General features: G+C 45.6%; 54 protein-coding genes (1 of these 54 running past the window's edge). 37 read left to right on the plus strand and 17 right to left on the minus strand.

Features of this window, described 5'->3' with window-relative positions:
• Window positions 1-271: 271 nt before the first annotated feature.
• From HGP28_RS12670 to HGP28_RS12680, 3 genes are all read right to left on the minus strand, one after another.
• Window positions 272-988: an exonuclease domain-containing protein gene (locus tag HGP28_RS12670; RefSeq protein ID WP_168836844.1), complete on the minus strand. Its 717-nt coding sequence runs from the start codon at window positions 986-988 to the stop codon at window positions 272-274.
• Complete coding sequence (locus tag HGP28_RS12675) at window positions 981-2,840, minus strand: putative nucleotidyltransferase substrate binding domain-containing protein (RefSeq protein ID WP_168836845.1); 1,860 nt, start codon at window positions 2,838-2,840, stop codon at window positions 981-983. Before HGP28_RS12675 ends, HGP28_RS12670 begins: the two co-directional genes overlap by 8 nt.
• A 128-nt stretch (window positions 2,841-2,968) precedes the next feature.
• The gene (locus HGP28_RS12680; RefSeq protein WP_168836846.1) at window positions 2,969-3,679 is read right to left on the minus strand and encodes a FadR/GntR family transcriptional regulator; all 711 of its coding nucleotides are present in this window, start codon (window positions 3,677-3,679) and stop codon (window positions 2,969-2,971) included.
• A 491-nt stretch (window positions 3,680-4,170) separates the two neighbouring features.
• On the opposite strand from HGP28_RS12680, the gene HGP28_RS12685 reads away from it, so the two are divergent.
• The 9 genes from HGP28_RS12685 to HGP28_RS12725 all read left to right on the plus strand — a co-directional run bounded on the left by HGP28_RS12685 (window position 4,171) and on the right by HGP28_RS12725 (window position 15,128).
• Window positions 4,171-4,872 carry an FCD domain-containing protein gene (locus HGP28_RS12685; protein ID WP_168836847.1) on the plus strand — a complete coding sequence of 234 codons (702 nt, stop codon included), beginning with the start codon at window positions 4,171-4,173 and terminating at the stop codon, window positions 4,870-4,872.
• A 70-nt stretch (window positions 4,873-4,942) separates the two neighbouring features.
• Entirely contained in the window at window positions 4,943-6,319 is a 1,377-nt protein-coding gene (locus HGP28_RS12690; protein ID WP_168836848.1) for an MATE family efflux transporter, read from the plus strand.
• 94 nt (window positions 6,320-6,413) lie between these two features.
• Window positions 6,414-7,460 carry a polysaccharide lyase family 7 protein gene (locus HGP28_RS12695; RefSeq protein WP_168836849.1) on the plus strand — a complete coding sequence of 349 codons (1,047 nt, stop codon included), beginning with the start codon at window positions 6,414-6,416 and terminating at the stop codon, window positions 7,458-7,460.
• Between the two features lie 153 nt (window positions 7,461-7,613).
• Window positions 7,614-9,383, plus strand: coding sequence for a sensor histidine kinase (locus tag HGP28_RS12700; RefSeq protein ID WP_168836850.1), 1,770 nt, complete (start codon window positions 7,614-7,616; stop codon window positions 9,381-9,383).
• 102 nt (window positions 9,384-9,485) lie between these two features.
• Window positions 9,486-10,145 (plus strand): response regulator transcription factor, encoded by a 660-nt coding sequence (locus tag HGP28_RS12705; protein WP_168836851.1) that lies wholly within the window; start codon window positions 9,486-9,488, stop codon window positions 10,143-10,145.
• A 113-nt stretch (window positions 10,146-10,258) separates the two neighbouring features.
• Window positions 10,259-10,882 carry a DMSO/selenate family reductase complex B subunit gene (locus HGP28_RS12710; RefSeq protein WP_168836852.1) on the plus strand — a complete coding sequence of 208 codons (624 nt, stop codon included), beginning with the start codon at window positions 10,259-10,261 and terminating at the stop codon, window positions 10,880-10,882.
• 2 nt (window positions 10,883-10,884) lie between these two features.
• Entirely contained in the window at window positions 10,885-11,721 is an 837-nt protein-coding gene (locus HGP28_RS12715; protein ID WP_168836853.1) for a dimethyl sulfoxide reductase anchor subunit family protein, read from the plus strand.
• A 23-nt stretch (window positions 11,722-11,744) separates the two neighbouring features.
• Window positions 11,745-14,174, plus strand: a complete 2,430-nt coding sequence (locus HGP28_RS12720) for a DMSO/selenate family reductase complex A subunit (protein ID WP_168836854.1) — start codon at window positions 11,745-11,747, stop codon at window positions 14,172-14,174.
• A 276-nt stretch (window positions 14,175-14,450) separates the two neighbouring features.
• The gene (locus HGP28_RS12725) at window positions 14,451-15,128 is read left to right on the plus strand and encodes a TorD/DmsD family molecular chaperone (protein WP_168836855.1); all 678 of its coding nucleotides are present in this window, start codon (window positions 14,451-14,453) and stop codon (window positions 15,126-15,128) included.
• Between the two features lie 119 nt (window positions 15,129-15,247).
• Here HGP28_RS12725 and HGP28_RS12730 read toward each other — a convergent pair whose 3' ends face one another.
• The 4 genes from HGP28_RS12730 to HGP28_RS12745 form a co-directional block, all read right to left on the minus strand.
• Window positions 15,248-16,027 (minus strand): SDR family NAD(P)-dependent oxidoreductase, encoded by a 780-nt coding sequence (locus HGP28_RS12730; RefSeq protein WP_168836856.1) that lies wholly within the window; start codon window positions 16,025-16,027, stop codon window positions 15,248-15,250.
• A 74-nt stretch (window positions 16,028-16,101) separates the two neighbouring features.
• Window positions 16,102-16,518, minus strand: coding sequence for a hypothetical protein (locus tag HGP28_RS12735; RefSeq protein ID WP_168836857.1), 417 nt, complete (start codon window positions 16,516-16,518; stop codon window positions 16,102-16,104).
• Between the two features lie 134 nt (window positions 16,519-16,652).
• Complete coding sequence (locus HGP28_RS12740; protein WP_168836858.1) at window positions 16,653-18,806, minus strand: heparinase II/III domain-containing protein; 2,154 nt, start codon at window positions 18,804-18,806, stop codon at window positions 16,653-16,655.
• Between the two features lie 2 nt (window positions 18,807-18,808).
• Window positions 18,809-20,977, minus strand: coding sequence for a heparinase II/III domain-containing protein (locus HGP28_RS12745; RefSeq protein WP_168836859.1), 2,169 nt, complete (start codon window positions 20,975-20,977; stop codon window positions 18,809-18,811).
• 565 nt (window positions 20,978-21,542) lie between these two features.
• Between HGP28_RS12745 and HGP28_RS12750 the strand changes: the two genes are divergently transcribed.
• The 6 genes from HGP28_RS12750 (at window position 21,543) to HGP28_RS12775 (ending at window position 27,708) form a co-directional block, all read left to right on the plus strand.
• Window positions 21,543-21,878 carry a cupin domain-containing protein gene (locus HGP28_RS12750; protein ID WP_168836860.1) on the plus strand — a complete coding sequence of 112 codons (336 nt, stop codon included), beginning with the start codon at window positions 21,543-21,545 and terminating at the stop codon, window positions 21,876-21,878.
• A gap of 40 nt (window positions 21,879-21,918) precedes the next feature.
• A complete protein-coding gene (gene kdgK / locus HGP28_RS12755) occupies window positions 21,919-22,860 on the plus strand; it encodes a 2-dehydro-3-deoxygluconokinase (RefSeq protein ID WP_168836861.1) in 942 nt (313 codons plus the stop codon).
• Window positions 22,861-22,920: 60 nt separating this feature from the next.
• A complete protein-coding gene (locus HGP28_RS12760) occupies window positions 22,921-23,547 on the plus strand; it encodes a bifunctional 4-hydroxy-2-oxoglutarate aldolase/2-dehydro-3-deoxy-phosphogluconate aldolase (protein ID WP_168836938.1) in 627 nt (208 codons plus the stop codon).
• Between the two features lie 1,280 nt (window positions 23,548-24,827).
• Entirely contained in the window at window positions 24,828-25,787 is a 960-nt protein-coding gene (locus tag HGP28_RS12765) for a TRAP transporter substrate-binding protein (RefSeq protein ID WP_168836862.1), read from the plus strand.
• Between the two features lie 114 nt (window positions 25,788-25,901).
• Window positions 25,902-26,402, plus strand: a complete 501-nt coding sequence (locus tag HGP28_RS12770; RefSeq protein WP_168836863.1) for a TRAP transporter small permease — start codon at window positions 25,902-25,904, stop codon at window positions 26,400-26,402.
• 1 nt (window position 26,403) lies between these two features.
• Window positions 26,404-27,708 carry a TRAP transporter large permease gene (locus HGP28_RS12775; RefSeq protein WP_168836864.1) on the plus strand — a complete coding sequence of 435 codons (1,305 nt, stop codon included), beginning with the start codon at window positions 26,404-26,406 and terminating at the stop codon, window positions 27,706-27,708.
• Between the two features lie 694 nt (window positions 27,709-28,402).
• Here HGP28_RS12775 and HGP28_RS12780 read toward each other — a convergent pair.
• From HGP28_RS12780 to HGP28_RS12795, 4 genes are all read right to left on the minus strand, one after another.
• Complete coding sequence (locus HGP28_RS12780) at window positions 28,403-29,263, minus strand: polysaccharide lyase family 7 protein (protein ID WP_211091990.1); 861 nt, start codon at window positions 29,261-29,263, stop codon at window positions 28,403-28,405.
• 232 nt (window positions 29,264-29,495) lie between these two features.
• Complete coding sequence (locus tag HGP28_RS12785) at window positions 29,496-30,308, minus strand: oligogalacturonate-specific porin KdgM family protein (RefSeq protein ID WP_168836865.1); 813 nt, start codon at window positions 30,306-30,308, stop codon at window positions 29,496-29,498.
• An 833-nt stretch (window positions 30,309-31,141) separates the two neighbouring features.
• Window positions 31,142-32,914 (minus strand): polysaccharide lyase family 7 protein, encoded by a 1,773-nt coding sequence (locus HGP28_RS12790; protein ID WP_168836866.1) that lies wholly within the window; start codon window positions 32,912-32,914, stop codon window positions 31,142-31,144.
• A 160-nt stretch (window positions 32,915-33,074) separates the two neighbouring features.
• Entirely contained in the window at window positions 33,075-34,004 is a 930-nt protein-coding gene (locus tag HGP28_RS12795; protein ID WP_168836867.1) for a Gfo/Idh/MocA family protein, read from the minus strand.
• A gap of 510 nt (window positions 34,005-34,514) precedes the next feature.
• Between HGP28_RS12795 and HGP28_RS12800 the strand changes: the two genes are divergently transcribed.
• Window positions 34,515-35,063: a hypothetical protein gene (locus HGP28_RS12800; RefSeq protein WP_168836868.1), complete on the plus strand. Its 549-nt coding sequence runs from the start codon at window positions 34,515-34,517 to the stop codon at window positions 35,061-35,063.
• Between the two features lie 231 nt (window positions 35,064-35,294).
• Here HGP28_RS12800 and HGP28_RS12805 read toward each other — a convergent pair whose 3' ends face one another.
• Window positions 35,295-35,543, minus strand: a complete 249-nt coding sequence (locus HGP28_RS12805; protein WP_168836869.1) for a hypothetical protein — start codon at window positions 35,541-35,543, stop codon at window positions 35,295-35,297.
• Between the two features lie 320 nt (window positions 35,544-35,863).
• Between HGP28_RS12805 and HGP28_RS12810 the strand changes: the two genes are divergently transcribed.
• From HGP28_RS12810 to HGP28_RS12900, 19 genes are all read left to right on the plus strand, one after another.
• Window positions 35,864-36,388, plus strand: a complete 525-nt coding sequence (locus tag HGP28_RS12810; protein WP_168836870.1) for an anthrone oxygenase family protein — start codon at window positions 35,864-35,866, stop codon at window positions 36,386-36,388.
• A 147-nt stretch (window positions 36,389-36,535) separates the two neighbouring features.
• Window positions 36,536-37,693, plus strand: coding sequence for an agmatine deiminase family protein (locus HGP28_RS12815; protein WP_246225707.1), 1,158 nt, complete (start codon window positions 36,536-36,538; stop codon window positions 37,691-37,693).
• Between the two features lie 215 nt (window positions 37,694-37,908).
• Window positions 37,909-38,265 carry a hypothetical protein gene (locus HGP28_RS12820; protein WP_168836871.1) on the plus strand — a complete coding sequence of 119 codons (357 nt, stop codon included), beginning with the start codon at window positions 37,909-37,911 and terminating at the stop codon, window positions 38,263-38,265.
• Window positions 38,266-38,425: 160 nt separating this feature from the next.
• Window positions 38,426-38,671 carry an HP1242/YdcH family protein gene (locus tag HGP28_RS12825; protein ID WP_168836872.1) on the plus strand — a complete coding sequence of 82 codons (246 nt, stop codon included), beginning with the start codon at window positions 38,426-38,428 and terminating at the stop codon, window positions 38,669-38,671.
• Between the two features lie 152 nt (window positions 38,672-38,823).
• On the plus strand, window positions 38,824-39,714 hold the full coding sequence (locus tag HGP28_RS12830; protein ID WP_168836873.1) for a LysR family transcriptional regulator: 891 nt from the start codon (window positions 38,824-38,826) through the stop codon (window positions 39,712-39,714).
• Window positions 39,715-40,205: 491 nt separating this feature from the next.
• Window positions 40,206-40,418, plus strand: a complete 213-nt coding sequence (locus tag HGP28_RS12835; RefSeq protein WP_168836941.1) for a Flp family type IVb pilin — start codon at window positions 40,206-40,208, stop codon at window positions 40,416-40,418.
• 7 nt (window positions 40,419-40,425) lie between these two features.
• Window positions 40,426-40,851, plus strand: a complete 426-nt coding sequence (locus HGP28_RS12840) for an A24 family peptidase (protein WP_168836874.1) — start codon at window positions 40,426-40,428, stop codon at window positions 40,849-40,851.
• Window positions 40,852-41,099: 248 nt separating this feature from the next.
• Window positions 41,100-41,900 (plus strand): Flp pilus assembly protein CpaB, encoded by an 801-nt coding sequence (cpaB, locus tag HGP28_RS12845; protein WP_168836875.1) that lies wholly within the window; start codon window positions 41,100-41,102, stop codon window positions 41,898-41,900.
• 7 nt (window positions 41,901-41,907) lie between these two features.
• Window positions 41,908-43,272, plus strand: coding sequence for a type II and III secretion system protein family protein (locus tag HGP28_RS12850; protein WP_168836876.1), 1,365 nt, complete (start codon window positions 41,908-41,910; stop codon window positions 43,270-43,272).
• On the plus strand, window positions 43,269-43,847 hold the full coding sequence (locus HGP28_RS12855) for a hypothetical protein (protein WP_168836877.1): 579 nt from the start codon (window positions 43,269-43,271) through the stop codon (window positions 43,845-43,847). The genes HGP28_RS12850 and HGP28_RS12855 overlap by 4 nt, the downstream gene beginning before the upstream one ends.
• A 10-nt stretch (window positions 43,848-43,857) precedes the next feature.
• Complete coding sequence (locus HGP28_RS12860; RefSeq protein WP_168836878.1) at window positions 43,858-45,093, plus strand: CpaE/TadZ family protein; 1,236 nt, start codon at window positions 43,858-43,860, stop codon at window positions 45,091-45,093.
• Entirely contained in the window at window positions 45,093-46,367 is a 1,275-nt protein-coding gene (locus HGP28_RS12865; protein WP_168836879.1) for a TadA family conjugal transfer-associated ATPase, read from the plus strand. The genes HGP28_RS12860 and HGP28_RS12865 overlap by 1 nt, the downstream gene beginning before the upstream one ends.
• A gap of 2 nt (window positions 46,368-46,369) precedes the next feature.
• Window positions 46,370-47,296 (plus strand): type II secretion system F family protein, encoded by a 927-nt coding sequence (locus tag HGP28_RS12870; protein ID WP_168836880.1) that lies wholly within the window; start codon window positions 46,370-46,372, stop codon window positions 47,294-47,296.
• Window positions 47,293-48,180, plus strand: a complete 888-nt coding sequence (locus HGP28_RS12875) for a type II secretion system F family protein (protein ID WP_168836881.1) — start codon at window positions 47,293-47,295, stop codon at window positions 48,178-48,180. Before HGP28_RS12870 ends, HGP28_RS12875 begins: the two co-directional genes overlap by 4 nt.
• A complete protein-coding gene (locus HGP28_RS12880; protein WP_168836882.1) occupies window positions 48,173-48,955 on the plus strand; it encodes a tetratricopeptide repeat protein in 783 nt (260 codons plus the stop codon). The genes HGP28_RS12875 and HGP28_RS12880 overlap by 8 nt, the downstream gene beginning before the upstream one ends.
• Window positions 48,956-48,963: 8 nt before the next feature.
• Window positions 48,964-49,515 carry a TadE/TadG family type IV pilus assembly protein gene (locus HGP28_RS12885; protein WP_168836883.1) on the plus strand — a complete coding sequence of 184 codons (552 nt, stop codon included), beginning with the start codon at window positions 48,964-48,966 and terminating at the stop codon, window positions 49,513-49,515.
• Window positions 49,496-50,029, plus strand: a complete 534-nt coding sequence (gene tadF / locus HGP28_RS12890) for a tight adherence pilus pseudopilin TadF (RefSeq protein ID WP_168836884.1) — start codon at window positions 49,496-49,498, stop codon at window positions 50,027-50,029. The genes HGP28_RS12885 and tadF overlap by 20 nt, the downstream gene beginning before the upstream one ends.
• Window positions 50,030-50,031: 2 nt before the next feature.
• A complete protein-coding gene (locus HGP28_RS12895; RefSeq protein WP_168836885.1) occupies window positions 50,032-51,417 on the plus strand; it encodes a TadE/TadG family type IV pilus assembly protein in 1,386 nt (461 codons plus the stop codon).
• Entirely contained in the window at window positions 51,414-52,055 is a 642-nt protein-coding gene (locus HGP28_RS12900; protein WP_168836886.1) for an OmpA family protein, read from the plus strand. Before HGP28_RS12895 ends, HGP28_RS12900 begins: the two co-directional genes overlap by 4 nt.
• A 10-nt stretch (window positions 52,056-52,065) precedes the next feature.
• On the opposite strand, the gene HGP28_RS12905 is transcribed toward HGP28_RS12900, so the two are convergent.
• The 4 genes from HGP28_RS12905 to HGP28_RS19225 form a co-directional block, all read right to left on the minus strand.
• Window positions 52,066-52,758: an SDR family oxidoreductase gene (locus HGP28_RS12905; protein ID WP_168836942.1), complete on the minus strand. Its 693-nt coding sequence runs from the start codon at window positions 52,756-52,758 to the stop codon at window positions 52,066-52,068.
• A 223-nt stretch (window positions 52,759-52,981) separates the two neighbouring features.
• Window positions 52,982-53,683: an IclR family transcriptional regulator gene (locus tag HGP28_RS12910; protein WP_168836887.1), complete on the minus strand. Its 702-nt coding sequence runs from the start codon at window positions 53,681-53,683 to the stop codon at window positions 52,982-52,984.
• A 63-nt stretch (window positions 53,684-53,746) separates the two neighbouring features.
• Window positions 53,747-54,112: a Rossmann-fold NAD(P)-binding domain-containing protein gene (locus tag HGP28_RS19220; RefSeq protein WP_246225708.1), complete on the minus strand. Its 366-nt coding sequence runs from the start codon at window positions 54,110-54,112 to the stop codon at window positions 53,747-53,749.
• Window positions 54,109-54,609 (minus strand): SDR family oxidoreductase, encoded by a 501-nt coding sequence (locus HGP28_RS19225; RefSeq protein WP_246225709.1) that lies wholly within the window; start codon window positions 54,607-54,609, stop codon window positions 54,109-54,111. The genes HGP28_RS19220 and HGP28_RS19225 overlap by 4 nt, the downstream gene beginning before the upstream one ends.
• A gap of 156 nt (window positions 54,610-54,765) precedes the next feature.
• Here HGP28_RS19225 and HGP28_RS12920 point away from each other — a divergent pair, with 156 nt between their 5' ends.
• Both HGP28_RS12920 and HGP28_RS12925 read left to right on the plus strand, forming a co-directional pair.
• Complete coding sequence (locus HGP28_RS12920) at window positions 54,766-55,743, plus strand: CobW family GTP-binding protein (protein ID WP_168836888.1); 978 nt, start codon at window positions 54,766-54,768, stop codon at window positions 55,741-55,743.
• A 148-nt stretch (window positions 55,744-55,891) separates the two neighbouring features.
• The gene (locus HGP28_RS12925; protein ID WP_168836889.1) at window positions 55,892-57,178 is read left to right on the plus strand and encodes a DEAD/DEAH box helicase; all 1,287 of its coding nucleotides are present in this window, start codon (window positions 55,892-55,894) and stop codon (window positions 57,176-57,178) included.
• 77 nt (window positions 57,179-57,255) lie between these two features.
• Here HGP28_RS12925 and HGP28_RS12930 read toward each other — a convergent pair whose 3' ends face one another.
• Window positions 57,256-57,671: the end of a phospho-sugar mutase gene (locus tag HGP28_RS12930; protein WP_168836890.1), read on the minus strand. The gene runs 1,342 nt beyond the window's last position; 416 of the gene's 1,758 nt are visible here — the last part of the coding sequence; its start codon lies beyond the right edge, outside the window — the gene reads right to left on this strand; its stop codon occupies window positions 57,256-57,258.

The raw sequence follows: 57,671 nt of genomic DNA on the forward strand, positions 1-57,671 counted from the left end.
CAGTGAGGCGAGGATTTGAAGATTGAGTGGTTCTCAATCGAAAATCGTCAACAAAGCTGATGAGCCAAGACAACTCGCCCCTTGGGAGCCAATCACTGAACCGATAGCGGTGTTAAACAACTTGAAAATAGACTCGCTATTTCGCTGCGTTGTTTGCCTTGCTCTCAGCTCAGTGAGCCGGCTCTGAATCCAGCATCTTGAGGTCACTTGGGTATATAGAATCACTAAACGCATCTGCTCACGCTGAGCAGATGCTTAAAAGGAAACTTCGTTAGTGGCTCATGCGAAAGGCTTTCGCCAAACTAATCGGGCGTGCAGGTTCAATACGATGACATTGAGCTAAAAAGAGTTCGGCTGTTGCAACCGCATCGATGAGCGCGCCGTGGCTGTGGTATGGTGGTAAATGGTAACGCTCACGAGAGGCGGCGAGTGACACATCGCAATCGTGCTCTTGGCGCAGGTGCGCCATATTTTTTTCAATCATCAGCGTGTCGAGCCAGATAATAGGCACATCTGTGATATCGAAGTGACGAGCAATAAAATGATCGAGAAAGGCTTTTTCGACCGAACAGGCGTGAGCAATCCAAATTTTGTCCTTCCCAGCGGCAAATAGCGATGTCATAGCTTGAATGAGAGGCACGCCGGAGGCCAGCATTTGGGGCGTAATATGGTTAATCACCGCCGTTTCCGGCCGCACGCCCGTGGCATCATTAATGAGAAAATGCTGTGCTTGGCTAAGATCTATTTTATTTTGATGCAGTGGCACCCAACCTATCGATAAAATCTCATCGTCTTCTGGTGAGAGCCCAGTTGTCTCAAAATCCAGTACCAAAAACGGATGCACATTGGCCGCATCGTGTAACTGGAATTGCGGCGTGTTGACTAACATCTGAATGGATTCGGGCATAGAAACTGACGTCACATAGTTCTGACGGCGACGTTGCAACCGAGTTAATGGGTGAAAATAATCTGCAATAATATTAAGCACCGAATTTTACCTTTGCCGCTTCCTGAAGATCGGCAATGATTCGAAACGCATCTTTAAGGTGTTTGCGTTCAAAACTGCCGAATCGATTAGGATTGATGTGATTGTTTGGTTCATTCCCGGCTTTTAGCGCTTCGAGTTGGTGGCTAAAGCGGAATGACAAAATAAAGCGATAGGCGTTGAGAATGTTTTTATAAGAGTCTTCGCTTAGTGCCCCTTGGCGATACGCCGCTTCAAACCTTTCGTGGGTTGCCGTGCGATCGCTCTCTACGGCAAGGCCATAGATGCGCGCTAAATCGATGATTAAATTAATCGCGTATTTTTTGATGTTAAGGGTCTTTTTGTTTTCGCCGCTTTTTTCTAGGACTAAGCTGTTAAAAATCCCCAATGGCGGTGTGGTATTGGTGGCATCTTGGATCAGTTTGACGAGAAAACTGCCATTGCGACTGATTGCTTGATGCATGGACTGGCGTAAATCGGTTTCAAATTGATGGTTGCCATAAACGGCGCGCACTTCAAGAAAGACGCTGATGTTTAATAAGCAATCGTATTCCGGATTAGCCACCCATTTTTGATAATACTGTTGCCATATATTGAGCGGCTGACACCATTTAGGTGTCGCCGCCATAAATTTGCCAGGGCACAACGGGTAGTCGCAGCGTGCTAAACCGGCGCACACCATCATCGCGAGATGTTTGAAATAAATTCGGTCATTTTCGGTTGCTGCATTATCAAGCACAATCGCGCTGTCTTGGTCAGACAACATGTGGACTTCATTACGCGCGTGTGAGCCTGCCACAATCCAAGCAAAATCACACGGCGCGGGGCCGAGTTTATCTAATGCGATTTCAATCAAGCGTTTAGTATACGCATCCATGATCATGGTCATGACTCGGCCAACCACCTCAGGACTGACCTTGCCTTCAACCAGCGCCTCAAAAATAGCTTGGCGCTCCGAGGTAAATGTGGCCAGTGCGCTGACGCATTCCGCGTATTTGATTTTTTCAATCAGAAAGATGGCTTGCATGCGATGGTTTTGCACTAGGTGTGACGTTGTCAGCAAGCCCACCGCTTTGTTATTTTGCACTACAGGCAGATTTCGAATATTGAACTGCATCATTAGCGATGCCGCTTGAAGCACCAAATCGCTGGGCGCAATGGTATGTGGGTGACATGTCATAATGTCCCGAATCGGACGCTCTGTTGAAAGGCCTTTAGCGATCACGCGCTTGGTCATGTCACGGTCGGTAATAATCCCCACCAGCGCATCACCTTCATAAATGACCGCACAAGGCGAACGTTGCAGTAACATCTCTTCGGCAACATCACGAATAGCAGATTGCGCAGTCACTATGGCAATACGGCCACTGGCCACCTCATCGACTCGGCGAATAAACAGCCCTTTGTCTTTGGCTGACCAAACGACATCTAAGGCTGATTTCAAACGCACTTGCGCTTGTGAGGCAAAATGCTCAGCGCACTCAGGATGCAGGGCAAAGACAGCTTGAAGAGCGGTGCGAGGTACGAGGTAGATAAGGGAGTCTTCAAGCGCAATCGCAGTATACGTTTCAGAATCTTTGTGCTCGTCACCCAAAAATGTAAAACCGAACAGATCTTCGGGGCCCAGCTTGGCGCGGAGCACACCATTGGCTTTGCGTTGTTCTAACGAGCCCGTGCGTATGATATACAAATTGCGTTTTTGACCTTCACCACATGGGTCAAGTCGCTCGCCTTTTCCAACGTAGGTAATTTGCACTTGGCCAGCCAAATCGCGCAGTGCGTCTGGTGGAAGTTTGTCAAACGGATCAATGCATTCGATAAACTGAAGAATATTGGGCAGTAATGCAGAGCTCATAATGGGTTGCTATATTTGTATTACAATAACTCATTATTACTTGCGAATATAAAAAAGCACACTCAAAAGGTGTGCTTTGTGATCCAGCTCTTGCGCTTTTTAAACAGAAGTCACTTGGTGAAAAAGTGCTAATCAAGGCGGTGTTTTGATTCAATTAGATGGTTCGCCGAGGCAATGCGCGCTTTGTCAGCATTTCCTGCCATAATTGCATCGTAAATTTCACGGTGTTCATTAATACAGGTGCTGCCTTCTTCAGAAGAGTGCGCGATAAAATTGATGAACATGGTGGTTAAGATGTTACCAAATGGCAGATAAAAATCATTGCCCGTCGCATTAAAAATCAAACTATGGAAGCGAGTATCGACGTCAAGCCAGCGATTTTGGTCAAAAGGTTCGAGCTGCGAAACAGCCACCATCTCTTGAAAGGTTTCTGACAGTTGAATGCGTTGTTCTGCGGTGGCATGAATGGCTGCAAGCGCACACGCTTCAGGTTCGATGGCGCGGCGCAAGCCTAAAAATTGTTGGCAGAATTGGTCGGTATCGGCAAGACCATCCATCCACTCAATCAATTGAGGGTCAAGAAAGTTCCAATAGGCGCGAGTAATCACCTTTGTTCCAACTTTTGGTTTTGACTCGAGTAGCCCTTTAGATGTAAGCAATTTGACCGCTTCACGAAGCGCTGTGCGACTCACCCCAAATTGTTCACAGAGCACAATTTCACCCGGCAGAATCGAACCTTGTGGAATTTTGCCAGAAAGGATGCCACGGGCGATCTCGCGAGCGACTTGTGTGTGTAGGCTTCGTTTTGAACCTGTAATCGAGTCAAAGGCTTGGGACATAGGGTGCTCAGTGTAAAATATTATTTAAGGTTGAATATACCATTGTTGAAAATTAACGCTACCCTAAACTCCCCATCAATCTTAGGTTTCATCAGTAAATTCGTACAATATCAAGTTATTAGTTAACGAGTAGCAGCGTGCATTGGTGTTCTCGTCCAATCGTCACATTGCTCAATTTAACGTATTGATAAATAACATGCCATTGTGTTTTTTATTAGCGATGGAATGAATTTTGTTTAAAGGTGAAATGAGGCGATAAGCAGTCGTCTTGATACCGCTTGTTACCAATTTACGCTTCTCTTGCGGTGATTTGGTGAATGTGTGGTGATGAACTTGGTTTTTCATCCTGAATATCTGTGACCCATCTCTGATTAACCACGTAGTTAATATGGGTATATGCGCGAGCAATTTGACTCTTTTTGATGTATTGTATTATTAAATTATCAAAGAATCACATGGCGAGCATGTGAAAGGACTGAGGATAGCGCAGGGTGCATTTTGAACAACTGGAGCTAAAAAGCCGCAAGGTGTATGTGCAGGTGGCACGCGATATTGCGTGTAAAATTTTAACCGGTGAAATTCGGCCTTTGGAAAAAATTCCAAGCGAGTTATCGCTGTGCCAAATGTTTGGTATTAGTCGAACCGCATTACGAGAGTCGATGAAATTGCTTTCGGCTAAGGGGCTTATTGAGTCAAAGCCGAAAGTGGGCACGTTAGTGCGTCAACGAACTCATTGGCATTTTCTTGATTCTCAGCTCATAGAGTGGATCCAGGAGCTGGAGAATGTGCACCCATTTTTAAGCCAATTTTTAGGGCTACGCAAAGCGATTGAACCTGAAGCGTGTGCCTTGGCGGCGCAAAATGCGACCGTAGAACAGCGCAAACAATTGTCGGTTTTAATCCAGAATATGTCGATTGCCGCTGAGAAGCACGATATGGATGCTTGGACGCTCAATGATCACGAATTTCATCAAACCATTTTTGTTTCGACTGCAAACCAATTTTACATTCCGCTGGGCAACATTCTATCAACCCTTTCGCACCAGTTTTTGGCTGAATCCGCCCAAGGAGGACGTTTTTGCTTAGAAGAGCACCGCGCCATTTACGATGCAATAATGGCGGGTAATGCAGACGCTGCGCGCCGCGCCTCCATCGAGTTACTGGATGATGGTAATCAAAGATTATCCGCGTAACGATATACCCCTTTCCACTTGACGTTACTTGGGCATATCTGTGTAGCGACACTAAAGAGAAATTAGCAGTATGAATGACGCATCCTCAGCAACGCCTGGGTATAGCCTAAAAGGTAAAATTGCACTGGCTTGGCCTTTAGCGCTTAATGCTTTGCTTATGCAATCCATGTTAATGATTGATACTTTTTTGGTCTCGCCATTAGGGGAGGTTCCTCTCGCCGCAATGGGCATTGCGGGAGCGATAGTTGCCTTTGTGATGGGGGTGCAGATGGCGCTCGCCAATGGGACTCAATTGGTATTAAGCCGAGCCATTGGCGCGAATAATGCGCTTGGGCTGAGCCGAGGCTACCGCGCAGGCTTAGTCATCAACGGGATTGCAGCGGGTATTTTTTGGTGTGCATTAATCCTGTTTAAGCAGCCGTTAATTGAGGCGATCACCAGTGATGTTGCAACGCAAATCGAAACGCTTAATTATCTCGCTTTCTCGCAACATTTGATTTTGTTCAATGCGTGCACTCAAGTGATGATAGCGCTGTTTAACGGATCAGGCCGCAGCAAAGTACCTTTTAAAGGCTATCTGATTGAAATGCCACTGAATGCGCTGTTTTCGTATTGTTTAATCTATGGCATTAATGGCGAAGCAGGGCTGGGTGTTGAAGGCGCCGCGTTAGGGTCGTTGCTGGCCATTGCAGTACGCTTTGTTTATTTAAACTGGTGTTTGCGTAAAGTGTTTGCCATTTCACTGACTGAAGAGCCACTGAATGCCGCGTTTCGCCGCAATATCGTACTGCATTTTAAAGAAATTACCCCAATTGCTGCGAATGTCACCATGCTGCAAATTGGCGTTTCAATTTATCAATTGCTTTATGCTCAGCTAAATTTGTATGACTACGTTGCAATCACACTCATCATGCCTTGGCTGCGCTCTGGTACGCAATTTATTACGGCCTGGGCTCACTCTTCGGCGATTATTGTTAGCCAGCAAATCGGCTCGAACCAGTTTCATGATCTGCGGCGTAATATCGATAGCAGCATTGATATAGCGGTTGCGATTTCAATCATAACCGCGGGCTGCTTTTATTTACTGAGTCTGGTGATTGACCGTTTTTATCCCGATTTGGATGTGGCGACCTATGAGGCATTAACCTTGATTGCGCCGCTCTATATCTTTTTGCCGTTATTACGTGGCTACAATACGGTTCACGGTCATGTACTGCGCGCGCTGGGTAAAACCACGGCGGTGTTTAAAATTAACTTTATCGGGCAATGGGTTGTCTCTATCCCTTTGTGCGCCGTGATTATTCTCGGTTTGGATGGTTCGATTTTTTGGGCTTTTGCGATACAACCGTTTGAAGAGGTGATCAAAGCGCTTCCGTTTCGTCATCTAGCGCGTAAATCTTTGCAAGAATTTGATCAAACTCAGGCTGAGAAGCTGATGTACAGCTAAAAGTGTGATCGTCTTTTTAGTCCCGACGTTAACCACTACCATTCAATCATAGTTTCCCTATTATGTATGACAATAACACAATAGGGAAACTACAATGATAAAGATAAACAAACTGACCTCGCTGCTCCTACTTTCTCTTCCTTTCGCAGCTACTGCTGAAGTGGCCGACAACGGTGTTGATTACGTTGTGCCTGCGGATAAATTCGATATGCGTAATTGGAAAATTACCGTCCCTTCAGACATTAACCGTGATGGACGCGTTGATGAAATTGAAGGGGTGGGGATGATGAGTTATTCACACAGTGATTATTTCCATATCGATGAGGCAGGGAACCTGGTATTTGAAGTTCATAACCAAGCGGTGACGACCAAGAACTCGAAAAATGCACGTTCCGAGTTACGTCAGATGGCTCGTGGTGCTAACTTCTCGATTGATACTCATGACAATCTCAATAACTGGGCGCTATCTAGCCACCCTCAAGCCAGTTCATATAGTGCGATTGGCGGCATTTTAGAAGCGACACTCAAAGTGAATCACGTTTCAAAAAATGCGAAGTACCCAGAAAAATTCCCAGCGCACTCTGTGGTTGTTGGGCAAATCCACGCCGAAAAAGATAAAGCACAGATCAAGGCAAAAACTGGTTATGGCCACGGTAATGAGCCGATCAAAATTTTCTATAAAAAATTCCCTGGCCATAAAATGGGCTCCGTATTTTGGAATTACGAACGTAACCTAGAGAAAAATGACCCAAACCGTGCCGATATTTCCTACCCAGTTTGGGGCAATACTTGGGAAAACCCGGCCGAGCCGGGTGATGCAGGTATCGCACTGGGCGAAGAGTTCAGCTATCGCATTGAAGTGAAAGACACAATGATGTTGCTGACGTTTGAAACCGCACGTCATAAGCCAGTCACTTATGAAATTGACCTAAGTAAGGCCGTCGATGAAAAAGATCACGCGACCGGTTATGCCAAAGATGGATTTTACTTTAAAGCGGGTGCTTATGGTCAGTGCAGTGTCTCTGAAAAACACCCAGTTTGGGGCCCCGGTTGTGCAGGTACTGGCGACTTCACCGTTGATAAGAAAAATGGTGATTACAACAGCGTTACCTTTAGCAAGTTGGCTCTAAACCAGAAATAAGTAACATAGTCGTTTTATATTAATCACCACCAATAAGATGATTCTTGTTGGTGGTTTTTTTTGACCGCAATGGTATACACTCGGCGCTATTGAAAATACGCAGTAAAGGCCAATCCAGTGGTCATTTTGGTTAATCCTTTTTTGGCAAGTGTTATGCGCTGGTTTGTGTCGATACGCTTGTGCATTATCTGCCTCTTGGCTCTGCTGGTTAGCGCGCCCGTTTGGGCTGAAAAAACGCAAGTGGTGATTGGTGTGTTTGCGGACCGCGGCTTGACGGAAGCTCGAGCGCGATGGCAACCGACGATAACCTGGCTCAACCAGACCCTTCCTGATTATCAGTTTTCACTTGAACCATTAAATTTGGATGCGCTACAGGCGGAAATTACATCGCAAAGTTTGTCATTTTTAATTGTCAATCCTTCAGCGAGCATACGGACCGGGCGTCAATATCCGCTATCTTGGCTTACCACGTTAATCAGCCCTATGGCGGGAGGTACGACACTCTCAACGGGCTCCGCCGTGTGGGTGGTAAATACGAGCAATGTGACCGATTGGCATCAGTTATCCGGTCGCCCGATTGGTACGGTGGATCAGCGTGCGTTTGGTGGCTTTATGGCATTCGCTCGAGATGTGGTGGAGCAGTATGATTTAAACCACTACTTTTCTGGTCTCAATGAGCTGGGTTTTCCTCATGAGTCAGTGGTGGCGAGTTTGCTAAGCGGCCAAGTTGAGGCTGCGATTTTACCTATCTGTTTGGTGGAATCTATGGTGGCAAAAGGCGAAATCAGTGCCGAAGCGCTTCGCGTGTTGAACCCCAAAACGCCTCGCGATGCGATATGCCAATCAAGTACTGTTCTATACCCCAACTGGGGGTTTGCCATGACCAATAAAGCAGATCGGAAATTGGCTAAGCAAATTGTGTTGTCACTGCTTGCAATTCCACCAACTTCAAATGTAGCCAAAGCGGCGCAATCATTGGGCTGGTCAGTTGCAGAGCCTCAAGTTGGATTAGATAACCTGTTCAGCCAGCTAGGCGTTCATCCGCTTCAAAATAGCTGGTGGGCCGAGTTACGGAATTGGTTGATGGTGAATTATGAGATCACGTTGCTTGCATTCGTGGTGCTGGCAATTTTACCCATTCAGTATCTGCTGTTACGTCGTCGTCATCATCGCAACACACAAACCTTGCAGCGCGTACAACAGAATTTGCAATTAGCGCAGCGCCGAGCTTTAGTTGAAAAGTTGGGTTCGAGTTTGGCGCATGAATTAAATCAGCCACTGGCGGCGATTCGACTCTACGCAGAAGGTGAGCTGTCGCGACGGCGACAAGGACGCACGGACACCGACATTGTGGCATTATTTGAAAAAATTCAACGCCAAACGGATCGGATTGATGGTGTGGTCAGTCGTTTTCGTTCATTGCTGCAGCGACGCATTACTCACAAACAACTTACAGCGCTGGATGATGTGGTGAAAGACAGCATTCGATTAGTCGAAGTGTATGCGCGCCAGCACAAGGTGACACTGCAAATTGGACGTTGGGCTTCGCAGCAAATCATAGTGGCGGATAAAATAGCCATCGAGCAGTTGGTGGTAAACTTATTGACCAACGCGATTGATGCAAGCGCGCCTTCTGATTCTAAAGGTATGAAAGAAGGGCAAGTGACGATTGAGTTGCTCGCGAGGCCCACATCGATAGATCTGATTGTGGATGATAATGGTAGCGGGCTAGCTCAGCCATTTGATACCTTACTGACGCCGTTCGTGACCACCAAAGCACAAGGTGTAGGGTTGGGTTTGGCAATTTGCAAAGACGTTGCCGAATCGCACTCGGCCAGTTTCAGTTTGTGCAATCGACCATCAAGTGAAAACGGCGCTGTTGGCTGTCGTGCCAGTGTATGCTTTCCGCGAATTAAGTCTTAAGTGAACCCTCAAGTTGAGCGTATGTTTCAATGTTCCTTGGGGTAATTTGGCATGAAATGTAACCGAGAAGGTCGGTAGAACCTAGGTATTAAAGTGAAAAAAATGAACTCACAATGGTCGCTGTTTCTTGTCGACGATGATGAAGCCGTGTTGGATGCATTAAGCTTTGTGCTTGAGGGGGAAGGGTATCAGCCTCACAGCTTTAGCTCAGCGGATGCGTTTTGGGCTTATCAAAATCAGCAAACTCACCCACTGCAAGGCGCGTTGATTTTAGACAGTCGAATGCCGGGTATGAGTGGACAAGAATTACAACGCCAGCTGTGCTCCACAGTGCATGCGCTTAGTATTGTGTTTTTAACTGGTCACGGTGATGTTCCGATGGCGGTTGATGCGTTGAAACTGGGGGCTAGTGACTTTTTGCAAAAACCTGTTGAGCGAGATACGCTTTTGGCCGCCGTTGAGAACGCACTTGAACGCAGCGTCACTTTGGCCGAAAAACGTCGCAGTGTCGTGCAATACCAAAATTTAACCGCACGTGAGCGCGATTTGTTGCAGTTATATGCACAAGGTTTGGGCAACAATCAGATTGCTGATCAATTGCATATCTCGGTGCGGACAGTCGAAGTGCATAAGTCGCGCTTGTTGCAGCATTTGGGCGTAGACTCATTGGCTGATATGGTGCGGCTCTATACCATGGTTGAGCCTGAGCTAAAACACATTCCGCCACCGCCAAGTCGAATCAAACGTAACAAATCAAACTGAATACGAAACATTGCGCTAGGTCATATCCTTTCTTTTGATGTGGGTTTCCCTTATAGAAACCCCGTATCGTTTTTATCACCATAACCTCAGAATTTTTGACCTGAGGTTATCAAATGAACCAGCAATACGGTTTTTTTGTTGATACAAGTAAATGCACTGGCTGTAAGACGTGCCAAGTTTCATGTAAAGACAAAAACAACTTACCCGTAGGGGTTAATTTTCGCCGCGTGTACGAATACACCGGAGGCGAGTGGACCAAACAGAAGAACGACACCTGGCAGCAAAACGTTTTTGCTTATTATGTGTCAATCAGTTGTAACCATTGCGCGCAACCTGCTTGCACCAAAGCGTGTCCAACAGGCGCGATGCAAAAACGCGCGAGCGACGGTTTAGTGGTTGTCGATGAAAGTGTTTGCGTTGGCTGCCGTTATTGTGAAATGGCCTGTCCTTACGGCGCGCCACAGTTTAATCCCGAAAAAGGCCATATGACGAAGTGTGATGGCTGCTTTGAGCTGGTCGCACAAAATAAAGCGCCGATTTGCGTTGCGTCGTGTCCGCTGCGCGCATTGGATTTTGGGCCTATCGCAACATTGCGCGAAAAGTATGGTGAGACGGCCGATATTGCGCCTCTGCCCAATTCAAATTTGACGCGGCCATCTTTGATTGTACGTCACAATCGTCACGCAAAACCGACAGGCTCGGGTGCGGGCAAAGTGGTTAACAAGGCGGAGTGGTGATCATGCATGAACTTCCTTTAGTCTTCTTTACCGTTTTGGCTCAAGCTGTTGCCGGCAGTGTGATTTTACTGACTTTATTTAGTGCCTTGCCTTGCTATCGAAACTCATTTAGCACTGCGGCATTGACAGAAATTACGCTGATGCAATTGGCCGTATTAGCATTATCAGGTATGGCGGCATTGACCCATCTCGGCATGCCTTTGCGGGCCATGAATGTGGTTTATGGGGTGTTCCACGGCTCTGCCATGTCGTTGGAAATCGTCGCTGTGTCTCTATTTGGCGCTCTGTTAAGTGGTGTGTTATTTCTCGCGTGGCGTGATGCAAACGGCAAGATACTGTGGCTGGTGCGTGGGCTTTGTGCCGCCAGTGCAATACTCGCGTTAGTGGCAATCACTCGCGTGTACCATTTACCGACAGTCCCTCTTTGGTCATCGATGTGGACATGGGGTAATTTTGCGCTTACCGCGAGTGTAGCAGGCGCTGCGCTGCTATTGGCTTTACTGCATTTCACCCAGGTTGAGAGCCGTTTAATCGCACGCGTCTTTTTGCCCTTTGTCATTGGCGTGGCGCTTGTTGTATCGGTGCATTATCTGTTTGCGCTCAATCTTGAACTTGTTGCGCTTCATACCCATCTTGATTCGTTTTTACAAAATGCATTAGGTTTGCGTTTTACGCTGCTGGTTGTGGCGCTAGTTCTTTGTTGCCTGCCATCGAGAATGTTCACAACATCTCCTCACATTTCGACGTTGCGTGTTTTAAGCCTCACCTTAATCCTAATAGTTGCAGAATTGATTGGGCGCGTTTTCTTTTACGAATTGATGCTGATTGGTCATCTATAACTGCTGACAAAAGAGAATTGATTATGTCTAAAAATCAAATTAACCCAACACCGGAATCATTAAGTGATAACGGGTTATCGCGACGCAGTTTCTTAAAACTCAGCGCGTATTTGGGCGCTGGGGCGTTTATCGCCACTCAGCCGCTTAACGCAATTGCTGCAGCCGTTGTCGAAACCCACGTTGGTGAAATAACAAAGTGGCATAACTGTTGGGCGCATTGCCACTCCAGTTGTTTGCTTAAGATTGTGACCGAAAATGGTCAGATCAAACGGATTGAAACTGACGACCAAGGTAATGATGAGTTTGGCCAGCATCAGGTGCGAGCCTGTTTACGCGGGCGTTCATTGCATAAGCGAACGTTTTCACCCGATCGCCTCAAATATCCAATGAAGCGGGTTGGGCCTCGCGGCGAAGGGAAATTTAAACGCATTAGCTGGGATGAAGCGTTAAACGAAGTTCATACCCAGATGAGCCGGATTATTGAGCGTTATGGTAATGACGCAATATTCAGTCGAGTGGGTTACGGCAAACCCAATGGGCCTTATCACTATGTCTCCCGCTTTTTGAATTTGATTGGTGGCTACTTGCCGGCTGCCGGAAACTACAGCAGTCATCAGATTGATACTGCCTCTACCTACACCTATGGCGATAAAGGGTACACCATGGGGAGTGCTCCGACCGAAATGGCGCATTCGGATTTGATTGTTTATTTTGGTAATAACCCGGCAAACACGCGAATGAGTGGTGGCAGTGATACTTATCATTATCAAGTCAGCAAAGCCAAAAGTAGCGCGCGCACCATCATTATTGACCCACAATACACAGATACTGCGTGTGGCCGTGAAGATGAGTGGTTAGCAATTCGTCCGGGAACGGATGCGTTATTAGTTGAAGCGCTTGCGTGGGTATTAATCACCGAAAACTTTGTCGACGAAGCGTTCTTAAAACGCCATTGCTACGGTTATGATGCCGAGCCTGCAATGCCAGAAAAGGGCTTGCAAGCGCTGGACGCGTCGTTAGGTTACAAAGCGTATATTCTTGGACATGGTGCGGATGGTATCGCCAAAACACCACAATATGCCGCACCAATCTGTGGCATTCCAACTGAGCAGATTTATCAACTAGCAAGAGCGTTAGGACAGGCTAAAGCACCCTATATTGCACAAGGTTGGGGGCCTCAACGTCACGCGGCGGGTGAGCAAACGGCGCGCGCTATTTTCATGCTGCCTATTTTGCTCGGCCAACTTGGATTGCCAGGGACCAATAACGGTGGTTCGGACTTTTTATTCCATAAAACCGATATTGCTAAAATGCCTGAGGGCACTAACCCCGTAAAAGCGAAAGTGCCGTGTTTTAAATGGTCTGAAGCGGTCACGCGTGGTAAAGAAATGACTGCATTAACCGACGGCATTGTGGGCGCACCACGCCTAACAACCGACGTAAAATGTGTCTTTATGTACCAAGGCAACTGGCTGTTAAATCAACATTCTGATTGCAACGCAACGGCAAAAATGCTCAAAGATGAATCGCTGCTTGAGTTTATCTTTGTCATGGATAATCACATGACGGCGAGCGCAAAATTTGCAGACATACTCTTGCCCGATATCACTTGGCTTGAAAACTCCCGTGTTGTCGCGTTCTCAACGCATGTGACGAAAACGGAACACGTGATTGATCCTATGTATGAGTGCCGACACCCCTACGATGTATTTGCCGATTTGGCAGAGCGATTTGGCGTGAAAGCAGCCTTTACGGAAGGGCGAAGCTGGGATGATTGGCAAGCGCATTTGTATGAGTTAAGCCGTAAAAAACACCCAGAGTTTCCAACATTTGCTGAGCTGAGTGAGAAAGGAACGGTACGTTTGCCTTTTGACCCTAACGCAGAACGTTATGTGTTTAAGCAGTTTCGTCAAGATCCAGAAACACACCCATTGGCGACAGAATCTGGCAAGATTCAGATCTACAGCCATAAATTAGCGAAGTTTGCGCAAACGTGGACGTTACCAGAAGGGGATGTTATCTCGGCATTACCTCAGTATACCCCAACGTGGGAGAGCTACGCCGATACGCAAACTCGCGCGGTTTACCCGTTGCAATTGATTGGTTTTAAATCAAAAGGGCGTCCTCACTCAACGTTTGCCAATGTCCCATGGCTGAAAGAAGTGATTGAAGACGCTTTGATGATGAATCCAGTCGATGCGCAAAAACGGCAATTGGCGCAAGGGCAAATCGTTCACATTTATAACGATAGGGGAACGATTCAAGTTCCAGTTCGCATCACACCTCGTATTATGCCCGGTGTTGTTGCACTTGCCGAAGGCGCTTGGTATCAACCCAATGAACAAGGCGTCGATGTCGGTGGCTGTATTAACACCATTACACGTTTGCGCCCGACGGCATTGGCAAAAGCCAACCCGCAAGGCACAAATTTGGTTGAGGTGAGAGCCGTTTAGATTTATTCGACCTGAAATGGCAGTGCTGCTATTGATGACATTGCAGCGCTGCGGTTTATACCCGTTCTACTTGAAGGTGCAGGGCTTTCCATTACAAAGAAAGGGGGCTGGCTTTTACAAACCTCATCACATCGTTTATTTATGTTTGCGACGTGCTCAGAGGCTTTGCTCGTTTGCCGCCTACCTGCATCTCCAAGTCATTTGGGTATATAAATTGAAATCAATGTTTACCAGCTAGGTATATCTCCAGATGTTGCGTTGAGTACGAGCAAGAGTATGAATCTTAAAATAAATGTGGAAACGATGGGTGATAACGAGGGGATAAATACCAATGACATCTCCTTGTCACTTTCGCTGCTTTATCATCTCTTTTACCAAGAGCCTAATACGGCGCTGATTGAGCGGATTGTCGCCAGTGGCATGCTGGGATTATGGAAGTCATTGGTGCAAGAGGGGCAACCAATCATCGATGCCGACCTGCAAAACGAACGAGCGTTGGAACAAATGCAGGCCGATCATTTGGCGCTTTTTGTTGGTATTGGTATGCCGCTCGCGCCGCCATGGGGATCTGTGTATCTCAGTGAAGAAAATTTGTTGATGCAATCGTCAACTTACGCCTGGATGGCTCATTTAGATCAAGCCAAATTGCGCTTTAACGCGGCAGAGCAACAACCTCATGATCATATTGGGTTGATGTTATCGGCATTGGCGCAGTGGTGGCACAAATACCAAATAGCTAAGTTAACCGGTGGGGATGCTGCGTATTATCAAAGAGCATTGCGTGTTACGTTAGAGCAGCACTTGTTGCCATGGTTACCAAGGTTTTATCACCATCTCTCACAGCACGCGCAAACACCACTTTATCGGTTGTGCGGTAAAGTGATGATGTACTTAATTGATATGATTATTAAAGAGATTGGAGCGCAGCCTCGCGTGGTCACACTTTACTATTGATTTTAAAAGCGCCATGACTTTGTCTCATGGCGCTTTTTTATTGGCTGATGAGTCGCCTTTTGAAGGTCGCTTTATGACAAGGCGACAATAGGCTGGGCAGCGTTGAAGTTAATGCTTGTTCAATCGCGTTTTTCCATAAATTTTCGTGAAATTTTGAGTATCTGCTGACGTGGCAGGAATGGAATAATCCAATTGAGGAGAAACTTCAGCCCGGTCTCATTAAACGCAACCAGCTCACCGCGTTCCATAGCACGATAACCACATTCCGCGACCGAGCGGGGCGTTTTGGCATTTTTCCACGCATCCACCCCTTCAAGATGGCCTGCTTTGACAAAGTTGGTATTCACCGTGCCGGGGCAAAGGGCGGTCACCGAGATATTGTGATCGTGAACTTCTTCGGCGATGGCTTGGCTAAAAGAGGTGACATAGGCTTTTGTGGCGTAGTAGACCGCTTGAAGGGGACCTGGCATGAAGGAGGCTGTAGACGAAACATTCAATATTTTGCCATGGCGACGTTCAATCATCCCTAGCAAAAAGAGGTGGGTTAGCTCTGTGAGCGTAACCATGTTGACCTGCATCATGGCTTGTTCGTCTTTTAAATCGCGTTGATAAAACAGCCCATGGCCACCAAACCCCGCGTTGTTGATTAAGATATCGACCAAGAGTCCAAGAGACTGGGTTTGCTGATATAAGTTTTGAGCGGCGTTAGGCTGAGATAAATCCAGTGCGATGACGGTGGCGCTAATGCCGTGCGACTCTTCAAGTTGCTGTTTGAGCTCGTTAAGCGCCGCTTCATTGCGAGCAACTAAGATAAGATCGCCGCCTTTTTCGGCGTGGATTTTAGCCAATTCCAGTCCAATTCCGCTGGACGCGCCAGTGACTAGTGCGGTGTAGCTCATCTTCACTCCTTTGGGTATATCGGTTAAACAAATGATAGTGCGTTTTAATCTATGGCGGTGCGATTATCCAACCGTCATGTTTGCCGATGCATATTTGGTACTTTTCGCCGCAGTTCATAACGTATAAGAAACGAGGCGATCATCGCGTTGCAAGAAAAAACAAAACTAAAGCTGTTGAGAATGATCGCTTGGTCAGCAAATTGAAATTGGAATGATACTGCGTAGTAACCGAAGGTGGTGACCACGGTAAGCACACAAAACCAAAAGAACATCGACACCCAAGTTAGAATCAATGGCCGTGTTTGTTGTTTGAGCGCTTGAAAATTATCCCAACCCCAATTGCCCCACAGCACCCCAATAATCAGGTTGAGCGCTTCGACCATCACTCTGAGCTCAAAAGGCAAATTGGCGAGCGGATCGAAGCGATAATAGCTCAGCCAAATCACAATAAAGCCAAAGAATAAATGAACAAACAGGTATACTTGCGCCATAGCCAATGTCATGAAATCAAACGTGTTAACACGGTATCAAACTTTTTAAGCATGGTGAGCGTTAAAGATCAAAAAAGCCGCACCTGAGTGGTGCGGCTTGGTCTTATTTTCCCGATAGTATTTAACGAATTGGATTAATCAACTCGACCAAATGCGCCGGTCCATTGGAAACGTTGGCCGAAAAATTCAACCGTATGTTCTTCGTCGTGGTGCGCTTCATCAAGATTGGAAATCGCAAATTGATAACGTGCGCCACTGGTGGTGTTAATCTCAATCACAGTGGCAACAGTATCACTACCAAGTACCTTTACAGATGTCACCACGCCACGCGCGCCAACAGAGGCTTCAATCGACTCATTAAAGTAGCCGTGGGTTTCCAATACAGATGCAAACACATGATTTGTTCCAGATTGACGGAAAATCAGTGCAGGCTCGCTACGTAAATTGAAGTCAGGATCATTGGCCCCAGTACGAGCAAAAATCACTTGTGAATCTTCGGAGGCGCTGGTGATCAGTGAATAGTAGCTGTTGCCGTGAAGCCAGCTAACAAGTGAACTGTCACTTACGTTACCCGCGCCAAGATGCCATAGATGCTGGTAACCATTGTCTGAACCCAACGCTTTCAGTGTTGGCGAGGTTTGATAGTCAAAATCGGTACGAATGATCTGCCCGGTGTAATGAACCGGTAGGTCGTACTGGTGCGGCTGCTCAGATTCAATCTTATAAATGTCAATAACCAGCGGTTTCTCACATTCGTCAATCTCAGCAATGAGAATCGAACGCTGCATATCCACACCATCATAATAGCCTTGAATGCGGCCACTCATGCCTTGAAGCTGAGCGCGCTTGGCATTAAAGAAGTGCTTGCTACCAAACTTACTTTCCGCCAGAGCGGTATTAAAGTTATTTTGGGTTTTTTGATCAACCACCACAGTATTATGGGCAACGGTTTGTTTGCAGTACGATTTGTTTTCTGGAATATAACGACCGCCAAATTTTGGCTCAACGTTAACCCAGCGGCCGAAACCATAATCGTGTAAGACTTCTTGACCACGATTGAAGACGCTCAGATGCAAGCCATCGTAGTGGCCGTGATCCAGCGCTGAGTGATATTGGTGATCAGAGCCGTGCTGACCAAACCAAATCAGTGCCATAGTATCGTCGTCTTGCGCGTCACGATGACGCAAAATACCCACGCCGCCTTTTTCGCCTTGTGGCCCATCAGTGACAAACAAGCTGCCCCAGTTAAATGGCGCAATAGATTCCGCGTTTGCTACCGCATCTGAAAGTGTTTTACCAGAGCTGTGAACCCAAACGTCTTGCTGGTGGTTTGCCATACCCAGTAAGGTTTCAGTCTGCTCATAACGGTGATAGCACACTGAGGTCGCCATGATCACGCCTTCATCATTGATCGAAATGGTTTTCGATGAATCGTTCAGTGCAGGCAAGGTACCATCAGGGAATGCAGTTTTGAATACCGCATAAGAGGTGGTTTTGATCACCGAATCGTTAAATTCATAGATACCAAGGTCAGGCTGACGACGTTCAATGGCTTCTGCAAACAGATAAATTGGGCGCAGTGCGAAACGGTGGTAGTAAGGCCCTTCCATATAATAACCATCGGGTGAGAAGAGCTGATTGAGCTGAGCTAAGAAGCCGCCACTCACGCTATCCAATTTCAAGCCGTAAAGCGCTTTGTCTACTGAAGCTTGATCGTTGATCGCATAACCACAGATCCCCACTGCAGCCACGGCCCAAAGACCATGGTTGTGGACGATGTCAAAGTCGTGTGCATAAGTGACAACGAACATTTCAATCATCTGTTTGAAGAGGTCATTTTCAATGTGTGCTTTTTGCGCGTCATCCAGAGTGTGATAAACGCAGCTGTAGGCGCACGATGCATAGAGCATCCACATGTTTTCATTGAGCGTTTGGTGGAACAGACGACCTGGAGGGTTGGTGTCACGGCTCACATTGCTTTCCAGTGTCGGGTACACGGTCGCGTACGCCGTTAGCATGTCCACAATATAGTCGCGGTAGCGCACATCGCCAGTGATGAGGAAAAGACGACCTGCCATATCCATGTGGATATAGTTTTGTTTGTGACGGTTGTGCTCGTAACCGCCAGCTTCACCATGGCCAGGTACTTCGATGCCAATTTCAGCGATGTAGCGATCGGTTTTGTCGATGTCACGCGCCAGTGCGCGACCAAGTAGCGTAGGGGTACCTAGCGCGGTTTTGAGTTCGGCCGCTTCGTCAAAATTTAGTAATAACGGTTGGTAGCTCATGGTTATTTCTCCACGCTGTGGTTAAGAGCAGTCACTTCAAGGCTGTAGAAACCATCCCAGCTGTATGTTGTGCCATCAATTTGAGTTAAATGCGGTGTGTTCTCTTTGGCGCCAAGAATGTTGCTGACCATGAGAGTCACTTTTGAATTTTGAGTGAGTACTTCAATAACGGTTCCGACTTTGCTACTGCCGACAATACGCACTTGCTTGACTTGGCCGCGAGCGTTGACCGATTGCTCAAACTCTTCGTTAAAGTAACCGTGAGTTTCTAACACCGACGCAAATACCGACGATGCGCCATGGCTGCGTAGCATAAACGCAGGTTCGCTACGTAGGTTAAAGCTTGGGTCATTAGCACCGGTACGAGTGAAAATCACATCTTGTTTTTCGTTTGAGCTGGTGCCAAGCCAAGTGTAATAGGTGTTGTTTTGTAACCAGCTTACCAATGCGTTAGGTTCAGTGACTTCACCAGACGCCACTTTCCATAAGTGCTGATAACCAGCGTCATGCCCTAGCGTTTGCAGCTCGCTGTCGCAGGAATAAGCGAAGTTGGTACGCACAAGCTGACCATCGTATTGGTGGGAGTAATCATATTGATGGGTTTGACCATCTTCACTATCAATGCGGTAAATATCGATCAGCAATGGCGCTTCAAGTTCATCTAAAGCCAGCATAAAGACGCTGCGCTGCATGTCGACGTTATCGTAATGATCATTGGCAAATGCACTCATGCCTTTGATGGTGTCATTATCTGCGATAAAGAAATGAGGCAAACCATGGACAGAATCGGCACGTTCAACATCAAAGTGGTTTTGACAGGTTTCATCAATCGTGATGGCGTTGTGTGCGATGGTTTGACGAGCGTAAGATTTGTTTTCGTCTAAATAACGGCCACCAAATTTCGGCTCAACGTTGACCCAGCGGCAGAAACCGTATTCGCGCAAGACTTCTTGGCCACGGTTAAAGAAAGTGATGCCAAGTGTATCAAAGTTGCCATGGCCCATACCGTGTTGGCCATAATTCATCACCAGCTGAGTTACATCGCCGGTGGCGTCTTGCATACGCATAAAGCCTTGCGCGCCGTTATGGCCTTTTGGTCCTTCGCTCAGTTCAGTGCTTGGCCAAAATGGTAAACCGATCTCACGTTCTTGAGTTGCCGCTTCATAGGCGTTTGAAAGCGCAAGACCGCATGGGTGCATCCAAACAGAGTCTTGAATTTTTGCCATGCCAAGAATGTTGTCATCCATGCCGTAGTGCTGGCTATAGAGACTGACTGCCACTTGTACGCCCATATCTGTGATGCTCATCGTACGTGATGCATCATTAAGAGCGGGAAATTCACCATTTGGATACGCGGTTGACAGTAGCGCTTGAACCGTATTGCCAATGACTTGATTTTTGTAATTGTAAATATCAAGTTCAGGCATGTGGCGATGCACCACTTCGGCAAGCACACACAGAGGGCGAATCGCGTAACGGTGATAGTACGGGCCTTCCATATAGTAGCCAGATGGGGCAAAAAGCTGAGAAATTTGCGCCAGGAAGCCGCCAGTATCGTTGCGGTCAATGCCGTAAACTGACATTTCCAAATATTCAGGTTTACCAATCGCAAGGCCACAAATACCGACCGCTGCGACCGCCCAAATGCCGTGGTTATGAATGCGATCAAAATCGTGAGCGTATTTGACAGTAAACATGTCAAGCATTGGCTCAAACACACCTTTTACCACAGCATCGCGCTCGTCCGCTGTCATGGTTTCGGCCACACAAGAGTAGGCGAGGCTAGTAAACATCAACCAGCAATGTTCATTTAGGATCTGATGGAATAGACGGCCTGTTGGGTTGGTGTTTTTTTGTACGTGAAAATCAAAGGTGAGGTATTTTTCCGCATAAAGCGCCAATAAATCACGAACAAATTGGCCATATTTTTCTTGTCGAGTGATCAAAAAAAGACGACCCGCCAAATTCATGTAAGTGTAATTTTGCTTGTGACGGTTGTGTTCGTATCCGCCCGCTTCGCCATGTCCCGGCACGTCAAGAGGCAGTGCCATAAATGCATCAACAGCTTTGCAATGCGCTTCAATGGTTCGACCCATTAAGGTCGATGTGCCCACTTGTTGCTGCAACAGTTCGATTTCAGCATCGTTTAAAAGGATTGGCTGGGTAATCATATTTGTCACCTTTGGTTTATATTCAAGACACTATACCTGTCACGTTTGAATTTATACCCTTTCCACTTGAGGCTGCAGCGCTTTTCGTTACAAAGCTTTTCGTTATAAAGTAAGAGGCTGACTCTCACAAACCTCATCACATAGTCTACCTATGCTCAAAGGCTTTGCTCGTTTGCCGCTTAGCTGCAGCGCCAAGTTGTTTGGGTATATGCACAATTGCCACTTCAAAGTGCGTCGTCATATTGCCTCTCGAAATGGATGCCACACGAGAGAGAAATAGTCAGTTAGGCATAATAAAATCATTCATCAATCTCACCATAAAGTAATACAATAGGATGTTATGAGAAACTAGTCCGGTTCAATAAGATGATCTAAGTCACGCACATTAGTGTAACTTATTGGTTTTGTGTGCTTATTTTGCTGGTTGTTTGAAGGTTAAATTGAGGCCAGTTAAGTAAAAAGACGAAATTTATTGAACTCAATCACACATTTTAAGCTTATTTGTATTACAAAATGATTTAATTGCGTAAGGTATCACCATCAAACGAGATTGAGAGGAATCAACATGAATGCATTTTTTAAACAAGATGAGCACCCTTGGGAAGAACTGGGTAATGGAATCAAGCGCAAAATCGTCGCATACACAGATGACCTTATGGCGGTTCACTTGAATTTTGATAAAGGCGGCATTGGTCATCCTCACAAGCACGAAATCCACGACCAAATTGGTTATGTTGTGCAAGGTAGCTTTGAAGTTGAAATTGAAGGTGAAAAGCAAGTGCTGAAAGCTGGCGACGCTTATTTTGCGCGTAAGCATATGATGCACGGTGCGATTGCTCTCGAACAAGACAGCATTTTGCTCGACATCTTTAATCCCGCTCGCGAAGATTTTTTGCGTTAATCGCTGCGTTTAGCGCATCAAAAGCGAATAAGGTTTTGCAATGAAACAATTACGTTTAGCGATTATTGGCGAGTGCATGGTTGAGCTGCAAACAAAGCAGGGTGAACTTAAACAGGCATTTGGTGGTGATACATTAAATACGGCGCTCTATTTTGCTCGCCTAACGGGCCATCTTGATGTTCAAACCAGTTATGTGACGGCGTTGGGCAGTGATCCATTTAGCAAGCAAATGTTGGCGGCTTGGCAAGCTGAAGGCATTGATACCAATCTAGTGCAATGCGTCGACGGCAAGCAACCGGGCATTTATTACATTGAAACGGACGACGAAGGCGAGCGCACGTTTTTCTACTGGCGTAATGATGCGGCGGCAAAATATATGTTTGACCAGCCTCAAGCCAATGCGCTTTTTGACGCCTTGTTTGGTTACGACGGTGTGTATGTCAGTGGTATTACATTGGCCATTTTAACGGTCGACGGCCGCGCCAAACTGTTTGAGTTTTTAGAGCAGTATAAAAAACGCGGCGGTAAGGTTTACTTTGATAATAATTATCGTCCTAAGCTCTGGTCTAGCCCATTAGAGGCGCAGGCCACATACCAGAAAATATTGTCTTATGTCGATATTGCGTTATTAACATTCGACGATGAAAAAGAGCTTTACGGCGACAAAGATATTGAACAGTGCATTGAGCGCACGGGCAATGCCGGTGTGCAAGAAATCATCATTAAACGTGGCGCAAAAGAGTGTCTCGTGGTTGATGGTGAACTGGCGAAATTTGTTGCGCCTAAGCCTGTGGCGAATGTTGTTGATACCACCGCCGCAGGTGATTCATTCAGCGCTGGATTTTTAGCCAAGCGCTTAGTGGGTGGTAAACCGACTGACGCAGCAGCAGCAGGTCATACGGTTGCTGGAAAAGTGATTCAGTATCAAGGGGCGATCATTCCACGTGACGCCATGCCAGATTTAGCGCTTTCATTGAGTTAAGCCAAATGGTCTTGTCGCGGCGCGATAAGTGACACTCAATAAACCCGAAAGAGAACGATGATGACAAAGTTAAATGAACAACTTGCTAGCCTTAAAGTGATTCCAGTTATCGCCATCAATAAGGTTGAAGATGCGATCCCACTCGGACGCACTTTGGTTGAAAATGGCATGCCGTGTGCGGAGATCACTTTTCGTACCGAATGTGCTGCCGAAGCGATTGCTGCCATGCGTGCTGAATTTCCTGAGATGCTAATTGGCGCAGGTACTGTATTAACCAATGCACAGGTGGACCAAGCGATTGAAGCGGGTGTCGACTTTATCGTCAGCCCGGGATTTAACCCTCGCACAGTGCAATATTGCCTTGATAAAGGGGTCGCGATTGTCCCTGGTGTCAATAATCCAAGTTTGGTCGAGCAGGCGATGGAAATGGGTCTGCGCACACTGAAGTTTTTCCCGGCAGAACCTTCTGGTGGCGTGGCGATGCTAAAAGCGTTAACCGCTGTGTATCCAGTGAAATTTATGCCAACAGGCGGCGTGAGTTTGGGCAATGTGGATGAATATCTTTCGATTCCTGCCGTTCTTGCTTGCGGTGGCACTTGGATGGTACCGACCAAACTCATTGACGAAGGTCAGTGGGACGCACTAGGTGAGTTGGTTCGTGACGCTGTAGCCCACGTTAACGCGTAACAGGTTATTGAAATCCCTAAGCTATACCCAAACAACTTGGAGCTGCAGGTAGGCGGCAAACGAGCAAAGTCTCTGAGCATAGATAGGCTATGTGATGAGGTTTGTGAGAGCTAGCCAACAACGCTGCAACTTCAAGTGGGAAGGGTATATGTGATGCTGCGCACAGGCGTTGATGTCTGAATAGAGTGACATAGCAAGGGAAATGAATATTCAAACTGGGCTTGTATCTCATCCGGTACTGTTAGGGAAGGCAGGCTTGATGATGACATTGCACTTTGATGATTCTGAAAAGTGCTGAGTAGCGGTTTGAGTATGCGAGTTTGATTAGCGCTACCCTCGTGTTAATCAAACTCAGCACCAAATGAGCGCCCCCGTACTGTGTTTATTTGGTGTAATGGTGGTTTTACGCTGTTGTGGCAGTGGTTATGACCATCAAGTGTAAGTGACGATAAGTGGGTACACCACGTTGCCTAATTGCTTATCTGAATTTGCATTGGAAGGAATTTTACATTTTGCCGACCTCTCTCTCCCGAGCAGGTAATGTAAGTTCCTTTGAGCTTCCTATCTTTTTATTCGTTGTTTTTTTTGCGAGCCCCCTCGGCTCGCTTTTTTTTTGCTTGCCAACACCCCTACAACTTTAAGCATGACATATACCCAAGTAACCTCAAGATGCATGGTTCAGCGAGAATGACTTGGTTCATAAGTGAGGCGAGGATTTGAAGATTGAGTGGCTCTCAATCGAAAATCGTCAACAAAGCTGATGAGCCAAGGCAGCTCGCCCTTTGGGAGCCAATCATTGAACCGCTTTTTGTTGTAACGAAAGTGCGTTAAACAACTTGAAAATAGACTCACTATTTCGCTGCGTTGTTTGCCTTGCTCTCAGCTCAGTGAGCCGGCTCTGAATCCAGCATCTTGAGGTCACTTGGGTATATTCGTTTTAGACCTTGATCTTTTCAACGCTCCTCAGCGATTGGCCACTTTCCTCATACTTTTCACTGCGTTCCGTTCAATATGCGACAAGTCACATTGCTGCTGTTTTATTGAACTCTTTTTGTGTGTTTCCGCACAAAGTAATATTTGAAATATTGTATTACAAGTTAGTGAGCGCAACACTGGTAATGAAGTTGATGAGGGTGTGATTTATCAAGGCGACTTGGTAAACCGAGAACTCACACAGTATTGACTTTTTATTCTAACTCCTTGGGAAAGTATTTAAAAATCAGCCGCTTTAGGCTTTTTTCGCTGCTTCATACCGAGAAATAACCATAACGGAGAACAAAATGAACAAGAAATGTTTGGCGTTGACTGCTGCCTCTGTCCTACTTGCATTTGGCGTTAATGCCAAAACTTTAACCTTAGGGCACGCAATGAACATTGAGAGCGCTGCGCATGCGGGAATGACGATTTTTGCCGAAAAAGTAAAGCAAAAATCAAATGGTGAAATGGACGTGCGCATTTTTCCAAATGGCATGTTGGGCTCTGAGCGCGACCAAGCTGAGCAAGTTGTCACCGGCGCGATTGATATGGCCAAAATTAACGGTTCACTCGCGGAATCCTTTGAGCCGAGCTATTCGGTGATCTCTATTCCTTTTCTATTTCGCGACGCCAGCCATATGCACCAGTTTATTCGTAGCGAGGCGGCAGAAAAGTTACTCAATGCCAGTAAGGGCAAAGGCTTTATCGGTGTGACGCTCTATGATTCTGGCTCGCGCAGCTTTTACAGCTCAAAACCGATTAAGACACCCGATGATTTGGCTGGCTTAAAAGTGCGTGTGCCTGAATCTCCCACCATGATGGAGATGGTCCGTTTGCTGGGCGCAAAAGCGACGCCTGTGCCATTTACAGAGGTTTATACTGCGCTGCAGCAAGGTGTCATTGATGCCGCTGAAAATAACATCTCAAGCCTTGTAGAGATGAAGCATTCTGAAGTGGCGAAATATTACTCACTTGATCAACATATGATCACGCCAGATCTGATTATGATTTCTGAATCAACTTGGGGCAGCTTAACGCCTGCGCAGCAAAAAATCGTTAAAGAAGCGGCGCTTGAATCCATGGAAGAGGAGATCAAAATCTGGGCAGAAATTGACAATCGCAACATGGAAGTGGCGAAAAAATCGGGTGTCGAGTTTATCGAAGTGGATAAGAAGTTGTTCGCAGATAAGGTCAAACCTATGTTAGCGGGTGCAAAACAAGATCCGAACCTCCGTTATTACATTGATGCGATTGAAGGTATGTAACCACTCGCTTAATGAAAAATGGTATCAATAGTTTAAAGCCGCGCTGATGATATTCATACGAGTATCAAACCTGCCAGTGCGGCTTATTTTACGTTCTGTGATTAAGGATTCAGGATGTACCCAATCATTCATAAAATAAAACAAGGGATTGACCAAGTCGTGTTAGCGGTTTGTAGCTTGGCGATATTAACCCTTGTCGTTACCGTGACATGGCAAGTCTTTAGCCGTTATGTACTTAATGACCCAAGCTCGTTCACCGATGAACTCGCCCGCTACACCATGATTTGGTTTGGTTTACTTGGCGCCAGTTATCTATTTGGCAAAAATGGGCATTTGGCTATCACATTATTTATTAGTGCCGTCAGTGAGCCTTTGAAAAAATGGGCGTATTTGATGATTAATATCGTCTCTTTGCTGTTTATTAACCTTGCGATGATTAAGGGCGGTATTCAGCTTATTGGGCGAACGATGCAGCAGTTTTCTCCAGCACTGCAAATGCCAATGGCTTACGTCTATTTGATTTTGCCTATCGCGGGCGTTTTGATGTCGGTTTATATCATCATTAACACACTTGAGGTCTTTAGCATGAACGCGGTGAAGGAGCAGAGCGAGTAGGATGGATATTTCAGTTGGATTTTGGCTACTGTGCCTGTTTTTGGTGATGATTGCATTTAGCATTCCGATTGCTATTGCTATTGCGATGTCGTCGCTGGTGATCATGTGCACCATTATGCCACTTGATGTGGCCTTTATGACGGCGGGTCAGAAAATTATTACTGGCATCGATAGCTTTAGTTTACTCGCCATTCCCTTTTTTATTTTGGCGGGCAACATTATGAACCGCGGTGGTATTGCTACGCGTTTGGTTGAGTTTGCTAAATTACTTGTAGGAAGAATGCCTGGTGCGTTGGCGCATGTGAATGTGATTGCCAATATGCTGTTTGGCTCGGTCTCAGGATCAGCAGTTGCGGCCGCCGCGGCAGTGGGAAAAACCTTAGAGCCAGAGCTGGAAAAAGAGGGCTATGATCGCGCGTTTTCAACCGCAGTGAATGTGGCCTCTTGCCCGGCGGGTCTATTAATTCCCCCGAGTAATTCGTTAATTGTGTTTTCCGTTGTCAGTGGCGGTACGTCGATTGCTGCGCTGTTTATTGCCGGCTATGTCCCAGGGATTTTAATGGGTTTAAGCTGCATGGTGGTGGCCTATTTTATCGCAAAGAAAAAGGGATATCACAGCATTGCCGCACGAGTCACAGCCAAACAGGCGCTGGTCACAACATGGCGCGCAATTCCCAGCCTTGGGCTCGTGGTGGTGGTTATTGGCGGCATTATCGGCGGTGTGTTCACTGCGACAGAAGGGGCGTGTATTGCGGTATTATATGCGTTTTTCTTGTCACTCGCCTATCGCAGCTTAAGTTGGCAAGATATGCGAACTGTGAGCATTGAAACCGCAGAAATTACCGGGATCATGCTGTTCTTGATTGGTGCATCGACCATCATGTCTTGGGCAATGGCGTTTACTGGCCTGCCGACGTTGATCAGCGAATGGATGTTATCGATATCGGATAACCCTGTGATCATTTTCATTTTGATGAACCTGATTTTGCTGGTGGTTGGGATGTTTATGGACCTGACTCCCGCGGTGCTGATCTTCACCCCTATCTTTATGCCCATCGCGACTCAATTGGGCATGCACCCGATTCATTTTGCGATGATGATTATCTTTAATCTCTGTATTGGTATTGCGACACCACCTGTCGGCACCGCGCTGTTTGTTGGCTGCAGTGTCAGTGGCGCTAAAATCGAACAGGTCATTCGCGCTCTGTTGCCATTTTGCGCGGTGCTGATGCTGACCTTGCTCGCGATTACCTTTATTCCTGATATTAGTCTTGCGCTGCCAAGAGCATTTGGTTTGATAGAGTAGAGACTTAATCCAAGTATATACCCAAACAACTTGAAGATGCAGGTAGGCGACCAACGAGCAAAGCCTCTGAGCACTTCGTGAACATAGATAAACTATGTGATGAGGTTTGTGAGTGCCCGTCAACAGCGCTGCAACTTCAAGTAGGACGGGTATAACGGCGCGATATTCACTCTTCACAAGCCAGCCTCGAGCTGGCTTGTTTGTCTCTGCGGAAGCTGAATATTAATAAAGAGCAATGGCTATACCCAAACAACGTTCAGCAGCTTGAGGTTACTTGGGTATATACCCAAGTGACCTCGAGATGCTGGATTCAGAGCCGGCTCACTGAGCTGAGAGCAAGGCAAACAACGCAGCGAAATAGCGAGTCTATTTTCAAGTTGTTTAACGCACTTTCGTTACAACAAAAAGCGGTTCAGTGATTGGCTCCCAAGGGGCGAGCTGTCTTGGCTTATCAGCTTTGTTGACGATTTTCGATTGAGAACCACTCAATCTTCAAATCCTCGCCTCACTGACAAACCAAGTCATTCTCGCTGAACCATGCATCTTGAGGTTACTTGGGTATAGCCATTTACTTTGTAACGAAAAGTGCGGAAGCTTCAAGTGGAAAGGGGATACTTATTTGAGAAATCAGGGGGTTAAAAAAAAGCCAGCGAGAGGCGCTGGCTAAAGAGGAGTTGTCAATTTTTTATAAGAATTAATGAATCACAGGCTGCTTTTCAACAGAATAAGTCAGCTTGTGGAAATGGGCTTCACTTTCGCCATTTTTAAATTGGTTGTACACACCCGCTTTGAAATAGCTGATCATGTCTTTCCAGTAAGTAATATCGTGGTTAACGACGGTTTTGCCATTGTGGTTAATCACCAGTTGCTCGCCACCGACATAGATATCAAACTTATCGGTTTCACCACCTGTCGCAATTGGGCCGATTGGAAGACGAACGTACGCTTTTTTGCACGCCTCAGTCTCTTTATTACCGCTTTTTGAGCCACAGTTTACCGCGTTGTTTTTGATCACCGCCCAGTACCAATCTTTCTTACCGCTGCGATTGGCATCGTATACGACGCGTAGAAGTGGGTGAGGAATGTAGCCTTCACCGTGTGAACCTGGCTTGCCATCAAAATAAGTGCCTTTGTTGTGCACTTGCAGATAGGTCATTTCGTCATTTTTCTTGTCGCTATCTTTAACAGACGCTTTTGGATTGATCGCTTCAAATTCAGCGCTCAATAAATGGAAGGTGTTTGCATCGTCGACACGGAAGTTTTCGTTTACGCGAATTTCGCTACGGTTTTTGTAACCGGCCATCTTAAAGACCATGGCTTCAGTCGCTTTATCGATATAGAAGTGGTCAAATACGACGCCTTCAAATTTTCCGCCATCAGCATACTCTTCTTTGTTGCCAGATTTTCCTGCAGGATCAGACATCTGCAATTTAGAGATTTTTAGAATATCTTGAAATTTTTGATAGTCTGCGGGTACGCCCAAGTCAGCGGCGTTGACGCAAAATACACTTGACATAGCTACTGCAAAAAGACTGAGTTTCATATTGTTTTTCATAAGGTTTGCCTTTTTAACTATTTGTTGCATGGGCTAACTTATAGCCTCATCGTTTGAATGTTAACCAAAAATACAGCGCTACTAAGAGCGCTGTATTTTCAATAAATTCCTGAATAGGGAGCCAAGCGATGCCGTTTGATTGAAAACTCGCGGCTGTCACGCTGCGTCGCTCATGCATTGGAAAGGTATGCTCGTTCTCTTTCGCTCAGCACCGCTTGGTTTTTTGAGCCGCTTAGAAGCTGTATTTAATGCCTAAGCGGTATTTCATTTCACGCTCATCTGTGGTGCTACCAAGGTCAACGGTCCAAATTTCCGCAAACGGTTGCCAGCTACCAAATTTGTAGCCGGTTTTAAAGCCAAGATCCCATTCCCAATCTTTGTCATTATATTGCAATACGTTATCTAACGATTTAACGTAGTTGGCTTCGTATGCAAGAGATAACTTAGGCAGAGACTCTATTTTGTAAGAGCCAGTCAAAGTGACTTTATATTTTTGTGGATTGCTTTGGCGGTCACCATAAACGTTTTTGTCACCATATGTTTGATAGTTACGGAAATCGGCAAACTCATGACGATAACGTAAAGCGGTAGTTAATCCCATATCGGCTTTGTAACCAACACGAAATTGCGGTTTGTAGGTCACTTTTTTTAACGTATGGTCTTTAGACGAGTCTGGATTCTCAAACGCAAACGCAATCGGCATCCCAATTTGAATATACCAATTTTTATCAATGGTGTACTGCGAGCCTAAGTCAAGTTCGGTTTCATAGATATAAGGGTCACTTAAGAATTTTGAGGTATCTTTTTTATCTTGAAATTTCACTTCAAGACCGGCGTTAAACTTGACCTGTTTGTCATATTTCCAACTGTCGCTGATTTTAACCCGTGACGATTGGCGAACATCCTTAGATTTTTCAGAGCCATCATTGTTGTTATATTCAACACTGTCGCGCCATTCATGTCGAAAGTCGATAGCAGCACCAGTCGCAGCGCCAGCGGTAAGCGATGTTGCCACAGCAATGGCAAGTAGGTTCATCTTTTTCATTGTTATCTCACTTGTTGTTATAGTGGTTCCCTAACCGAAATGACGGTGGGTCTGTCATCTCTTTATGTCATACAATAATGCTATAATCTTTATAAAAGAAAAACCGTGAGCAATCGCGTGATAATCGAAAGTGATCATTTGAAAAACATGAACTTAATCACGAAATGGTTAAGGTTTATGGTCTATAGCGAAAACGAGAAAGAAAAGAGGGTTGAAATTGTGATAGATAATCTTAGGCATTATAGATGCGGCATATAAAGCATCTTTGGCTTATTTAATTCTCGTAATTCCATTAACAATAATGCCTTTTACTTTGAATATTAAATGTTATTAAGATGATCAATTAGGATGCGCCATTGCCTATTTTGTATCTTTAAGTATTTTTCAGATTAATCCTGGTTTTTTTAACCTTTTGTTTTTATTGGTTTTATGTTTTTTAGATGCGGGTTTTAACTTTGCTCTCATGTTAGCACGTATATCATCTAACTCTGTTGATATTTCTGTTTTTAGTGCCTGTTTATTTTAAACTATGTGATAAACATTGCGATTCGACAATGATGATGTCGTATAGAGAGCGGTGACATTATCTCAATGTATAAAGTTCGCGTTTTGCCTCCGTTCGCTGTCGATTCGGCTTCTTGCTTAGGTGATACCTGATGAGGCATCCCAAAGATGAAAAGCGGAGTATTAATAAAGCTGATGTGGTCATCACAACCAAGGAATTGATCTAAAATACAAGACTCTTAAGCGTGACATCACCATTTTAATTGTTTTAATCATACAAAAACGCACGCTTGAAGCGTGCGCTTGTGACAACGGTAATCAATAGACACTTAATAGTGTTCGACAGTCACTTCACCAAAACTGACATCAAAAATTTCGCCACGGTAGCTCTCTTTTGGCGTAAATTGTGGGTAAATTCCTGCTTTGAAGTAATAGGCGACATCAGACGCAGCCCAATCTTGCGAGAAAGTGACGTAATCGCCGTTGTTATCGCGAATTTTATCCCCCCAACGCAAGGTTCGAGTAATGGGGTTTTCACCGTTGTCATCGGATGTAGTGACGGTTAATGCTGTCTCATCGGCATGAATCGTATAACGCCACGCTTCACCAGCAGAATACGTACCCAAGTCCACACTGAATGATTCACAGTGATCGCAACTTTGGTTATCACGCTCAAAGTCATCGTTTAACACGGCGCGCACGGGGCGGCCATTCCCCTCCCAAAGCAATTTAACTAAGGCTTGTTTGATTTCAAAACCGTGGATTTGCCCGACGACGACTTTGGGTAGCTGATTGCTAATGTTAGGGTATTGTTCAATTTTGATATTGGCGCTGAGTTTGTGTTGCGTTGCATCAGTTCGTTCGTCATCGATATACCAGCTGGTATCGGTATCACCAGTACTGCAATCTGGATTGTCGCTGCTGCGATAAAGTTCGCGTAGCTCTGAGCGAATGTAACTTGAATTGGCGGTTGATACGCCGTAGCTCATATCAGTACGAAAGTGCATTCGTCCGTTCTCGACATTAAAGTAAGATAGGTTGACGGTTTCATCAATGATGTTGCTGTTGTTACTTAAAACGTCTTTTGAGCTGGATTGACAGCGCGCTGGCTCCAATTCCGCCGCGTTACTGCCGCCTGAGCCATACCAATCATCGCGACTTGGCGGAATGGTGATTTTCCAGCTATCAATATCCCAACGATTTGTGCCATCGAATGGCGTTTCACTGTAGCGAAGCTCTTTGAAATGAACATTGGCGGTGCCATTGTCAAATTGGTTATAGACACCTGCCTTAAAGTAGCTCAGCAGGTGCTCCCAATATTCAATGTCGCGAGTATGGATAACTTGGTCGTTGACGCTGATAGTCAGGGTATTTTCAAATACGCTGAGCGCGAAATCGGTGAAGTTGTTGATATCAGCCTTGCCAAGATCAATGCGCTCATAAGAGTTTCCGCCATCACAAGCTGACGAGCTCGACTGGTCGCAATTCAGCGCATTAATTTTCAGCACTGCCCAATAGTGACCAAATTGGCTATTGCGCTCTTGCTCCCACACCACGCGTAATAGAGGATGCGGAATACCACCGGTGCCATCGCTTTCTGTCCCCTTATTGTGAATTTGCAAGAAGGTGACTTCATCTTTACTGGCGTCTGAGTTTGCCATCGCCACATCAATATTGGGTAACTTAACGCTGGCGTTGAGGGTGCGTTTAATTCCTGTTTGGTTGACATCAAAATTGGTCAGCTCGCGTACTTCAGAGCGCATTGAGTAGCCAGACATTGAGAAAACCAGTTCTTCGCTGGTTTTTTCAGCGTAAAAATGGTCGGTTTTATAGCCGTCAAACTCATCGCTGTATATGGTATCTTTGTTGCCCGCTGCGCCATTAGGATCGGACACCTGTAGCGTCGAACCTTCCAAAATGGTTTTGTATTGCGCCAGAGAAAAAGGCGCGACCGTTTCTACTGGGACGCTAGGATCGCTAGGGTCATCTGGCTCGGTGACGGGAGGCGTGGGTGGGTTAGTTTGACTTGAAGAGCTGCTTCCGCCGCCGCACCCAAACGTCAATGTTGCTAAAATAGCGAGCGTAATCGTTCTTAATTCCATGGTAATTTCACACTATTGTTAGTTTTATACATTATTTCATTTGTATTATTATATAACTATCGAGTTGGTGTGAAAATGAGACAATCGCCGCCCTAATTTTCGGAGTGGCGATTTTTTGTACTGAACTGGCAACTCTAATGATCTGAAAGGTATCGATTCTCTAACTAAGTTGATCAACGATTTTTTGGTAAATCGCATCCGCAAGACGATGGCTTGCTAGGTTACGTTCGATGATGGCAGGCGCCAGCTGATTGCAACGCACCACGGTAAGCCAATCATCAATCATGGCTGCAAAGCCTTTTGAATCGATCATGGGCGTCCAGTCAGGCAATTGCAGTTGAGTGACGGTTTGTCTCTGTGCGTGCTGGCCTTGAGTAAAGCTTGGAAATTCGTAACTTTGGTTGGTGAGGGCGATCTGGACTCGCTCGTTAGTATGACCAAACTCTCGGTCCATAACCGCTTGATAAAGTGTGCCGCTATTTTGCCATTGTACTTCCAGCCTACTAAGCTTGGCGCCCTGCATCTGATAGGTCATCTGAACATTATCCAGTGTCGATTGCGCGCAGAGATTCACGCTATCGAGCGGATGAATGAAGTCATCGAAAATAAAGGTTCGTATATCACCGGGTAGCTGGTAACGGTGCTTTTCCCAGCGAATTACCCGCAAATCAGTCATTGGTCCTTGCTGAAGGTGAGGCAAATGATGCGTCAGTATAGGTAAATGGCGGCGGTTAAAGCCGACATATAAAGGCGTCGCGTATTGTTCTGCGAGATCATACAACTGCTCGACTTGATTAACGTCGTCAGCAAGAGGTTTGTCGACAAAACTGGCGATGCGTTGTTTTAGAAAAAATGACGCAATTTCAAAATGACTCGACGTTGCCGAATGGATCATCACCGCATCAACCTTCAAAGAGGGCAGGGCGCGATAATCTTGCACTGTTTCGTGAATTCGAAAACGTTTCGCGAGAGAGTCTAACGTCGTCTGATTGCGAGTGCAGAGAACCAGCTCAACATCAGAGCGTTGGGTGATAGTGGGGAGATAGGCTTTTTGAGCAATGTCGCCTAAACCGATCAAAGCAATTTTCATAACACCTCATGGCTTGTGAAAGAAGTATACCCAAGTGACTTCAAGATGCTGGATTCAGAGCCAACTCACTGAGCTGAGAGCAAGGCAAGCAACGCAGCGAAATAGCGAGTCTATTTTCAAGTTGTTTAACGCACTTTCGTTACAACAAAAAGCGGTTCAGTGATTGGCTCCCAAAGGGCGAGCTGCCTTGGCTCATCAGCTTTGTTGACGATTTTCGATTGAGAACCACTCAATCTTCAAATCCTCGCCTCACTGATAAACCAAGTCATTCTCGCTGAACCATGCATCTTGAGGTTACTTGGGTATAAATATTTCTTATTTATCTTCATTGATTGGTATTTTTGAGACAATGACAGATTTGATAATAATGAACAATTGGGACACTAACGAAATAGTGTGACAATCGTTAAATATTCGAGGCTGCTGTGGTTGGCCGCAGCAGCGTGTGCTTTGCTCTTACACAAGTCATAGCTTTGCTCAAAACGCAACGCTGAAGTGGAGGAGTGCTCGATGAACAACGATGAGATTTTACCCGATGCTACCTTGGCAATAGAGAAATTTGTTGAGTTAGAAGAGCGGGGCGAACAGCCGATAGAAGCCACATTGGATGTTCAGCCAAGTGATGCGTTTCGCGCTTTGTGCCTTGAAGGACCGGATGAATCCTACACTGGGGGTTATCTAGTCGCGGATCAAATACTCGACTTAGCCAGTCAACTTTTGGACGACTATTGTGACGAATTGGTCGCTCAACTTGCGCAAGCAAAATCACTCGATGACAGTGCGATTGAAGAGTACCGCGATGCAATTCGCTACTATTTTAAACGCGGTTTAGCTGTGGCCTGTGTCGATAAGGCGGTTGAGTCCGAATACGCTGCAACTCAGATTTTCACCCCTCAAGAGTCAGACCCCAATGATGACTTGTTGGCGCAAGTTGAGCTTTTTATGGACTCTGTCGCCCAGGTGAGCCAAACATCGCACACTCTAGGGAGTCAATACGTTAGCGAAATGTTTGCCGCAATGTTGGAAAATGGCTCGGAGGATCAGCAAGATTTTGAGTAGGGTGGCCGAAATACGCTCTAGCCAAGAGATTTAAAGATGCAGGATTGTGGGTTGTCTGCATCTTTGTGTCATTAAGGATAGATGCGGCTTTGAAATAAAGTGAAAAAAGTCATTTGACGTTTTAATGCTATTGATTTTTATGTTTTTTTTATAGTTTTCCACAGAAACTGTGAATAAAAAATGGTGTGATTGCTAGCGTGTTTTGTTTGCTTTGATAGCAATAACGTGTGGCTAGTCAAATAAAGAGGTGATGTTTCCCCTTCTTTCAAAGCATGCGGCAATATCATGATAAAAGTTATCAAAGCAATCACGTGCTTGTTTTTCTGGGTTAAGCTCATCAAGAATGAAGTGGTTATCCCAACTCCACGGCTGACCCCAAGGTTCACTGTGGTCTAAGTCTGCTTCTCCGAACCCTTCCATTTGCCAAAGAGCGTAAAACTCGGCAGTAAAACGCTGTTCAATTTTGGTTTTATCGCTCATTTTGCCCCTTCCATGATGTTGTAATGGTTCATAGATAGCACGTCTTGGCCAAGGAAATTGGCGATGGCGCTATTAATATTTTTACCAAACTTAAGTATTAGCCAACACAGCGAATCTTGCCAAGATAACGAGACATAATGGCAAATTGATGAGACTTCGATGACGAATCTATGTCACCGCTATTCACAGCCATTACACTCAAACTTAATGGTTATACCCAAGTGACCTCAAGATGCAGGTAGGCGACACGCTCCTCAATGCCGCTGAATCTTCCAGTTGTAAGGCAAAAAACTGCTTGGGTGAGGCTTAGGGGAACAAGTGTGAACAGTGTTGGAACACAGCGCAAACTGAGTTGGCTAGAAAATGGTTCTATTGGCATTGCCACTTTGCTTTGCGGCCTGATGGTCGGGCTTTTTTGGTCCCATAGTCAGCACATCGGCGTGGCTCTCGCACAGCTCGATGGTAAGACGTTTGCACAAGTTCAGAGCGTGCTCCACGTACGCCATCGCCAGTTGGAATCCTCTTTACTGTTTTTTGGTACGGCAATCGTGATGATGATTGCTGTGATAGTGAATGTCTCTTGTTGGAACAGTTCGTCATTTTGGCTCATGGCGTTGGCGGCTCTCATCTATTTTGTGGGTGTGTTGTATGTGACGCGGCAATTTACACATCCCCTTGCCATGGTCATCGACAGTTGGGATCACAACGCACTGCCAACCGATTGGCAACAAGTGCGAGCAAAATGGCTTTACGCGCAGCAGTTTCGTTTCGTGACAGCGGCCGTCGCCTTTACTGCCTGCATGTCTGCGATAGTGCTGCGAGCAAATTTAGCACTGCACCGGTAGCCAGGCACCGTTAGCCAGAAAACACGGCATCTGATCACGTCGTGAGCATCGATGAACGTGATGGGCCAGTCCCTGACTTTGGTACAAAGAGCACTACAGCTTCAAGTAGAACAGGTATAGATAAATATAAAGCAAAGGAGCTAAGTAATGAGTCAATCGAGTCATCGCTGGACACGACGTCAATTGTTGGTTGCGGCAGGCTTAATCTCTTCAGGCTACACGCTGTTATCTTCCTCAAAGTTTGTCTCGCCTGTGCAGGCAGAAAATCGTCTGATTAATTTGCCGAATCAAAGTTGGAAAATGCCCTTTGAAGGGGCGCCGCACCGTCGCACTTGGATGGTATTTGGTGCCAGTGGTGAGTTCTGGGGGCGTCGCTGGCTTCCTGCTGCGCAAAATAATTTGGCTGAGTTGGCATTAACCATTGCGCGTTATGAACCTGTCACTATGTTGGTTCGTTCACGTGAACTGGGACATGTCCGCGGGTTAGTTGGGGATAAAGTGGAACTGGTGACCGCGGAAATGGATGATATTTGGACGCGAGATATTGCGCCGATATTTATTCAGCGAACGCTTGGCGAGCGGAATCAAAGCCAACAGGCCGCGCTCAACCTCAACTTTAATGGTTGGGGGGAACAACAACTGCATCGTTATGATAAAAATGTCGCCAGTGAAATTGCCGAACTCGCGCATGTAAGAGAGATTAATGCGCCCTTAGTGGTCGATGGATGCGGGATTGATGTCGATGGCGCAGGCACAGCAATGATCACCGAAAGCAGTGTGCTCACTCCAAAACGCAATCCAGCGATGAACCGCATAAAAGCGGAGCAATTACTTGCACCTTATCTTGGCGTTAAAAAAATCATTTGGTTGGCTGGAGAGCGGGGAGATTATTTTCTTGGCAGCCGAATTGGTCGCTATGCGAGGTTTGTTGGGCCCGGGCATGTTGTGGTAAGCGTGACTAATAGCAAAAACTCACCACATTATGAATTGTTACAGCGTCACCTTAAGCTGTTGCGAACCGCTAGAGATGCGCAGGGCCGACAATTAACGATTGATACGATTCCTCTGCCCAATCGAGTGCGACCACGATTTAATAATGGTAATTTTGCATCTGGGTATCTTGGCTTTTATCTCTGCAATGGCGCGCTTATTATGCCGCGCTATGGCGATCCCAGCGCCGATGAGAACGCTAAACAGCAGTTGGCTCTGTTGTTTCCAGGCCGCGCCATTGAGATGCTCAATGCCGATGCGCTTGCGGCGCGAGGTGGTAGTATTCGATGTGCAACGCAACCAGAGCCGAAATGAGTTTGGGTTAGTCGCTAATGAGAGGTAAAATAATACTTATACCCAAGCAACTTGAAGTTGCAGGTAGGGGACCAGCGAACAAAGCCTCTGAGCATAGATAGACTATGTGATGAGGTTTGTGAGTGCCCGTCAACACCGCTGCAACTTCAAGTAGGAAGGGTATATACCCAAACAACTTCAAGTGGAAAGGGTATATCGAGATAAGGCGAAAAGTAATGGATGTAACTAAGCTCGAGCAGTATTTAGCTCAAAAACAGTACCGTTTTAAAACCGTAACTGGTGGTGTCGCAATTAATTTGGGATTTCTAATTGGCCGCGTTCATGTCGGCTGGGATGCAGCGCAGCAGCAGTTTAATTTCAATGATAAGGCCCGCTGGTTTAGCCATGTGTTAGTCATAGGTTTGCTAGGATATTTTTTAGTAACGAATTGGCATGTCTACACTGACGTTCAGCTTAAAGTTTGCATTGCGGTGACCATTGCAATGGCGGGGTCGCTGAGCTACAAAGAGTGGCGGATTGGCAAGTTAAAAAATGAGCTTAATCAAGCGTTTGACATTAATCAAAGCCACTAAGAATGCAAAGCTCGTGCGTCTCAAGAGGAAGATTGATACACAATCATAGCGCGACTCCATCGCATGTGTGAAATTGCCTGCTAAGCTTGGTCTATAAACCATGACATACCCAGAATAATTGAGATTTCAGTATGACGGGTATTAAGACCAAGGAGCCGCTATGCTAGGTGAAGTCCATTCATTAGAACTTGATTTTCCCGAGATGAAAGATGTGATCGCAACGTTAATCGCGACCGATCATGACTTTGCTAATGACAACAAAAACTACAACGAACTTGACCGAAAAATTCGCAAACTTGAGCTGAATGACTCGCCCGTAAGTGACGAAGAGATGACGCATATGAAGCTTGAACGAGCAGAAATGAAAGACTCGCTCTATGGGCGTTTATTGCGCGCTAAAGAATAACTAGGGCTTCAGCTCGGTGCTATTTTAGTTTTAACGTATATACCCAAGTGACTTCAAGATGCTGGATTTAGAGCCAGCACACTGAGTATAAAGGGACTGACATTTTAACATGACGTCCCTTTTTATTGGGTGCGACCCTGAGCTGTAATATTATGAATCTTGACCACCTCACGCTATTTGTTCGGCTTGCTAACACTCTCAATATCAGCGCCGCAGGCGCAGAGTTGGGGTTATCTCCAGCCCTAGCAAGTGGCCATTTAAACAAATTAGAACAAGAGCTTGGGGTTCGGTTAGTGCACCGAACTACTCGCAAAGTGTCGTTAACCGAAGAGGGCAAAGCCTTTTTGCCTCATGCTGAAGAGCTGCTCAATCGCGTTGAGCAGGCAAAGGCCTCGGTGGGGATGGGGGCGATTTCACCCAGTGGCACGCTGCGCATTACCGCGCCGGCTTCGTTTGGTTGCATGCATTTAATGCCGGCAATGAAAGGGTTTCTTGCTGCGTATCCTGATTTAAGCGTTGATCTTCATTTTTCTGACTCGATCATTGATATGGTCGAGGGTGGGTTTGATCTCGCTATTCGCAACGCTTCGTTGCAAGATTCAACCCTAGTGGCAAGAAAATTGGCCAGCGACACACGAATTCTGTGCGCAGCGCCAGATTATATTGCTCAATACGGCTTGCCCACTCACCCTAAAGATCTGATCCACTACCAGTGTATTAATCTAGGAAAAATTGACAGTTGGACCTTTCGCACCCCTGACGGCAACGTGTCCATAAAGCCCCATGGCCGAGTGAAAACCGACAATGGAGAGGCGCTGCGAGATGCCAGCGTGGCAGGGCTCGGTATCGGGCTCAACTCGCTCTGGAGTGTTTATCAGCACTTAGAGCAAGGCACACTCATTCCGGTGTTAAGTGATTTTCCGCTGGAAAATACCACTGCAATTTGGGCGCTGTATCCAAGCTCGCGGCTGGTGGCACCTAAGGTTCGTGCGTTTATCGACTATATGATTGAGTATATTGGTACGCCGCCTTACTGGGAGTGAGCATTAGCTATCTGAAATCAGGTCTAATCAAGCTTGTCAGAGTGTGCCCCTCTTGCTTTGTAACGAAAAGCGCTACTACTTCAAATCGGAAGGGGGCGGATCGTTATGGCAATGCTAACAAAAAGAAATGCATATACTTTTGTTGATCTTTATATTTGGTTATGTTGCACTTTTGTTTCAATGAAAAATAAGTGCTGAAATTTTATGCTGAAATATTATGAGTTTTGGTGTTTGATTCTGATATTGACGCTTATGTTATTCTCATTCAAAAAATGCACAATATAAATGATATTAATATCAATTTGGTTGGTGATTTTTGAGTTATTGCTCGATTTTTTTGTTTGCCTCATTGTCTGATTTAATATTTATATTATTTAATTTTATTAATAAAGTATCGTGCCGAAATTTGAAGAGATATAAAACATCCTTATAATGGACGCGGTATAGGGCATTAACTCTATATTGACCATTTGAAAATTAAGGGAAGAATGATGCTAACAAAATTATTTGTAAAAACTCAGGTAGCACTTGAAAACTATAAGCAGGATCAGAATGGTGTTACTGCAGTTGAATATGGTTTGATTGCTGCTGCAATGGCAGCTCTTTTAGGAGTGATCTTCGCAGGCGATGGTAGCTTTGTAACGTCACTTAAAGGGGTATTTACAACTATAGCTACATCGCTATCTACTCCTGGAATCAGTTAACAAGATAATGTTAATTTACTATGGATGGCTATCTTGTATAGCCATTATTACAATTTATTTATTGTTCACAGATATAATTGAAAGAAAAATTAGTAATGGCGCTGTCGTACTTCTATTCATTATATGTTTTTCATTTAAGAAAGATATTATGAATGTATATTGGTTAGCGCCATTAGTGATTGTTTTTTTTGGCTTATTTTTATCTTATTTTGGGGTGTTGGGCGGTGGTGATACAAAATTATTCGCTGCGTATTCGATTGCAATAGATCCTGCGTTAATGCCAACAATCTTGGTGATCATTGGTCTTTGTGGTGGTGTGCTGTCTGTGATCTATTGGCTACTTAATAAATATCACTTAACCAAACAGCCCGGTATTCCCTATGCGATTCCGATTGTAATTGGAGGCGTAATCGGGGTGCTGGCTTCAAATTAATTTATATACCCGTCCTACTTGAAGTTGCAGCGATTTTCTGCAAAAAATTAAAGGACAGGCGCTCACATACCTCATCACATCGTTATCTATGTTCACGAAGTGCTCAGAGGCTTTGTTCGTTGGTCGCCTACCTGCATCTTCAAGTTGTTTGGGTATAAATAAAATAGGCTGCCATTTAGTAGCCAATGAATGCCATAGCAAAAAAATGTATGGCCCCAAAAGGAATTCGTCAGTCCATAGGGAATATAATGAAAAAAGTCCTGCTACTCTTTATCGCCGGAGGGGCGATAATTTTTGGCCTTTATGGCCTTGCGCTCAATTTAACTACGCTTTCAAAATCTCCGGAAACAGTGGCGACACCGAAAGAGCCTCAAATTCAAATTTGGCAATACAGCCAGCCGGTCAGCGTCGGGCAAAAGGTATCACGCAGCCACGTGAAATTAGTTCGTTTGTTCGAAAGCGAGGCTAATCAATATGGCGTGGCAGAGAATATGGAATTTCAATTTGAGCCGGGAGCGGTGTATCGCGAAGCGGCGCAAGCTGGCGATATTGCGTTTTCCGAGCTGAGAATTAACCCCTCTGATGATGGCTATGTTGATTTGGTAGTGGCAGATAATCGCGTGCCTTACGCGATTCGAGTGCAACCCGAGTCGATTGTCGGCGGGCTTATCACCCATGGCTCATTAGTCGACGTACTATCTCTTTCACTACCTGCCGAATATTCCCTTGATGTGAGCGAAACTCAAGCCAGCGCAAAACGGGATATGTTCGTGACTCCGGTATTAACTGGCGTTTCCGTGCTGCAAGTAAATAAAAATGTGATTGATGGTGTGAGAGGCGGCAACCCCACCACGGAAGTCAACCTTATCTTGGAGCTGACGCGCAAACAAGTGGCCACATTAACTGTGGCAAAGCGTATTTCTGAGCTCGAAGTGCATAAATCGATTGGCCAATATCAACAAACGGATCTCCATGCCGATGCTGGTGACGTGCTTTCAAACTTTAAATCTATCGTTGAATTTCGCGCTGGCGAAATCACCATCAATTGAGGCCGTTATGAGACGTATTTTGGATTTACTCCCTGGTTTTTATCGCGCGAATGCGTGCATCTTATTTTTGCTCTCTGCGCTTGTTATCTCACCCAGTAGTGCGGCGAAAGGCCCACTCTATTTATCCCAAGGGGATATGGAGATCATTACCGTCGGCTCAGACATTGAATCTGTGTTTATCGCCAACCCAGAGGTGGCGGATTTTCAGGTGATTGATAAGCGTAAAGTGGCGCTGTTTGCCAAGCAGCTCGGACAAACGGCACTGGCGGTATTTGGCAGTAATGGTCAAACCCTTGCAACGCGTCAAGTTCGAGTCAACACCTCGCTCAATGGTATTGCTGAACAGCTGACAGTCCTTTACCCCAATGCTGATGTTAATCTTGCCCACATTGGCGATAACGTGGTGCTTTCCGGCACGGTCGCAGATGAGGCGACAAAAGATGGCATCAACAAACTGGTCGGCGAATTGTTAGCCAAAGAGTATGAGGCGCTTACCTTTGAATGGCAGAGTGACGATGACGAAGGGCAAGAAGTTGAGTTTATGAAACGGCTTAATTTCAAAGGGGTTGTCAATAATATTGAGGTGGTTACGGCAAAGCAGGTCAATGTTAAGTTGTCGATTGCTGAAGTCTCGCACGCGTTTTTAGAAGATTTTGGTATTGAATATGGCTCGGAAGGCCAAGCTGCCGGGGTGTTTGTTGATAGGTTAACCTCATTTAGCGCCTCTGACATTGTTTCTGTCATTACTGCGATCGGTAATGATTCCGTAGGGCAAATTTTGGCGCAGCCCAATCTCTCGGTGATGTCTGGAGAAAGTGCCAGCTTTCTCGTCGGTGGTGAAATTCCCGTAGTTACCGTGATTGATAATGCCACCAATGTCGAATACAAAGAGTTTGGTATTCGCCTTGAGCTGATGGCCAAAGTGCTCAAAGATGACAACATCAAATTATCATTGATGCCAGAGGTTAGCGCGCTGGATGCTCAATATACCAATGAGCGTTATAACCTTCCTGCCCTCAAAACGCGCCGCGCACGCACTACAGTGCAATTGGCAGATGGAAAAAGCTTTGTTCTTGGCGGTCTATTAAGCACCGAAGACAGAGAGTCGATCAGTAAAATTCCGTTCATTGGCGATGTGCCTTTGTTAGGCGCGGCGTTTCGTTCTACCGGTACTGAGCGTTCTAAAACTGAGCTTATTATAGTGGCAACCGTCAATTTAGTTCAGCCTATTGAAGCGCAAATTATTCAACTTCCCACAATGGAAAAAACCACCAGTTTGCAACGTTGGTTCAATATCGACAGTGCGCAAAGTGATGGCTCGAAGCAGAACTCAGCTCAGCCTATTTACGCTGCGGGAGGTTTTAAACTATGACGCGATTTGATTGTTCTTTATTCCATCTAAATGGGTTTCAGCGTACCGCCAATCACGGTCAGTTGCGTCGAAGCATTCTAACGCTAGGCGCGTTCACTCTGTGTCTCTTGACCTTGTCAGGTTGTGGTAGCCGCTATTTTGTGCAGCCGCAATCACAGGGAACTGCGATTCACTTAGTGCCAATTGAGCACGTTTGGTCGGTGCAGCTGACAACACAAAATGCGCAATTAATGAAAGAGCAACTTTTAGCGCGCATTGAGGACAATATCGATTTGGTGGCAACACACGGGGTCACCATTTCAGCGAACTCTGCATCGTTAAGCAACGCTGTCGCGCAATCGCTCGCGGGCACATTAACCGCACGTGGCATTGAAGTGATTAAGCTTATAGATCCCGCACAACCTGCAAAATCCCTGATGGTGAAGGTTAATTATGCTGAAGTGGTGACTGAGCATTGTCGCCCAGCGAAAGCGGAGCAATTTAGTGTGAAAAAAGTCGGTTGCTATGCCGATAACGCGCGTTGGCAATCCATGATCAATCCTCAATTGATGGTTGATAAGACTGCGATGGAATAGGTGAGAAAAGATGTTTGATTTAGTCGATAAGCTGCAAAGTAAAGCGCTGGAAACTCCCGTTCGTCGTGAAACCATTACCTCGGTGCTTTTCCACCAAACCAGCCAATGTACCGATTTGGTCGATGAAGCCTTTCGGTTTGAAGGCATTAATGTTCCAACCATGCTGAATAATAGTGATGACAATATTCGCAAACATGTCCGTGATGCCATTGTCGAAATCGTTATTATTGAATTAAATCTGAGTCATGACGTGACGCGAGATATGGAACGCATCAGCCCACTTTTGCCAAATAACGCCTCGGTGATCGTGATCGGCAGTGAAGATGCGATCTCGACCATTCGAAATCTAAAGTCGATGGGCTTTTATTACGTATTTTGGCCGATCACCAAACAAGAGCTGATTGATTTTGTTCGCAACGTAAACAGCAATCGCCAACGTAATTCTGGGCTTGGTAAAGATCGCACCGCAAAAAAAATTGGCGTATGGGGCACGAAAGGGGGCGTCGGCGCAAGTTTATTAACCGCTGAGTTAGCCTTGGATTTAGCCAAAACTCAAAAGAGCGCGACATTGGTGGTGGATCACGATTTTCGTGGCGGCAATCTGGATATTTTCTTTGGGTTGAAAAAGTTCGAGAAAAAGAGTGTTTCGCGTGCCTCAATCGCAGCCAATATTGATGCAACATTTGCCGCCAGTTTAAGTAAAAAACTCGATGAGATGCTCTTTGTGATGGCGCTAGAATCAAATGATTTAAATGAGCTAGAGCTAAAAGATTATCTGCGTATGCTCACGATGCAACTGGAAGGTCAATATAACTTCATTTTGGAAGATCTTTCTCGAGGTTCAAACAGCAAGCAGGATTTGAAACACATTGCTGAGCAATACGATACGTTAGTGTTATTAATTGAGCCCACAGTTTCTAGCGTTCGCGAAGCAAAGCGCGTGCTTAAAAACCTTGAATTGTCTAATTCAACTGCTCGCTGCTTATTTGTACTTAACTATACCATCACTGAAAGTGCCGCGTCGGTCACCCTAGCCGATATTAAGTCCTATTTGGGCCGAGAGCCGGATGTAATTTTTCCTAATGAGCCCAAACTAAGTAAAGCCATTTTGGAGTCAAAACACATTTACTCGCAAAAGTCAGCAATGAGTCAATCGCTGCATAAATTAACCGCGCTGTTATTAGGACAAGTTGATAAACAACCCAAGAGCTCATTTTTCCACAAATGGGTTAAACGAGCGAAATAATGGATTTGACAAAAGCAGGGTATATTCAGATTCGCCAGCATATTTTTGATGCTATCGACGCTGAAGCTGTGAATACCCTTTCAAAAGAGGCTCTGGGTCAGCAGCTTAATAATGCGGTCAATATGTTGGTCGACCGGCTAGGGCTGTCTGTCGCGGCCGTTGTTCGCCAAGAATACGTGAAAAGCTTGGTGGATGAGCTTCATGGGTTGGGGCCGCTGCAAGCTTTAATGGAAGATGAGTCGGTCTCTGACATCATGATAAACGGCGCAAATCAGGTGTATGTTGAACGCGGCGGACTGGTTGAAAAAGCCAATGTATCGTTCATTGATGAAGGCCAGTTATTGCAAATCGCTAAGCGGATTGCCAACCGAGTCGGGCGCCGAGTGGATGAGTCCTCGCCGACCTGTGATGCGCGCTTACCTGATGGTAGCCGTGTCAATATTGTCATTCCGCCTATCGCAATTGATGGCACTTCAATCTCCATTCGTAAGTTTAAAAAGCAGAGTATTCATCTGGGGCAGCTCGTTGATTTCGGTGCCATGAGCCCGGAAATGGCCAAGATTTTAATGATTGCCGCTCGCTGCCGACTCAACATTTTGATATCTGGCGGTACGGGCTCGGGTAAGACCACCATGCTCAATGCACTGTCGCAATTTATCGGTGAAAGTGAACGCGTGATCACCATTGAAGATGCGGCAGAGCTGCGATTGTTGCAGCCTCACGTGGTGCGTTTGGAAACTCGAACCGCAGGTATTGAAGGCTCTGGTGCAATTAATCAGCGCGATCTGGTGATTAACTCACTACGGATGCGGCCTGATCGCATCATCGTCGGCGAGTGTCGTGGCGCCGAAGCGTTTGAAATGCTGCAAGCAATGAACACCGGCCATGACGGTTCTATGTCAACTCTTCACGCCAATACACCTCGTGACGCGCTTGCGCGGGTGGAATCCATGGTGATGATGGCAACTAACAACCTGCCACTTGAAGCGATACGACGCACCATAGTCAGTGCGGTTGATCTCGTGGTGCAAATAAGTCGCCTTCACGATGGCAGCCGTAAAGTGATGAGCATCACCGAGGTGGTCGGCATTGAAGGCTCTAATGTGGTGTTGGAAGAGATTTTTCGTTTTCAGCCGCGAAGTGGCACTGATAACGGTAAGGTGCTGGGTAATTTTGTGACAGCAGGTCTTATGCAGCGCTCAGTGTTGACGCAAAAAGCCAAATTTTTTGGTTTAGAAGAGCAATTAGCTCAAGCATTCAATATTGGAGGATAGCGATGATCTACTGGCTGGCACTGATTATTGGCGGTTTGACAGCATTAGTGGCGTTATGGCCAAGAAAGAAGGCGACGCAGCACAATTATCTTGAAGAAGCAGAGCAAGCGTTATTGATTAGCTCGATTGATGAAGCGCAGCAAGCGGTTGACCTTAAGGTGCTCGCGGAAAAATCTTGGCTCGACAAAATTATGGCGACTTTACGTAATGTTGAACATCAGCTCGGTAAAGGAGCGCAGATAAAAATTGCACTCTTTAGCGCATCACTCATGTGCGCAGGTTTTCTGCTCAATGCGAAATATATTCAGGTGAATCCGTTAAAGGTGATGCTAATTGTCACCGCATTAGGATGGGTGTTTGGTTTCTTTTGGCTGCAGAAAAAGCAACGTGAAGGGTTTGAACGTGCTTTTCCTGATGCGTTAAATATGCTTGCTAGCGCAGTGAGCTCTGGTGAAAGCTTAATGCACGCAATTGTTTACGTTGGCAAAACATTGCAAGGCGATGTTGGCGCAGAATTTAAGCGAATGGGCGAGCGATTGCAGTTAGGCGAATCACCGGACAAGGTGTTCAGTAAATCTTGCGAGCGTTTTCCGTACCCGGCGTTCTATTTTTTTGTGATCACTTTGCGAGCCAATATGCAGCGAGGCGGTCAGTTAAAAGAGGTGATTGCTCGGCTTAACCGACTCATGTTTGACTCGCGAGCGATTGAAAAAAAGAAATACGCTCTCACGGCAGAGGCACGCACGTCGGCTAAGATTGTGGCTGCGATTCCGTTTTCCGTTCTATTTATGCTGCAATTTATCAGTCCTGACAACTTTAACTATTTGGTCTATGAAGAAGCGGGCCGTCCAGTGCTCTATTACCTGATTGGTAGTGAGAGTCTAGGCCTGTTTATTGTTTGGATGCTGATGCGAGGAGCACAAAAATGACGTTGAATGTATGGGCCGTTTTTGGTGCTTTGCTCGCTGTTTTTGTTGGAATCGTGGTGCTCGGCTATCTAGTTTGGCAAAACTTTGGCGGAGGAGAGCGTAATCGTATTCGAGAAATTTTTGACGATGAACCGCAGCAAAATGAAGAGAAGCCGATTGAAATCGTCTTTAACCAGTTATTAGCCTCATTTGCGACGAAAGAGGATGACGTTAAATTAAAGCTCGAAGAGGCCGGTCTACAAAACGAGTTTGTCGCTAAGTATTATATGCACATTAAGTATGGCGTTATGTTGATTGGCCTATTCGCTATCTACTTAGTGGTCCAACGTATGGATCTAACAACCAATCACTCAATTATAGCGATGGTAGCCTGGTTCTTATTTTGCATTATCGCGCCGGATTCGTTTTTAGCCGGGCGAAAAACCAAACGCCAATACAAGATTTCCAGTCAGTTGCCATATCTCCTCGATCTTATGGCAATTTGTGTGCAAACCGGCATGACGCTGGAAGCAACCTTAAAATATCTGTCACTAGAACTGCGAGCTTTTGATAAAGACCTAGCAAAATTGCTAGCAAAAGTGGATGACAGAGCCAATATCGTTGGCCTCGAACGCGCGCTTGATGAACTGTATAACAAAGTCCCAACCTCAGAAATTCGTAGCTTTGTTATGACGCTCAAACAGAGCCTGCAATACGGCTCCTCAATTTATTCTGTGCTAACCACGCTGGCCGCGGATATTCGCGATATTAATATGCTGGCATCGGAAGAGCGTATTGGTAAATTGGCGGCCAAAATGTCGCTACCACTGATTCTATTTATCATGATGCCAATCGTCGTTATTATTTTGGCGCCAGCCGCATCGAGGTTTATGAGCCATGTATAAATGTCTAATTTTAGCGTTGCTACTGCTAGCAGGTTGCCAAAGCACACAGACAATGAGCTTTGATGAGCGCTCATCGGTGAATCAAGAAAAAATATTCACTCAATCAAACAATCAGCAAAAATTGATCGAATTCTACCAGCAGGCGCTTACCGAAAATGAAGATCCTCTGCTCAGAATCAAGTTGGCGCGAGCGTATTTAGAGCAAGGGGATGCGGAATCGGTCATTTTTACTTTAGCGCAATTAAGTGAGAGTGATGATGCACCCACGACGGTTGAAAAGCACGAATCACGCGATTGGACGCAGGCTCGCTATGAGATGGCGCTGCTACAAGCTAAAGCGCATTTTTATTTAGATCAATTAATTGAAGCTAAGTTAAACATTGATAATGCATTAGCATTAAATGATCGAAATGGTGAAGCGTATAACGTAGCGGGCGTTATTGCCGCCGCGACTGGCGAATTGACCCAAGCAGAGCGCTATTTTATTAGCGCGAGAAAGTATTTTTATAGTGATGATGTGGTTAAAAATAATTTAGCGGTTGTCTATTTAATGCAGCACCAATATCGCAAGAGTTATCAGCTATTACTGGCCAATTATAAAATAAATCCGGATGATCAAAAAGGGCGGGCAAATTTGGTGATTGCCATGGTTAAGCTAGGTAAGTCGAACGAAGCGCGCCATATTTTGACTCAACATTACGATGATGTCGAAGCCAATAGAATGATCGCGCAGATAGAGACCGATCAATTTTCTGCTCAAATTGCTGCGATGTGAGGTGGGAAATGTTATGTCGTAAACAACAATCGTTACGCCGTAAACAACAAGGAGTGGCATCGATAGAGTTTGGCTTAGGTTTTATGGCTTTTTTCTTGATGTGCATGCTCTGGGCTGAGATTGGTTATATTGCCTATGTCTCTTCGGTGAATGATTTAGCCATTGCTGAAGCCGCGCGTGAAGCCAAAAAAATTAATGTTCTGGCGTTAGAGGATGACAAGTCGCAAAGCCATTTTATGGCTCAGTTTAAACAGGCACTTACTGAACATTCCGGTCTTTTTGGTGGCTTGATTGACCCAGAAAAATTCATTTTAACGGTACGTTATTTTGATGACCGTGAAGCGGTTAAGAATTATACCGTGCCTGCGTTTGACGACTGTAAGTTAAATGAATCAGAGACAGAAATTGAGTGTGGCGAATCAGAAAACAGCGCGCTGGCGATTTATCAAGTTCGTTATGATTATGAACCCATACTGTCATTTTTTACTGGTGGTAGTGACACGTTTGTTCGCGAGGTGATAGTGATTCAGGAGTACGAACGTGAACAATTTAAGATCTAACCAACGTGGGACCTTTGCTATTGAGTTTGCGCTACTTGGCGTGGCTTTTTCAACCATGTTATTACTTGCTGCTGACACCGTGGTCAAACTGTCGATTCAAGGTAAGTTGGATCGTTTATCTTATTCTCTAGTCAATGTGGTGAAAGAGCGCACTCAACTTTATGGTAAAGACGATCATACGTTGACCACAGACCTCGCTCTAGAATTACACAATTTTGCTCATCACTCGTTAACTCGAACGCTTGATACTTATCAGCCTGAGTTGTTTGGTTCACAAATCGAAGTTTTGGTTTTTGATGGTACGGGTAATCCGATTGCTGACGAACCATTCACTCATGGTCATGAGTGTAGCAATCCGCAAGTTATCTCCGATTATGAGCATTTATCTATGGTGACATCATGGGGACGCAAAGCCGTGCTGTATCGCGTTTCTCTTTGTTACGATGTGCAAAATTGGGTATTTAATAATGATTGGGTACAACTGTCTTCCGCTTCAATAATGATGGGCCGCTAGCGATGAAAAGAGGCAATTTCACCAATTTAAAACATCAGCGTGGTCATGCTGCCATTTTATTTGCACTGATCATTCCGGGAATGTGGGGATTTTTTACACTCGCAATTGATGGCTCGCGAGCAATCCAAACGAAAGCGCGACTTGGAGATGCGACCGAGGTTGCTGCATTGGCTTTGGCGGCACATAACAGTTACGATGATAGTGAGAACAAAACGCTAGCGACGGAATATATTCACGCTTATTTAGGTGAGTCTACTCCTGTGACTATTACAAAAGTGAAGCGTACAGAGTGTTATGATCCTGATACTAAAAACTGTGAGGGCGCCAGTCGTTACGCACAGTATCAGATTGAAACATCGATTAAACAAGAATCTTGGTTACCGGTTAGTGGTGACTTTGTAGGATTTGATGAAACCTATGATGTCGCTCATGCGAGTACCGCTCGCAAATACCAAGGTGATAGTATCGATATCGCTTTTGTGATGGATTATTCAGGCTCGATGCTAAATAACTGGGCTGGCGATAATTCAAAATATGAAGATATGGTAATTATATTTGATAAAGTGATTAACGAGCTTGAAGAGTATCAGACAAACTATCAAGCCGATAATCGTGTTTCTGTTGTGCCATTTTCTGAGTTTATTGCGGTTAATGATATTGAAAATAAATGTACTTCGCAAGATGACCAAGATGACCAAGATGACTTTGTGGGATATGTTGATTACCTTTATTATAAAGGCAGTGGCAATAATATTAATTTTGATACAAAGAAAACAGTGAATAATTGGCGTAATAGTCGTGGTAACGATATGCTTTGTAATGAAAGTGAGAATTATAAGTATAAGAAATTTGATGATAACATCGATGGTCGATATGGTCGTTTTTATTACGAAAATATACCGTTCACGTCAAATATTTCATCAGTTAAGTTGGAATATGCTAGCGGGATTGATGCAGGAGTTGCTTTCACCCCAGTAAAGAATCAATTTACTGCTTCATATCAAGGAATTATTAAAGCGGCGCAATATTTCGATGCACTAGAATATCCCAATGCAAGGCAGATAATGATCATTCTTTCTGATGGTGATGATATCAATGGGCGTAATGGTCCATTAGGGGAAAGTGCAAAAAATAAAGTCCCTCCTACATCAGGTCTAATAAATGGAGGCTTATGTTCGAATATTATCTCTAGCTTAAATAATCGATACACTATAGATAATCGTAAAAGTTCATTTCAGATTGCGTTAGTTGGGTTCGGTTATGATGTAGAAAACAACCCATTAACCAACTGTATGGGAGCTGACAATGTGTATAGCGCTAAAGACCCTGACGAGCTTCTCAATATAATATTAGACTTAATCACGGAAGAAATTGGACATTTATCATGATGAAAATAAATTTTAAATCACGAATTACTGTTAGTGCCTTACTTCTTAGTGGGTTGAGTTTCGCAACATCAGCGTCGGTTGATGTCAAAGTGTTTGAACAACTATGTCGAATCAACGCGTCTGGCGTGCAAAGCAGCTTGACGATTAATCAACCTATTTCATTTATTCCGAATGATGGCAATAAATTGTTGACCCAAACGGATGAGCCAATGCTGACGGTTGACAGTATTGTAGAGCACATTGCTTCCCAATTTAATTTGAGCCGCGACTGCGCTGAATTTTTGGTGGTCTCTGGTCAAGTTGAGCATCTTAATCAGGGAGATTTGTTGGCTCGCGTCTATTTTGATTTTGATGCTACGCGTTTGACCCCAGTCTCAAAGCAAATTCTTGACCGAATGGCAGAACTGGCAGCGCAATCTAATGCGTTATACAAAGCGACGGGTCATACAGATGATACCGGCTCTCACAACTACAATCTTGCACTTGGTATTAAGCGCGCTCAGGCCGTTGAGCAATACTTAAAATCTAAGCATGTTGCGCAAGTCGTGGTTGAATCCGGCGGGGAAACCGCGCCCATCGCCTCAAATAACACGAAAGAAGGGCGCGCGCAAAACCGCCGTGTTGATATCAGTTATTGATGTTATTGATTTACCAAGGAATAACAGCGCCATCAAACACTCTGAACTGACCCGATTGTTCTAATGTCAGTTCACTGGCGACTTTTATAATGCCACGCACACTTTCTTCTGCGGTGAATGTGGCGTTTTCACCACCCATGTCGGTTTGCACCCAACCTGGATGAATCGCGAGGGTTTTAACTTGGTGTTCACGCAGGTTTTGCGCCGCTGACACTAACACTTGATTAAGCGCTGTCTTTGATGCGCGGTAACTATACATGTTGCCAGAGCTGTTATCGGCAAGACTTGCCACTCGTGTTGATATTCCGATGATGGTTTTTTCTTGACTTGCAATCACGTTGTTACGCAATGCTTGGATCAGCAGAGCAGGCGCAACGGTATTGACGTTGAGAACCTCAAGCCACTGTTTCTGCGTCATTTCCCCTAAGGTAGCGCAATGCTCACCCAGTACGCCAGCATTGAGTAGCAGATGATCAATCGCGCGTCCGTTTAGATGTTCAGCGACGTTTTGAATTGCTGCTTCATCAGTAACATCAAGTTCAATTAACTCAATACTGTTATAAGTTGCGGCTAGCGCTTGCAGCGCATCGGCACTTTGAGGCGAACGGCACGCAGCTAGAACATGCCACCCGTTTTGAGCGTATTGGCTGACGAACTCAAGCCCCAATCCACGGTTTGCCCCGGTAATAAAAACTGTTGGCATCATGTGCTCCATTTATTGTTGTGAGATCACGTAGGTATATACGCTTTCCATTTGAGGTTGCAGCGTTGTTGGCTGGTATTCTCGAATCTCATCACATAGTCGGTCTATGCTCAGAGGCTTCGTTTATTTGCCGCCTACCTGCAACGCCACGTAGTTTGGGTATATTAGGATTCAATGAGTATGAAATCGAGTGGGGGCGAGATTCAATGAACAATATTCGACATTATCGAACGCTCAGAAACTGTTTGGCAAAATCGATCAATCGATGTTGGGTTAGATCTTGAGCATGGCCACTGACGCCAGCCACGGCGACAAACTGACCATCAATAAAAAGTGGTATTGCAAGGCAATTGAGCTCGGCCTCGGCTTGCTCTAAATCAAGAGCGAACCCTTGTTGAATTACTTGGTTAAGCTCTGCTTCAAAATCGCTCGAGATCGGTGTGTTTTTACGCACTTGACGCCGTAATTGTGGATTTTCGGCTAAGAATACTTTGCCAATGGCCGATGTGGTTAAGCCCTCACGTCGACCACGTGGATTGCGAAGAGTTAAAGGGTTCTCTTGTTCAATTGCATCAATATATAAATATTCTTGAGCGCCACTTTGAATCGCCAAATACGCGGTATTGTTGGTTAACATAGCCATCTGTTTGATTAATGGCATAAAGTGACGCTTTAGCATTTCATCATGCTGCTCTAATGGCTTCGATAATTCACGCAGCCGCACGCCAAGCGCGTAGCCGAGTTCATTTTTTTGTGCGTAACCCAAATGGCATAAGGTCGAGAGCAGGCCATGAACGGTGGTTTTGCCTAACTGAACTTGGCGACTGATTTCACCAAGCGATAGAGGCTGCGCACTGAGAGATAAAATTTCCAGCAATGCGAAGCCACGTTCTAATGATTGAATGGTTTTACGTTCTTTTATCAAAAGCGTCACTGAGTTAAGTTGGTGTTTTCCCCACGCGTGAAAGTTGCTTAGCCGCGTGAAATGTTAATCTCGCGAAAATAGCGGCGCCACTTCTTTGGCAAATGCTTCAAATTGACGTGGCGGTCGCCCAAGAACTGTGGCGACATCTTGTGAGATCCCGCTGTAGTCTCCCTCGGCAAACCAAGCCATGATCTCCGCGAGACGCTGCGCCAACCAATCATTGATACCGGCAGCCTTCATTGCAATTTCGGCATCCTCGCGTGAAATCGGCACGTAGTCAATCGAATACCCCACAGCGGCTGAAAGTATCGATGCTTGTTCCGCAAAACTTAAGCTCTCTGGGCCAGTTAATTGATAAGTTTTATTTTTATGCCCCATTTGGGTTAACGCGCAAACGGCGACCGCTGCCACATCGCGAATATCTATCACGCTCTGTTTCGCCTCAGCGAGAGGTAGGTAGAATTTTTGACTGGTTTTGATTGTGTCGATATCCCCGAGTAGGTTTTGAAAAACGAGTTGGGTTGCAGCAGGGTGTAATTGATTCCTGATGCTTTGACCAGTTCATCGGTAAGTGCATGTGTGCGAATAATGGAAGAACCGGATTGCGCATTTGCGCCCAACCCTGAGAGTTTTACCAAATGGTTGACGTGCTGCGCGCTCATGGCTTGTAAAACGTTGCGGGTCCACGTTTCGTTATTGGGGTGAGCGGGCATGGCAAAATAGACACTATGAATCCCTTCCATCGCGTGAGTCAGAGACTCGACATCGTTAAAATCACCTTCAAAAATATGAGAAGACGAAAGGTGAAAGGGTTCGGCAAGAGCCTTGTCTTTAACAAAGACCTTGCAATAAAAACTATTTTGTTTCAGTTGGCTAACTACCTCTCTACCAGTATTTCCGACAGCGCCTAGTACTAATATTGTCATTGTTTTCCCGCCTTTACTGTTTCTAATCAACGGTACTAAGTAAGATTACCGTTTGGTCTTGGTAACAGTTTAGGTGAGGAATACAGCGGATTCTCGCCTCTTGAGGCGAGTTGGGTATATGATATTGCGATTTTAACGTTATCAGGAGCGCTATTGATGAGCCAACGTATTCCCACCAACATTATTACGGGATTTTTAGGCGCAGGAAAAACCACTGCGATATTGAATCTGCTTCAGAATAAACCCGCTCATGAGAACTGGGCCGTGTTGGTTAACGAGTTTGGTGAAGTTGGGATTGATGGCGCGATGATGCTTGAATCTGGTGCCATGATCAAAGAAGTCGCGGGAGGGTGTATGTGCTGCACAGCAGGCGTGCCAACTTCAGTCGCATTGACGGCTTTATTACGTTTAAATCCAGACCGCTTATTGATAGAGCCTACCGGCCTTGGACACCCGCATAAAATTCTTGCTTTGCTACAGTCGGCGCAATTTAATCCGTACATCGAGGTCAAAGCGACCTTAGCACTGCTAGACCCTCGCCACCTTAGTCAGGAAAAATATGTCTCAAACGCCAATTTTAATGACCAGCTTGCAATGGCAGACATCGTGGTTGCGAATAAACAAGATCTGTGTACGCCGAGTGATATAGAAGCGTTTGAGGCGTGGTCTGCAGCGCAAGCTCCGGCAAAACGTGCCACGCTTTTTGCGACCAACGGTGATATTGAGCCTGCTCTGCTTGAATATACGCCGATAAACGATGGCAGTGCGATTGAAGCAGAGGCTCACCATCATCACCATGCTGATATGGAACCCCAGTTTCAATTGGCGCCGGATCAGATTTATGTGCGTAAGGAAAACCGAGGGCAAGGGCATTTCAGCTGTGGTTGGATTTTTGGCGCAGAAAAGACGTTTCGGTTTGACGGTCTGATGGGCATGCTTAACCGTTTAGATGCAGAGCGCATCAAAGGGGTGATGAATACCGAGCAGGGCTGTTTTGCGTTTAATAAAGCCAGTGGCGTCTTGTCAATCAATGCACTAACGCTTGAGGGATTTGAGTCGAGAATTGAAGTGATTCATAGCCAAGCGCTAGACTGGGATACACTTGAGCAGAATTTGTGTCAATTGTTCGAATGAGAACGCTGCCTCTTCAAGTGGGAAGGGGATATCTACCTCGCATCTTGACGCGACTTAGGTATAATGCTCCGCTTCGATTTTGTTGTACCCATTGCCACTGTGCAAGTTAGGGTATGATGTTGTCTCTTTTGTTTATAGGAAGCAATTCATGTCTTTTGCATCTCAAGGTTTTGCGCCGGAAGTGGTTAAAGCATTGGACGAGTGCGGTTATGAAAAACTCACTCCCATTCAACAACAGGCCATACCCGTAGCGCGGCGTGGTCATGATATTTTTGCCACAGCGCAAACGGGAACGGGTAAAACCGCGGCGTTTTCGCTTCCTCTCATTCAAAAGTTGCTTGATAGCGGAAAATCAGCCTCGCGCAAAACGGCGCGTGCTCTGATTTTAGCGCCAACTCGCGAACTTGCTGAACAGATTGCAGACAACATTAAGGCTTACACTAAATACACTCCGCTTTCGGTCACGTCGGTATTTGGTGGTCGTAAAATGTCGTCACAGGTGCGCGCGTTAGAAACGGGCGTTGATATTCTAGTAGCAACACCGGGCCGACTCGAAGAGCATATCGAGCAAGGGAATGTGTCTGTCGCGAATATCGAGTTTTTAGTCTTTGATGAGGCCGACCGCATTCTTGATATGGGCTTTATTCATGCTGTGCGCAAAATCATGCTTGATGTGAATACCGACCCACAAATCATGATGTTTTCTGCTACCACATCAAGCCAATTGAATTTGTTAGCCAAAGACATTTTGCGTAAACCTAAGCGCATTGCAGTCGAACGAGCCAATACTACCGCCAGCACCGTAGCGCATGTTCTTTATCCAGTGGAACAAGAGCGTAAGACCGAGCTGCTCTCTGAATTGATTGGTCGCAAGAATTGGCAGCAAGTCTTGGTATTTGTGAATTACAAAGAGACGGCTAATGATGTGGTGCAGGAGCTAAAACTCAATGGCATTAAAGCGGTAGTGTGCCATGGTGATAAAGCCCAAAGCGCGCGTCGCCGTGCGTTAGATGAATTTAAGTCGGGTAAAGCGCGCGTCATGGTGGCAACTGATGTTGCGGCACGTGGTTTAGATATTGAGGATCTTCCTCATGTAGTGAACTACGATATGCCATTTTTGGCAGAAGATTATGTGCACCGCATTGGTCGTACTGGTCGCGCGGGTAAACGTGGTCATGCAGTATCGTTTGTGAATCGTGATGAAGAGCTAACGGTCGTGCAGGTGGAGAATTTGATCCAGCAACCGTTGCGTCGCATTGAGTTGGCAGGCTATGAGCCGAAAAATCGTGACAGCTATATTGAAAAATTGCACACCAAGCCATCAAGTCAGCGCCAAGGTCGTCGCAATAATCCTAATCAACCGTCAACTGATCAGGCCGCGGCCGAACGTCGTTTGGCGATGGTGCGTCGTTTAAAAGCAAGACGAACGCAGTAAGGCATCATGTTCAGAACGGCGCCTTATTGCGCCGTTCTGTTTTTTTACTTAATTGTCGATTTGCTTTCTAGTTGAACCTAGTGAGTGGGTAAGCTGCCTTGATGGGCGTGAATGAGCGCTGCCATTTTGGTTTCGGCAATCGCCTGCATTTCTGAAAAACTCTTTTCACTGTCAAAAGGACAGATCACTTCGTAGTAGCATTTGATCTTTGGCTCAGTTCCCGAAGGACGAACAATGACCCGAGAATGGTCTTTGAGGAAATAGATCAAAACATCGCTTGCCGGCAAATCAATCGCCTCAACCGAATCAGACGTATCATTATTTTCACCCTGTTGTGATCGGTCGTGTAGTGGTGAATAAATACGTTGCAGCGACTTTAAATCATCGATGCGTACAACATCTGAATTGGCAATGGATTTTGGTGGGCTTTGACGCAGTAAATCGCCAATCGGTGGCGTTTCAGGTGACAGTGCAATGCTGCGCTGAGCATTAA

Source organism: Vibrio agarilyticus (genome assembly GCF_012641465.1).
Classification (GTDB): domain Bacteria; phylum Pseudomonadota; class Gammaproteobacteria; order Enterobacterales; family Vibrionaceae; genus Vibrio; species Vibrio agarilyticus.

Excerpts from the sequence above, each read along its gene's own strand:
- HGP28_RS12920 (WP_168836888.1), top strand. The coding sequence starts at position 54,766 with ATGAGCCAACGTATTCCCACCAACATTATTACGGGATTTTTAGGCGCA.
- HGP28_RS12825 (WP_168836872.1), top strand. The coding sequence starts at position 38,426 with ATGCTAGGTGAAGTCCATTCATTAGAACTTGATTTTCCCGAGATGAAA.
- HGP28_RS12745 (WP_168836859.1), bottom strand. The coding sequence starts at position 20,977 with ATGATTACCCAGCCAATCCTTTTAAACGATGCTGAAATCGAACTGTTG.
- HGP28_RS12855 (WP_168836877.1), top strand. The coding sequence starts at position 43,269 with ATGACGCGATTTGATTGTTCTTTATTCCATCTAAATGGGTTTCAGCGT.
- HGP28_RS12780 (WP_211091990.1), bottom strand. The coding sequence starts at position 29,263 with ATGAAAAACAATATGAAACTCAGTCTTTTTGCAGTAGCTATGTCAAGT.
- HGP28_RS12765 (WP_168836862.1), top strand. The coding sequence starts at position 24,828 with ATGAACAAGAAATGTTTGGCGTTGACTGCTGCCTCTGTCCTACTTGCA.
- HGP28_RS12740 (WP_168836858.1), bottom strand. The coding sequence starts at position 18,806 with ATGAGCTACCAACCGTTATTACTAAATTTTGACGAAGCGGCCGAACTC.
- HGP28_RS12880 (WP_168836882.1), top strand. The coding sequence starts at position 48,173 with ATGTATAAATGTCTAATTTTAGCGTTGCTACTGCTAGCAGGTTGCCAA.
- HGP28_RS12850 (WP_168836876.1), top strand. The coding sequence starts at position 41,908 with ATGAGACGTATTTTGGATTTACTCCCTGGTTTTTATCGCGCGAATGCG.
- kdgK (WP_168836861.1), top strand. The coding sequence starts at position 21,919 with ATGAAACAATTACGTTTAGCGATTATTGGCGAGTGCATGGTTGAGCTG.
- HGP28_RS12760 (WP_168836938.1), top strand. The coding sequence starts at position 22,921 with ATGACAAAGTTAAATGAACAACTTGCTAGCCTTAAAGTGATTCCAGTT.
- HGP28_RS12875 (WP_168836881.1), top strand. The coding sequence starts at position 47,293 with ATGACGTTGAATGTATGGGCCGTTTTTGGTGCTTTGCTCGCTGTTTTT.
- HGP28_RS12835 (WP_168836941.1), top strand. The coding sequence starts at position 40,206 with ATGCTAACAAAATTATTTGTAAAAACTCAGGTAGCACTTGAAAACTAT.
- HGP28_RS12710 (WP_168836852.1), top strand. The coding sequence starts at position 10,259 with ATGAACCAGCAATACGGTTTTTTTGTTGATACAAGTAAATGCACTGGC.
- HGP28_RS12785 (WP_168836865.1), bottom strand. The coding sequence starts at position 30,308 with ATGAAAAAGATGAACCTACTTGCCATTGCTGTGGCAACATCGCTTACC.
- HGP28_RS12775 (WP_168836864.1), top strand. The coding sequence starts at position 26,404 with ATGGATATTTCAGTTGGATTTTGGCTACTGTGCCTGTTTTTGGTGATG.
- HGP28_RS12820 (WP_168836871.1), top strand. The coding sequence starts at position 37,909 with ATGGATGTAACTAAGCTCGAGCAGTATTTAGCTCAAAAACAGTACCGT.
- HGP28_RS12830 (WP_168836873.1), top strand. The coding sequence starts at position 38,824 with ATGAATCTTGACCACCTCACGCTATTTGTTCGGCTTGCTAACACTCTC.
- HGP28_RS12790 (WP_168836866.1), bottom strand. The coding sequence starts at position 32,914 with ATGGAATTAAGAACGATTACGCTCGCTATTTTAGCAACATTGACGTTT.
- HGP28_RS12750 (WP_168836860.1), top strand. The coding sequence starts at position 21,543 with ATGAATGCATTTTTTAAACAAGATGAGCACCCTTGGGAAGAACTGGGT.
- HGP28_RS12900 (WP_168836886.1), top strand. The coding sequence starts at position 51,414 with ATGATGAAAATAAATTTTAAATCACGAATTACTGTTAGTGCCTTACTT.
- HGP28_RS12815 (WP_246225707.1), top strand. The coding sequence starts at position 36,536 with ATGAGTCAATCGAGTCATCGCTGGACACGACGTCAATTGTTGGTTGCG.
- HGP28_RS12725 (WP_168836855.1), top strand. The coding sequence starts at position 14,451 with ATGAATCTTAAAATAAATGTGGAAACGATGGGTGATAACGAGGGGATA.
- HGP28_RS12905 (WP_168836942.1), bottom strand. The coding sequence starts at position 52,758 with ATGCCAACAGTTTTTATTACCGGGGCAAACCGTGGATTGGGGCTTGAG.
- HGP28_RS12705 (WP_168836851.1), top strand. The coding sequence starts at position 9,486 with ATGAACTCACAATGGTCGCTGTTTCTTGTCGACGATGATGAAGCCGTG.
- HGP28_RS12895 (WP_168836885.1), top strand. The coding sequence starts at position 50,032 with ATGAAAAGAGGCAATTTCACCAATTTAAAACATCAGCGTGGTCATGCT.
- HGP28_RS12840 (WP_168836874.1), top strand. The coding sequence starts at position 40,426 with ATGTTAATTTACTATGGATGGCTATCTTGTATAGCCATTATTACAATT.
- HGP28_RS12730 (WP_168836856.1), bottom strand. The coding sequence starts at position 16,027 with ATGAGCTACACCGCACTAGTCACTGGCGCGTCCAGCGGAATTGGACTG.
- cpaB (WP_168836875.1), top strand. The coding sequence starts at position 41,100 with ATGAAAAAAGTCCTGCTACTCTTTATCGCCGGAGGGGCGATAATTTTT.
- HGP28_RS12800 (WP_168836868.1), top strand. The coding sequence starts at position 34,515 with ATGAACAACGATGAGATTTTACCCGATGCTACCTTGGCAATAGAGAAA.
- HGP28_RS12870 (WP_168836880.1), top strand. The coding sequence starts at position 46,370 with ATGATCTACTGGCTGGCACTGATTATTGGCGGTTTGACAGCATTAGTG.
- HGP28_RS12675 (WP_168836845.1), bottom strand. The coding sequence starts at position 2,840 with ATGAGCTCTGCATTACTGCCCAATATTCTTCAGTTTATCGAATGCATT.
- HGP28_RS12695 (WP_168836849.1), top strand. The coding sequence starts at position 6,414 with ATGATAAAGATAAACAAACTGACCTCGCTGCTCCTACTTTCTCTTCCT.
- HGP28_RS12925 (WP_168836889.1), top strand. The coding sequence starts at position 55,892 with ATGTCTTTTGCATCTCAAGGTTTTGCGCCGGAAGTGGTTAAAGCATTG.
- HGP28_RS12690 (WP_168836848.1), top strand. The coding sequence starts at position 4,943 with ATGAATGACGCATCCTCAGCAACGCCTGGGTATAGCCTAAAAGGTAAA.
- HGP28_RS12735 (WP_168836857.1), bottom strand. The coding sequence starts at position 16,518 with ATGGCGCAAGTATACCTGTTTGTTCATTTATTCTTTGGCTTTATTGTG.
- HGP28_RS12770 (WP_168836863.1), top strand. The coding sequence starts at position 25,902 with ATGTACCCAATCATTCATAAAATAAAACAAGGGATTGACCAAGTCGTG.
- HGP28_RS12795 (WP_168836867.1), bottom strand. The coding sequence starts at position 34,004 with ATGAAAATTGCTTTGATCGGTTTAGGCGACATTGCTCAAAAAGCCTAT.
- HGP28_RS12805 (WP_168836869.1), bottom strand. The coding sequence starts at position 35,543 with ATGAGCGATAAAACCAAAATTGAACAGCGTTTTACTGCCGAGTTTTAC.
- HGP28_RS12715 (WP_168836853.1), top strand. The coding sequence starts at position 10,885 with ATGCATGAACTTCCTTTAGTCTTCTTTACCGTTTTGGCTCAAGCTGTT.
- HGP28_RS12885 (WP_168836883.1), top strand. The coding sequence starts at position 48,964 with ATGTTATGTCGTAAACAACAATCGTTACGCCGTAAACAACAAGGAGTG.
- HGP28_RS12680 (WP_168836846.1), bottom strand. The coding sequence starts at position 3,679 with ATGTCCCAAGCCTTTGACTCGATTACAGGTTCAAAACGAAGCCTACAC.
- HGP28_RS12860 (WP_168836878.1), top strand. The coding sequence starts at position 43,858 with ATGTTTGATTTAGTCGATAAGCTGCAAAGTAAAGCGCTGGAAACTCCC.
- HGP28_RS12720 (WP_168836854.1), top strand. The coding sequence starts at position 11,745 with ATGTCTAAAAATCAAATTAACCCAACACCGGAATCATTAAGTGATAAC.
- HGP28_RS12700 (WP_168836850.1), top strand. The coding sequence starts at position 7,614 with ATGCGCTGGTTTGTGTCGATACGCTTGTGCATTATCTGCCTCTTGGCT.
- HGP28_RS12865 (WP_168836879.1), top strand. The coding sequence starts at position 45,093 with ATGGATTTGACAAAAGCAGGGTATATTCAGATTCGCCAGCATATTTTT.
- HGP28_RS19225 (WP_246225709.1), bottom strand. The coding sequence starts at position 54,609 with ATGACAATATTAGTACTAGGCGCTGTCGGAAATACTGGTAGAGAGGTA.